Below are 57671 nucleotides of genomic sequence, written 5' to 3'. Positions count from 1 at the left end.
TACCGAACTCATTGCCAAAAGGATTAGTAATAAATTTCTGTTGGGTCAATTCAGGTCTGTTTAAATACCCCCGCGCCAAACCCGCACCACCGATGTACAATTCTCCTGGAGTGCCAATTGGAACTGGTTGCAATAACTTGTTTAATACATACAATTTAACATTGTCGAGTGCTCGTCCAATTTCATTTAGATTTCTTTTTTGAGCAAGTTTTCCTGATGCATAGATCGAAGCTTCAGTTGGTCCATAGTAATTATATAAAGCGTGTTCTTGAGTCCAATACTCACAACTATTTTGTTCACAGCGATCTCCCGCAAAAATAATAGCTTCTAAAGACGGGTATTTTTTTTTAGGAAGTATGCCCAAAATTGCCGGTGGTACAAAAAGAAAGTTAATCTGTTCATCGATGACATAATTGTGCAATTTATCAGTATCAGTACGAAGCTCTTCATTAAATAAATGAAGTTCTCCACCGAAACAAAGACTATTGAATATTTCGGAAATACTTACATCAAAAACATATTGACTAAAACAACCTGACTTTCGTGCGTTGGCTGTTATTGAATAAACCCCGTTCATTGCTGAAATAGTATTGAGAACTGATTTATGTTCAATCAACACTCCTTTGGGTTGCCCAGTTGTTCCTGATGTGTATATGACATAGGCTAAATCTGTTGCTCCACTTATTGGCTCAGGAGACGCTTTAGATTTCGTCTCATACCCCCCCTCTTCATCAACAATCAACATTTCAACGTTTTCACTAAGTGCACCCTGCCAAATCGTCATTTGCTGCGAATAGTGATGTTGACTTAACACTAAACGTGTTTGTGTATCTTCTAAAATAAAAACGCTTCGTTGCTCTGGGTAATCAGGTGATATCGGAACATAAGCACCGCCAGCTTTGAGCACCGCTAAAATGCTCACTATCATTTCCAAACTGCGGTCTAGGTAAAGTGCTATCAAGGTATCCGGCTTTATCATCTCTCCCGTTTGATGCAGATAACGCTCTCGTATATGATGCGCTAAACAGTTTGAACGCTCGTCCAACTCCCGATAACTTATCCTTTGCCCCTCATGTACTAACGCTATCTGCTCCGGTGTCCGCTCTACCTGCTCGGTAAACAATTCATGCAACGTCTTACCTTGAGGGTAGCTTTTGTCTGTCTCATTCCAAGTCTGCAATAAGGTCTGTCGCTCTTGCTTTGATAAAATCGGTAAATCCCCTACCTGTTGCTTTGGATTGGCAACAAAAGCCTTCAATACGCGAACATATATCTGTGCAAAGCGCTCTACACTTTTCTCCTCAAACAAGCTTGTCGCATAGTTAAAACCACCTCGGATGTTGGCACGACCATCTCGTAACGTTAAGCTTAAATCAAACTTGGCAGGGTTATTTGGATTGGCATCTTCGAGTAAACTATTCGCTCGCCACGGTAAATTGTTTTCTTCTTCAAATCCGTCACTGAAACTATCTAAGGTGAACATGACTTGATACAGCGGGTGGCGTGACGTATCTCGCACGACCGACAGGGTATCGACAAGCTTCTCAAAAGGTAGCTCTTGGTGAAGCTTGGCTTGCGTCACTTGTGCATGGATGTGCTCAATCAACGATTCCACGCTATCCGTTTGCTCCACTTGTGCCCTAAGCGGTAAGGTATTCACGAAGAAACCCACTAACGATTGAGTCTGACTGTGATGACGGTTATCCGAGGGCGTACCTAATAATATATCTTGTTGCCCTGTAAGACTTGCCAATGCCGCGTAAAAACCACTCAATAGCAGTGTGTAAAGTGTCGTTTCTTGGCTTTGCGCAAGGCTCCTCAATTCTGAGGACAGGTCTGAATCTAACTCAAATAAATAATCTCTACCTTGATAATCAAAATGACTAGGACGAGGATAATCGGTTGGGAGAGCTAAGTTCTCATACCCACATAATTGCTTTTGCCAATAACTGACTAGCCCATCAAGTACCTCGCCTTGCAGTAACTCTCTTTGCCAAACAGCATAATCGCTATAACCTATCTCTAACGACGGTAACGCAAGCGGTTGAGACTGGCAAAAAGATTGATACGCTTGAGAAAATTCATTCAGAAAAATATCGACAGACCAGCCGTCAAACGCAATGTGATGCCATAAAATCAACAAATATTGTTGCTCTTCAAAGACAAAATGACACAACCGAATACTTGGCTCTGCTGTCAAATCAAAGGGCAAAGCTACAGCTGCAGAAACCGCAGATAACAACGCCTCCTCACTACACAAATGCTGGGTTGTGACAATAACATCAGCGTCTAAGACCTGCTGATAACTATCACCATTTTGCCCCGTCTGATAAACCGTTTTGAGCACCGGATGGCGATCAATCACTGTATTAAATGCGCTTTGTAACGCACTCCAATTAACGCCTTTTTGTAGCTTTACAAAATAGGGAATATGATAAGTATTACTTCCTTGTTCAAACTGCTCAATGAACAATAAACGTTCCTGGGCGAAGGATAATGGCGGCTTTTCGTGTTCACTGACTGGGATGGTTAACAGCTGATTAGATTCGAGGTTTGCGACTATCCCAGCGATTGTTTTATGCTCAAACAACAGTTGCAGTGGGATATCGATATTTTCCTTTTTACGACATTCTGCGATGAGTTTAAGTGCGCTTATCGAGTTGCCGCCAATGCGGAAAAAGTTATCGCTAATCCCCACTCGCTCAAGACCGAGTTGGGCTTGCCATATCTCGCACAGCTGCGCTTCTAACTCTGTTCGAGGGGCGACATACCCCTCTTCACTAGTTAAAATGGGCTCAGGTAACGCGCGCTTATCTAGCTTGCCATTGATAGTTAAGGGCACCGATTCAATCACCGTGTACGTCATCGGTAGCATATAATCCGGTAAAGTCTGCGATAACTGCTGGCGCAATACCTCAGAGCTTATCGTCTCTTCACCCACATAATAGGCTGCTAGGTATTGATTCGATTGCGGCTCGCGCACCATCACTACCGCTTGCTGAATACCTTCGATTTTACACAAGGCATTTTCGATTTCGCCAAGCTCAACGCGATAGCCGCGTATTTTAATTTGGTCATCATTTCGCCCCAGATACTCTAAGTTACCATCGGCTAACCAGCGCACCATATCGCCAGTTCGATACAACCGCGTGTACCCTTTGGCTCGGTCCGATTCACTGGCAAATGGATTGTCGATAAACTTCTCGGCGGTTAATGCCGCTTGATTTAAATACCCTCGGGCTAATCCAGCGCCGCCGATATATAATTCTCCTGGCACACCCAAAGGCGCTAACTGGGTTCCATTTAAAACCACATAAGCTTGAGTGCTCGGCATAGGTCGACCAATCTTACTAGAGTCGTTGAAAGAACAAGCTTCAAAGCAAGTTGTTTCTCCCGTTTCCGTTGGGCCGTAATAATTAAAAACTCGACTTTCCTGAAAATCTATTCTTGCTAATTGCTCTTTTCCTAAATTTTCACCACTGAAATTTATTCTCTCAAACTTTGATAGTGAAGTTGGTAATGCTAAAAACTGAGAAGGAACAAAATGGGCAGCATTTATGGGTAAGTCGTTTATGAGCGTTGAAATTTCATTTTGATCGAAATGTGCTTTTGAAATTACCAATTGCGCACCAACGAAAAGGTGGCTGAACAAATCGGAAATGAACACATCAAAAATATAATTGGTTTTCAATAAATAAACATTTTTATAGGTGTCACTAAACTCAGCCATAAACAAGTTTCGGGCGGCGCTAGCGTGATGTGGGATTTCCACTCCCTTAGGCTGACCCGTCGTGCCTGATGTATAAATAACATAGGCTAAATCCTGAGCACTAGATATTCTTTGAAGGTTATTTTCACAGTGGCTTTGAATTTGCTTTAATTCTTCTACTGCTAACACTATTGGTTGCTGTTTTTGGCCTTTGGTTATTCTCTCTAATTTTTCAACGTAATAGTTTTGTGTTAACAGTACAGCGCTACTTGTATCTTGCAAAATAAAGCTGACCCTTTCTTCTGGATGAAGTGGAGAAATAGGAACAAACGCTGCTCCTGCTTTAAGAACTGCCAATATACTGACGATCATGTCCAATCCGCGGTCGAAGTAAAGCCCAATCAACGTATCTGCAGAAAGAGAGACCTGAGCATTGTTTAAATACTCAGCTCGAATATGATTTGCTAATTGATTTGCTCGCTGATTCAGCTGACGATAACTAACTTTATTATCTTCGAAATATAGGGCAATTTCATCTGGAGTTCGTGCAACTTGTTCTTCAAATAACTGATCCAAGGTTTTTTGTTCATCTGAGGTGGTCGTTGATCTGCTCCAATTGTTCAATAAGGTATTACTTTCTGTCTCGGATAAGATTGAAATATTCGCGAGTGTTTGAGATTGGTTTTTTGCGATTGCGGTTAACACACATTCAAAAGTTTTGGTCAGACGGTCAATACTCGTTGAGCTAAACAAACTAGTGGCATAGTTGAACCCTCCCGCTATGGCCTCTTTGTCGTCATTCAAATATAAATCCAAATCAAACTTAGCCGGCGTATAAGAATCATCCATATCTTTACATGGCAAAAATGGTAAAGAAGTATTAGAAAGGAAACCCTCACTAAAACTCTGCAATCTAAAAAACACTTGATAGATTGGATTTCTTGACGTGTCCCTTTCAATCTCCAAAGCATCGACTAGTTTTTCAAATGGTAGTTCCTGATGAAGTTTGGTTTGAATCACAATTTCGTGCACTTGCTTAATTAGGTCGTCGATACTACGTGTATTATCCAGTTGAGCTCGTAGCGGCAATGCGTTCACGAAAAAACCGACTAATGATTGAACCTGTGCATGGTGTCGATTATCGAAAGGGGATCCTATGACAATATCTTGCTGTCCAGAGTGGCAACTTAAGGTAATGTAAAAGCCGCATAACAATATAGTATAAAGAGTAGTCTCCTTCTCTCGTGCTAGACGTCTTAGCTCATCACTCAATATCGGTGTTAATTCAAATTGATGATCTTTACCCAGATAATCAAAATGTGAGGGACGATTGTAATCAGCTGGCAGCTCTAACATTTCAAAACCACAAAGGTGCGATTTCCAAAAATCCAGGAGCTGTTCTAACGTTTGGCCTTGTAAGTACTCTCTTTGCCAATTTGCATAGTCGCAATAATCGATTTCAAGTGGCAAAAGGTTTATTGGGCGGCTTAGCGTGAGCGCTTGATAAGCGTCGCTCAACTCTTCAAGAAAGATATTTACTGACCAGCCATCTAGGGCGATATGATGCCACAAGATTAATAGATAATTGCGATCTTGTGTAGCATAGGATACCAATCGAATACTAGGCTCAATCGATAAATCAAAAGGTTGATTAATTGCTTCTGCCAGCGAACTCCTTAAGGTCTCAGTATCATCGACTTCTTTCCTTGAGATAATCAAGGGCTTATCAATACGACATTGAAAACCATCACCGTTATCGTCGGTTAAAAATACCGACTTCAAAATTTGATGTCGATCAGCAACTACATTAAATGCAGCCTCTAGAACAGACCAATTTGTATTACTTGTCAGTTCTATAACCAATGGAATGTGATATGCATTACTCCCACCTTCAAGCTGCTCAATAAAAAGTAAACGTTCCTGAGCAAATGACAGAGGAGGTCTTTTTAAATTCGTTTTTGGTATAATTAGCTTTTTTGAAGACTTTAATTTTGACAGGATCCCTGCGATGGTTTTCTGCTCAAATAATAACCGCAGAGGAATATCAGTATTGAGAATTTTACGACATTCGGCTGTTAATTTAATCGCAGATATCGAATTACCACCTATACGAAAGAAATTATCATTAATTCCGACCCGTTCCAGTCCTAATTGCGCCTTCCAAATCTCACACACACTAGTTTCTATTTCATTTCTAGGAGCAACGTAGTTATCTTGTTGCACAAGAATAGGCTCTGGTAAGGCAGCTTTATTTAGTTTGCCATTAAGAGTCAAGGGGACACTTTCTATTTGGATCAAACTTTCGGGAAGCATATAACTGGGCAAGACTTTAACGACTTTCTCTCTGATCCTATCTGCAACCTCTGGTCCATTGCTATCACTTGGATCTACCACATAATACGCTGCTACATGGGTATTGCCTGAAACTTCCTTTGTAATTACGATAGCTTGGCTAACGCCTGGAGTTTCAGAAATTGCAGCTTCTATTTCTCCAAGTTCAATACGGTAACCTCGAATTTTAACCTGCTCATCGTTTCTTCCAATGTACTCTAAATTTCCATCTTTTAATCTACGAACAATATCTCCAGTTTTGTATAAACGGGAATAACCCTTGGCTAGATCTTGATCCGATGCGAATGGGTTGGCTATAAATTTTTCAGCGGTTAAATCTTGTTGATTTAGGTACCCTCTGGCCAAACCAGCACCACCAATATAGAGTTCCCCGGGCGCTCCAATAGGCACAACTTTTTTGTAGGGATCCAATACATACAAACGTGTGTTATCGATCGCTTTACCAATTCTTAGGTCTAGATGATCCTGCATTCTATTTTGAGAAACACAGACCGTCGCTTCTGTAGGTCCATATTGATTGAAGACGAAACTGGCGGGTTTTAGCGGTAACTCCGCCAATTTCTCTCCTCCAGTATGTATGACATTTACTGAAGATTTTTCTAATTCTTTTGCCAGCGTTGCCAATAGCGCAGTTGGTATAAATGCTTTTGTAATACTATATTTTGAAATCAATTCATTAAGTTCATCCGAATCAACTCCGTTAATGTTCGATGTTATATAGACTTCCGAGCCAAAGAGTAGGCTAGGAAACAGTTCAAATATTGACGCGTCGAAAACATAATTTGAGATAAATAGCGATCTGGTCTGGTGGTCGATAAAATGAGTACGAGCTATAAAATGGCAAAGGTTAATGACACTTCTATGTTCAATCAACACTCCTTTGGGCTGCCCGGTTGTTCCTGATGTGTAAATGACATAGGCTAAATCTGTTGCTCCACTTATTGGCTCAGGAGACGCTTTAGATTTCGTCTCATACCCCCCCTCTTCATCAACAATCAACATTTCAACGTTTTCACTAAGTGCACCCTGCCAAATCGTCATTTGCTGCGAATAGTGATGTTGACTTAACACTAAACGTGTTTGTGTATCTTCTAAAATAAAAACGCTTCGTTGCTCTGGGTAATCAGGTGATATCGGAACATAAGCACCGCCAGCTTTGAGCACCGCTAAAATGCTCACTATCATTTCCAAACTGCGGTCTAGGTAAAGTGCTATCAAGGTATCCGGCTTTATCATCTCTCCCGTTTGATGCAGATAACGCTCTCGTATATGATGCGCTAAACAGTTTGAACGCTCGTCCAACTCCCGATAACTTATCCTTTGCCCCTCATGTACTAACGCTATCTGCTCCGGTGTCCGCTCTACCTGCTCGGTAAACAATTCATGCAACGTCTTACCTTGAGGGTAGCTTTTGTCTGTCTCATTCCAAGTCTGCAATAAGGTCTGTCGCTCTTGCTTTGATAAAATCGGTAAATCCCCTACCTGTTGCTTTGGATTGGCAACAAAAGCCTTCAATACGCGAACATATATCTGTGCAAAGCGCTCTACACTTTTCTCCTCAAACAAGCTTGTCGCATAGTTAAAACCACCTCGGATGTTGGCACGACCATCTCGTAACGTTAAGCTTAAATCAAACTTGGCAGGGTTATTTGGATTGGCATCTTCGAGTAAACTATTCGCTCGCCACGGTAAATTGTTTTCTTCTTCAAATCCGTCACTGAAACTATCTAAGGTGAACATGACTTGATACAGCGGGTGGCGTGACGTATCTCGCACGACCGACAGGGTATCGACAAGCTTCTCAAAAGGTAGCTCTTGGTGAAGCTTGGCTTGCGTCACTTGTGCATGGATGTGCTCAATCAACGATTCCACGCTATCCGTTTGCTCCACTTGTGCCCTAAGCGGTAAGGTATTCACGAAGAAACCCACTAACGATTGAGTCTGACTGTGATGACGGTTATCCGAGGGCGTACCTAATAATATATCTTGTTGCCCTGTAAGACTTGCCAATGCCGCGTAAAAACCACTCAATAGCAGTGTGTAAAGTGTCGTTTCTTGGCTTTGCGCAAGGCTCCTCAATTCTGAGGACAGGTCTGAATCTAACTCAAATAAATAATCTCTACCTTGATAATCAAAATGACTAGGACGAGGATAATCGGTTGGGAGAGCTAAGTTCTCATACCCACATAATTGCTTTTGCCAATAACTGACTAGCCCATCAAGTACCTCGCCTTGCAGTAACTCTCTTTGCCAAACAGCATAATCGCTATAACCTATCTCTAACGACGGTAACGCAAGCGGTTGAGACTGGCAAAAAGATTGATACGCTTGAGAAAATTCATTCAGAAAAATATCGACAGACCAGCCGTCAAACGCAATGTGATGCCATAAAATCAACAAATATTGTTGCTCTTCAAAGACAAAATGACACAACCGAATACTTGGCTCTGCTGTCAAATCAAAGGGCAAAGCTACAGCTGCAGAAACCGCAGATAACAACGCCTCCTCACTACACAAATGCTGGGTTGTGACAATAACATCAGCGTCTAAGACCTGCTGATAACTATCACCATTTTGCCCCGTCTGATAAACCGTTTTGAGCACCGGATGGCGATCAATCACTGTATTAAATGCGCTTTGTAACGCACTCCAATTAACGCCTTTTTGTAGCTTTACAAAATAGGGAATATGATAAGTATTACTTCCTTGTTCAAACTGCTCAATGAACAATAAACGTTCCTGGGCGAAGGATAATGGCGGCTTTTCGTGTTCACTGACTGGGATGGTTAACAGCTGATTAGATTCGAGGTTTGCGACTATCCCAGCGATTGTTTTATGCTCAAACAACAGTTGCAGTGGGATATCGATATTTTCCTTTTTACGACATTCTGCGATGAGTTTAAGTGCGCTTATCGAGTTGCCGCCAATGCGGAAAAAGTTATCGCTAATCCCCACTCGCTCAAGACCGAGTTGGGCTTGCCATATCTCGCACAGCTGCGCTTCTAACTCTGTTCGAGGGGCGACATACCCCTCTTCACTAGTTAAAATGGGCTCAGGTAACGCGCGCTTATCTAGCTTGCCATTGATAGTTAAGGGCACCGATTCAATCACCGTGTACGTCATCGGTAGCATATAATCCGGTAAAGTCTGCGATAACTGCTGGCGCAATACCTCAGAGCTTATCGTCTCTTCACCCACATAATAGGCTGCTAGGTATTGATTCGATTGCGGCTCGCGCACCATCACTACCGCTTGCTGAATACCTTCGATTTTACACAAGGCATTTTCGATTTCGCCAAGCTCGATACGATAGCCGCGTATTTTAATTTGGTCATCATTTCGCCCCAGATACTCTAAATTACCATCGGCTAACCAGCGCACCATATCGCCAGTTCGATACAACCGCGTGTACCCTTTGGCTCGGTCCGATTCACTGGCAAATGGATTGTCGATAAACTTCTCGGCGGTTAATGCCGCTTGATTTAAATACCCTCGGGCTAATCCAGCGCCGCCAATATACAACTCCCCAGGCACACCGATACCCGACAATTGGCCTTGCTCGTCCAACACATACACTTTTCGGGTACTGATTGGCTTGCCTAGCGGCACAGAATGTGAAAATGCCTCACACTCATAAGTCGTCGTGAAGGTCGTGCTTTCCGTTGGACCATAACCATTTAAGATATGTGTGGGTCGTAATACCTGACTCATCAACTGTCGAATTAAATCAGGGTTTAACGCTTCTCCCCCCACCAACAAATAGTTTAGGCTGGCAAACATCGTTGGCTGTTGTAAATACAGATTGTCAAACAAGGTTTTAGTCAGCCATAAGACCGTGAGCCCATTGTCTGTGATGACCTGCTCTAGCGCTTGGGATGTCAGCTCTTGGGTATTCGGCGCTATCACTAATGTCGCGCCATGGGTCAAGGCGCCCCATATTTCAAAGGTTGCGGCATCAAAGCTTGGGTCCGAAAGATGTAACATCACATCGGCCTGAGATAAATTAATAAAGTCATTGTCTTGCACTAAGGAGACCACTCCTCGGTGCGGCGTTAACACGCCCTTGGGTTGACCCGTCGTGCCCGAGGTATAAATCACATACGCCAAGTCATCCGGACCATGTCGTGCCGGCACGCGCGTCTTCGCATACCCTGCCAGAATGTCGGGTCTATCAACTGCCAGCACGCTCGCGGGTTGGTCTTGCTGCGACGTCCACTGGGTCAGGCGTTCTATATATTGTGCTTGCGTGAGTACCAATGAGGTCTTCGTATCGTCTAACAAATACGCCACCCGTGATTGCGGATAGTCCGGCGAGATAGGCACATAGGCGCCCCCCGCTTTTAATATCGCTAAGATACTGAGCAACATCTCGGGGCTGCGGTCTTGATACAGCCCTATCAAGGTATCTGGCTTGAGTGACTCTCCTGCCTGTTGCTGATAAGCCGCTTTTAAGGCGCGGGCCAATTGATTCGATTGCTCATCTAGCTGTTGATACGTCAGCTCACGTCCTTCATATACCAGCGCAACCTTCTGCGGCGAGCGCTTCACTTGGGCGGCAAATAACTGGGTTAAGGTTTGATTATCAGGGTAATCGCTGTCTGTATCATTCCAATCACTTAACAGCATGACACGCTCTTCGTCTGACACAATAGGAAGTAAATAATGAGCTTGATGAAGAAACTTTGGTATTGCTAATAGTATTCTTCGTAACTCAGATAGAATGGAAACTGTAACCGAACTAGACATTAGATCTGCATGACAATTGAGTTTTAACTCAAGACGATCTATGTTTTCTCTAACGTTGAGTGACAATAAACTGTCTTCAACTAATTTCGTAACTTGAGTCTCGAACTGTTTAAATTTAATGTCATCCGAAGTTTCATCCTCGTCGATTAGCCCTAGATGGGGATATAAAAATAAACCGCTGAACATTTTATTAGCAGCTGGATTAGGGCTTATTTTGTCGTCGAAAGAGGTTATATCGTCAATTGCAGACTGCAATGTATAAAGGTATGAAAGACAATTTTCATGTTCACTCCAGTCAAGCATGTTGCTATGCGATATGTTGATACAATTTAAATCGAGCTCAGGTTTGGCATCGCTTTTTGATACTGAACAGGTGAAGCTTAAATAAGTTTTACTTTCTCTAGTATAGTGATTAACTAGTTTGTGCCATGCGAATAATACTGCGCTGTATAAACTAAAATTATATTGCTCACATACCCTGTTTAAGGTGTCTAATTGAGTATAATCCAGATCTAAAACTTGAGACTCACTATGTTCAAACACGCGTTCTCTGGACGGTAGTGAAGTATTGTTCAACAACGCACTAATATCCTTGAGACTTGATGAAAGTTCTTTAGACAAAGCTGCCTTATTATCTGTTTTGTTGTTCAATAACCGCGAATTTTTCATAGTGTAAAAACCTATTTAGGTGTGATTCAATAAAATTGTCTTTAGTTTAAAATCGAAGTATCTAAAGAGGCGTTTAATCGTTTCGCTTGAATAAAAATGTATCCACCGGTACGGCTATCGTTGCAGAGACTTAAGGATGCTATTTTATTAATTTCCATACCCAGACTGGCAAATATTTCTGTAATAGAATCTTCCGTTAGATAGAAACAGTCATGAAAAGCCCCTCCTGATACCCAACGATTACTCCTATTCAAAAAAGCCCCTTGAAATACTCCGTTTTCGCTAAGATGAGATAATGCGGAATTTAAAGCTTTGATGAAGACCTCACGGGATGCGCTCATACATTCAAGGACAAAACTGGCGTCTACAACTTCATAAGATTCATCTAATTTGGTAGCCAGCACATCGTACTGTTTCAATGATGCGATTTTATCTTTTATTAGTTGAGCTCTTTGTGATACTTCGCTGCCATCGAACGGAAGAGACTCCAACTCTAAGGCTTTTCTAATATAGGCATTCCAACAATGCCCCCGTCCTTCAATCCACTCATTAACCTCCTCCAAACAGTCAGGGTCATAATCTGTAAAATCTATTTTTGTAAGGTATTTAGCCGCCGTAATAATTGGACTAATAATCGGCCCGCCACCGATAACTAACATTGAGCCACTAGGTTTCTTTGAGTCATAACAGTGTTGCCACCAATTGAGATGAAAACCTTCTTCATAATCAAATGAAGGGTCGCTCGCATAGTAAGTCGACAAATACTCTCTAGGATTTAACATTAAGAACCTCTAAACAAAGTGACTAAAAAGATTGGAAGAAACAAAGACCCATTTTTAAACCAATCAAATCTGAGTCGGTATCCCAACAATTAAGTCGAGTTCCAACACAATGCGATATTACAAATCAGCTAAGTAATTAACATCCATTCATGTGGCGGGATTTATGTTTAGATGTGACCACTGGTTCAATACAACATGTATCACATTGATATAAAAGGCTTGTATAACAGGCGGTTGGATGTAGTTAAATGTCACATTAAACGACAACAAGGCGGTGACTTTCACTAATCCACCCATTCAGGGGGAAGCTGGTTCGTCAAATTTAGTGACTTAGTTAGCCTTCTAATTTGAAATGGTGTTATTGCCCCTATGTTGATAATAGGTAGCTGATTATTGCAATTACAGAACTAACAAAGTGCACTGTCTTGTGACTGAACAATCACGGCATCAGTGTCATATTTATGTCGATCATAGCTAACACGGTCTAACGTTTACGATATAAGTTTCTATGCAAAAGAGCTTAGATAGTAAACTGCTGTGTTACCTGCACTCTGTGAGACACGGTAGAATTAGTACTCAATAATTCAGCGTTCATAATCGGTGTCCAACTTCAGGATGTCCGTCAATATTTCCGATAATCTAGGATTACGTCATGTTGCGGTGAACCATTAAATCTTTGTTTGATCACGACCAAAATCAGATTTCCAATTAACTATGATTATGTGTGTGTATTCGCCTCCGATTTAAACACAGGGAAATACTACTGTTTCTTTAATGGACTACATTAACCAAAATAAAATTAATTGTTCTAAATTGGCGAATTCACTTAAAAAAAACCTCCACATATAGAATAGTCACTTAAGGAAACACTTAAGTCACATGTCTAGATGTGTGAGGCTAAAATAGGTCGTATTATTACAAACTATCGTTAGTATCTTATAACCTATAGTAAGCGCCTAGAATGCAAAATATTGACATACCAGAAAAATCAACAGAACAAGAGCGTGTGATTTCCCTTAAACTGGGAAAAGATACACTAGTACTTTGGCGTAAAAATATTTTAGTGAATGGTACCCCATCTTTACCCAATGAAGATTTGTACAGAATTGAATTTAATACCGACCATAAAGGAGTATTTAGCGATCTAACCTTACCTAGGGCTTTAATGATGATAATTAATATCCTAGGTGGAATTGCGGAGCGAGCAACAAGAGAATCTGGTGATTACGCTTTCAACAAAGAACAAATTATGGCAATGGCTAGTATGTATTCTCAAGTGGATAGCCAGTTTTTAGTTGAATCTTTGCAATATATTCATGATCTAGAATTTCAAGCAATGCGTTTGATGTCGAAAGATTGACTTGATAAAGGATACCTTACTTTCTAATAGTAAGTTCTTGTGGTGTGTGGTTACTACTTTTTTGTCGAATGAATTAATCGGAGTAACCCACTGTAAAATCAAAATAGACTTATGAGAGTCTTGCCACTCTTACAAATTTTTATCAGAGAAAACCAACTACCAAAGCAGCTTAATAATTGGTTTTAATTGCAGACTAAAATATTGGAACTATTCTAAAATTTAGTCGGCAGCAAAAAGGTAATAAAAACCTGATGTTAAGTAGAATCTGCTCTCACGGTCTGCTTTCCAGACATGCGTTCTCGGCATGTAATTCCAAACTGTTTTGAAAAAGCAGTGGAAAGATGATTCTGAGTAGAAAAACCGAGTTGTAACGCCACTTCTGACACTGATTCTGAAGAAACCAATAAATCATAGGCCTTGGCCAGACGGTAATGCAAAATATATTGCTGAGCATTCAACGAGGATATCGTTTTGACTTTACGAGTAAAAGCGCTTCGGTCCATATATAGAGCGTTCGCCATCCCCTCCACGGTTATCTTTTCGGATAAATTCTTTTCGATATATGCATCAATCTTCTCAGTGAATTTCGGATCACGCGAAACGTTTCGTCGTGTCTCCTTACAAGCTGTAGTGGAAGCTAATGCAAAACGACTAGAGAGCGCTTCATTTTTATCTATAATGTTTTTGATTTTAAGAGCTAATACTTGGGGCTTAAAAGGCTTGTGTATAAAGTCGACAGCCCCTAAGTTTAGGCCCTTAATTTGAGCTTCCTCTGAATCCAAGGCTGTTAAGAACAGTACGGGTATATGAGCGGTTTTATCATCAGCATAAACTTCTTTTGCAAATTCGTATCCGTCCATTATTGGCATCATGACATCCGATATAATCACATCAGGTAAATATTGACATGCCATTTCCAATCCTTGTTTGCCATCCTTCGCTCTTATCACATTGTAATGTTCATTCAAAACATCATTGATAAGGTATGTGATATCGTCGATATCCTCTACTAGTAAGATAGTTTTGCGTTTATTGTCTAGATTAATTTCACTGTTTTCTGACTTCTGACTCTTTTTAACAATGTCGTTCCCTAGTAAAATAGATATCTCTGTACGCTTATCGTTGTTCTCCCCTTTGTGTTTAGATATTGGGAAGCTCACGATAAACTCACTACCAACCTCTAATTGACTATTAACTGTAATATTTCCCAAATTGGCTTCTACAGCCTCTTTTACAATAGCTAATCCAAGACCTGTACTCTCAACTTGATGGTCTAAGCTTTTGCGATTCTCGACTTTACCAAACTGTTTGAATATTATTTTTTTATCATCATCTGAAATACCAATTCCGGTGTCTTGGATTTTTATGACAATTTGATCATCTGATTCCACTGCTGAGATAGTAACCGTACCTGAACTGCAGTTATATTTGATCGCATTGGAGATCAGATTACTGATGATTCTTTCAAAACTAGGTTGATCCGCATCGATAATCAAATTCGGTTGAATGGAAGTATGGATCTTGATATTAAGCTGTTTAGCAAAACCATCATACATCGGGATGATTTTATTAAGAATGTTACTTATATCTAATGGTCTTAGCTGTAAATCTATCGCTCCCTCTAACCTAGCTAAATCCATTAACTGGTTCGTTAAACTGCCGATATAACGAATTTGACGTACTACAATTTCACTATGTTTTTCACCGCCAAAGCCATTAATTGTTTGACTAAGAGAATGCTCGATTTCGTCGATATAGCCCAGCAATACTGTTAAAGGTGATTTGAATTCATGAGAAATATGCCGAAGCAAACCTTCTTTTATGTTTAATAACTTTTTAATCTTTTCTGTTAATTCTATTTGTTCTCGATTTTTGCTATCTAAAATTAATGCATCATTTGCTATTTGTTTAGTTTGACGACGAACAGTTATTTTAAGAAAAACTATCCAGCTAATTATGCAACCAATAATAAAAACGCAGTACAAGGTTATTGCCCACCAAGAAAGTAGTGGATTAGAACTAACAAAAACGTCAACAATCCTTCGTTCAGAGAATAACCCACTATTATTTGAAGCCTCAACTTCAAATCGGTAGGCACCAGAGTCAAGATTAGTATAGGTTGCGTTGCGATTAGCACTCCCTGTATATCGCCAATCAGAATCAACGCCAATTAATCTATACCTGAACTGGTTTGAACGAGGATGAGCAATGCTTGATGAGGTAAACTTGAAACTAAAAATATTTCTGTCGTATGGTACATAAACGGCTTCCATTATATTTTCAACCGTTTTAACCAATGGATTGTTGTAGAGTGTCTGAGGCTCATCTGAAATTAAAAATTGGGTAATAATTATTTTGGGTTTTTCAGTGTTCTCAGCTGGTTGCCTAAAAACCCTTAATCCATCCGAGCTTCCTAGGTAAAGTCGATTACCCGAGCTGAGATAACACAAATTGCCATTCAACATTCCTGGCATTACGCCATTCTGCTCGTCGAATGCCATTGCTTGCCCCTTGTCAATTTTTAGTAAAACTCCTGAACTTTGTTCTAAAAAATGTGACTGCTCTGAACCGGCTACACAAGTAAGCGGAGCGACTGGAGCTGAAAGTACCTTTATCTTCTTAGTTTCCCAGTCATACAACGCATACAGATTCTCTTTTAAAAGTAACCAAAGTTTCCCATTCGATTCATTTCCCTTAATTGTTAGCTCTACTTTAGGTAATGGATAGTCATGATCGCTCTCTTTTTTTAGCAGAACAACTTGATTTAATTTAAGGTCATAAACCAAATACCCATCTCGCCAAAAGCTAACAAATATTTGCTCTCTAGAGGGGGACAGATATACTTCCTTATTCGAATAGTGATCTAGATTAATATCGACGAACTCAGCTGTAGTTAATTTGACTAGTTTGTCTTCCTCAACATGATAACGATACAATCCTTGTTCAAGGTTTATTAGTAATTCATCTTCAGAAATCCAATCTATTTTTGTAATCGGCGTTAAATTTCTATCAATAATTGAGAAAACATCGTCTACGGAAAAGTCAGAATTTACTCGATAAATTGCAGAGGCATTAGCTACATAGAGCTTTCCTAGCTTCGTAAATGATAGTGAATGCACATTTTTCAGGGGTATACTTGCAAGTACATTTACCCTACTTTCTGACTGTGTTTCTTCAAAAATATTGATGAAGTCTCCCTCACTAGCCCAAATCCTAGCTTGGTTGTCCTGTTTGATTACTTTAGGTTTCGATTGCGTTGCTTTTTTGGGGTAGTTAGCATCGGTCACAAGCGGAACTGAATCTAAACTTTGATGGGCACTGAATAACCCTACGCCATTGACGGCAATTAATAAGCCATTATCTTGGGTTTTTAACACATTGGAAACTAAGACGCGGTCAGATAAATCTCTAATATTAAAATCACTATATCTGAAATAAGTGGACAGCGATTGACCATCAAAATAATGAAGTTCTCCGTCTGCGATATACACTCCAGCGTCATCTTGGCGTTGAAAAACTACAGGGTATCCTTGATTGACAATTCCTGCCTTTATCGATTCTGGGAAAAATGGCTTGAGCTCCCAATCCTTTATATTGAACTCAAAAACCCCCATTAAAGAAGAAAGTAGAAAAGAATTACTATTTAGCTCGAAACTAGAGCGAAACTTCGTTATTTCTTTTCCTGCACTATAGACTGGCGAGTGAAGCGCTTTCTTGGTTATATGATCGTAAACATATATCCCATTTGAATAAGTCACTAGCAAATACTTATTCGGACTAACTTCTTCCATGCCCATTATTAACAGGCGCTTTTGCTCGGCCATAGAACCAGCTTCACTGAGCTCTCGAGTAAAAGGAATTACGCGTCTAAACTCATCTTTATTTGGATCATATAGGGCTAAACCCTCTGAAGAAGAAATCCATAATTTACCCTCACCATCAACTAGGTGGGTAAATATTGTACCCTTTGGTATTGAATTCTCTCTGTTAGGATCGTGTGAATATTTCTTGAAAGTATTATCAGAGGTGATAAATCGATACAAACCGTGATTGCCTGCAACCCATAAATTATTTTGTTCATCTTCAAAGATAGTGACTATAGCTGATTCGGACAATGGCGCGGAATTACCTAGTTCATGAGATATTTTTTTTAGGTTATATCCATCAAATCTGTGCAGACCAGTTCGCGACGCGATCCAAACATAACCACTCTTATCTTGGTACAACTTATAGAAAGCTGTTCCAGATAATTCCGGTAAATGAAGTTTGTGGAAAGAATGCGAAGGAGATGTATATGCGATTTTAGGAAGGAAAAGTGTACAAACATAAATAGTTATTATTATTATTCTTTGCATAAAAAAATATATAAATGGCTTAATCATAAGCCATTTATTATTAACATCCTTAATTCAATTCTAATGAAATAAACATCGTGGCTGAACTGTAAACAACTAATTCGCCTTGATCATTTGACTTTCCATCTGACCATGATCAATATCCTCGGATAGCCCGCCAGAAATTTGCTTTCTTAGCTCTTCTCCAATGATTGATACACCTTCAGCTAATTCCTCTTTCGAGATATCGCTTTCTGCAATTGATTTTTCAGATTTGTCGGTTTTGTTTAATGACATATTAGAGATCTCCTATTTTTAGTCGTTGTTTTACGGAAGTTGTTAACTCTTGTTCTATCTAATCTAGATAAACTGGTGATTCATAGACTGTAAGTTGGTATCTAAAATAGATTGCAATTTACTTATCATATTGGCGTAGCTAATTTTATCCCTAGCCTGTTTAGGCTTAATTAATTTTAGTTTCTGCATATCAACTGCTAGCTCGCCTTGCTCATCATATCTATATTTCTCAAATTTACCTCCTTGTTGTACGTAATGCATTTGAACTTGAACCTGTCGACTCCCTGAATAGGGTTCTCTCCAATGAAATATTTCATGCCCCTTGAATACCACCAAATCACCTATATTGAGATAAATTGGCGTACCTTTAGCATTAGCTTCCTTAGCGAGGTAAAGCGGCCAAGGATGACTTTTTTCAACAAATAGCGGGAAACTGCAGGTCACTTCACAAGCGCTTCGATCAGTATGGGCAGGAAAGGAACTAGTTAGATGGCTTTCTCGTACATTGCTCAATGTAGGCAGATATTGGGAGTCTAATTGCTCGTTTAGATAGAGAGAGAAAACATCTAAGATTGACTCAAATATTACAAACCGTCGAGCTTGTAGTGTGCTTTCACCTGATATGGGACAGGTCTTAAATTTGTGTGACTCGGAGAATAATTGGTAATAATTCCGTAAAATATCTATGAGCTTATCACTAAATAAATTTCTACAAACAAAGTAACCATTTGTATCCCATTGCTGTCTATTTTTTTTATTTATTATGTCTTCCATTAGAATCTCTTCCACTAGAATTTTTTATTTAACTTAACAGCCCGTTTCTACGAAGTAAATCGTAAAAACAAAAAAACTACCCTAATTTGTCACTAATCTATTTTGTTTGTCGCAATCTTGAAGTGCGCGCGAAGAGGTTAACTTGCAACTTTTGAGTAACTTTTTGATAACTTACATTTAACCTTAAGAGTGTGGGTTCGATTCAATCCAAATTCAATTTACATCGTTACATCTTAAGGCTAGTTAAGGCTAGTTAAGGCTAGCAACGTATTCCAAAATATCTTAGCTTATAATTAACACCAATAATTGCATGATTATTTCTAAGTCGAATGGGCTGTGCAAACTCAATATGTAAGTCTAATTTGAATTAATTTGTTGGCATCTTTCATCGCAATCCAACTTAATTTTCACAATGAGACTTTATTTTTAATTTTACATGGGTCCTGAACAACAGATTAATTCGCTATACGCAGCAAGGCTGATTGATAAAAGTTGTTTTCACTTACCATGGTAATGGCAAAGATCAGATATATAATTTTAGATTTAAGTTTGCTTCAAAAAAGCCGAGAGCTGAAAGTACGTTTATTTTAGTTCGTATGTCCTGAATCTGAATTAATTTAGGTTAGTTGTCTTAACTTAGTAACATGTGCCCCATAGTTCCCAATAGAAACCCCAATACAGCCCCTAACGGTGGAGCCCAATGATTAACCAGTTTTGATTGTGGAGCTATATCGCCAAAGATAATGTATAGAATTCCGCCGGAAGCGAACACCATTATGCTAGCAACTACAACTGGCATGTCGGCTAACCAATAAAATCCGACGATACCAAAAATAGGACCAAGTAAGGTTAATACACATAACCATTTTAAGATAAATCCAGCAGAAACCTTCCCGGATTGTCTCATTTCAGTAAAGGAATTAAATCCTTCGGGTAGATTTTGTAAAGCCATGATCAATGCCAACACCAGAGCAGTATCACTGCCAATTGCTATGGCCGCACCTAACGCCAGCGCCTCCGGAATGAAGTCTGTTAACATCGCCACTAATTGACTGGCTGCTGTACCGATCTTTGCCAACAGGATGTCGATAAACATGAATACTAACGCACCTAATACGAACCAAACAGACACCTGTAATGTGCTTAAATGTTCGATCCCATCCGGTATTAACACCAGTGCCACGGCAGACAATAAGGCACCCCCACCGAAGGCTATAATAAAGTGCTGCAGTTCGTTTTCTAACCATGCGGTACGAATGTGTTCAACTTTGGCTAACGAAGCACCAACAGGCATTGAGGCTCCTGCTATAAAAGTAAGTAATACCACTTCTTGCCAATCTTCCATCGCTGCCTCCATATCGTTATTCATTCTATCTACATGTTGTCAGGCATGCTTAAAAAAGCAAGATACAAATAACCTCACAGCATTTCATTCTATTTACGTCGGCACCATGGACTACTGCGTCGGCACTAATTATTCCAGTCAATTAGTCGAACCGCGGGGGGCTCACCCTCCCTCCAAGTTTTTTTTGGACATACAAAAAGACCCGCTAGAAAGCAGGTCTTTTTTGTATATTGGCGGAGAGGGAGGGATTCGAACCCCCGGTAGGTTTGACCCTACGTCTGATTTCAAGTCAGGTGCATTAAACCGAGCTCTGCCACCTCTCCGCGATGTGGGGCGAATATTAAAGACCTTTGTTTACCTTGTAAAGCCTAAATTTAAATATTTTGTTCAACTGCTACTTCTTTGTGCAACTTGCTGGTTAAATCACCAAGTTACAAATAGTTACCCTTTGGATTTGCGATAATACTTGAAAAAGTGAACCAAACACCATACAAATGTACTAATTAGTATTAAGACTTTAGTACAATAATTAATTATTTACTTTATATGCCTGTTGGAGGTTTTTTATATGAATCAAGATCGTTTCGCTCACGTTGGTAGTGCACCATCTGTATTGGAGACTAATAAGGTACTTCGTAATACCTATATGCTACTAGCAATGACATTAGTATTTAGTGCTGCTTGTGCGTGGTTAACGGCTGCTATGGGGCTTGGCCGTGGCGCAGCTATGGGTATGTCACTAGCAGCATTGGTGATGGTTTTCTTTTTAAATAAGGCAGCTAACAGCTCTGCAGGTATCTGGTTTGTATTTGCTTTCACGGGTTTACTCGGTGGCTCTTTAGGACCAATGTTAAACATGTATGCGGGCCTGGAAGGCGGTAGTTCACTGATAATACAAGCCCTTGGTACTACTGCTTTAGTATTCTTTGGTTTATCAGCCTATGTTTTGACAACTAAGAAAGATTTCTCCTTTATGGGTGGATTCTTGTTGGTCGGGCTTATTGTTGCGATTGTAGCCAGTGTAGCTAATATCTTTTTTGCTATTCCTGCACTATCCCTAGCAGTAAGTGCTGCTATCGTTTTCATTATGTCAGGTTTCATCTTGTATGATACCAGTCGTATTATTAACGGTGGCGAAACTAACTATATCCGAGCTACGGTTTCTATGTATTTGAATATCTACAACTTGTTCACCTCCATCCTACATCTACTTGGTGCATTTGGTGGAGACGACTAACATAGTCTGAACGACTTTAGTTTGATAGAATAAACACCTCAGCATTGCTGGGGTGTTTTGTTTTAAGCGGAAGAAAAATGTGGCCAAATTCTCAATTGTTATAACCTCCCCTGCGGTAGATTCAGCAAGTGCTTATAGTGCATATCGGTTCGCGAATGCCGCATTAAAGCAGGGGCATAGTGTGCTTGGTGTATTTTTTTATCAGGGAGGTGTCACTGTTGCCAATCAATTCCAGACCGTTTTATCAGATGAATTAAACATATTGGATAAATGGCAGTCTTTAGCGCGACAATATGATATTCCCTTACAAGTATGTGTTACCGCTGCCAATCGTCGCGGTGTTATCAGCCAACTTGATGCTAAACAAGACAGGCAACAGCTAGATCACAACTTAACCCCGCCATTTGAATCAGTTGGTCTAGGTGAACTAGTTACATTACTTAATGACGCGGACAGGAGCGTTCAGTTTTGAGTAGCTTAGCTATCATTAATCGCTCCAGTCCCTATAAGGGACAAGCAGGACAAGAGTCAGTGGATTTAGCCTTAGCTGCGGCTACCTTTGGTCAAGTAGTAAGTGTTTTTTTTGTGGATGATGGCGTATTTCAATTACTAAAAGAGCAAACACCTCAGACCATTGAATCCAAACACTTTGCTAAATCTTTTGGCGCCTTTGAATTTTACGATATTGAAAATATTTACGTCTGCCAAAAGAGTCTAGCTGCCAGAAATATTAGCCGTGAACAACTGCTCATTGAGGCGACCCCAATAGATAGTGAACAATTCAATGCACTCATTTCTCAACATAGCGGAGTGTTAATCTTAAAATGATTTTACATAAGTTTGTAGATAGCCCCTATGACACTCTAACCTTGCAGCAGAGCATATCCAGAGTGAATGCTAGTGACGGCGTTTTATTGCTTGAGAATGCCGTATATGTATTGCAATCATCCAGCTTGATGGAGACTATACTGTGCACAGGGGCTAAGGTGTATGTAATAGAAGATGATATGTTAGCGCGAGGAATAAGCTCTCATCATAGTAAGATTAGCCTCATCAATTACGCTCAATTTGTGCAATTGACCTTGGAGTATCAACAAGTCATTTCTTGGTAGACGTTTTTATGGAATATTTTATACAGTTCGAAAATCGTAAGATAGCCACTGATAAAGCGGGTTATCTTTTATCTCTAGATGATTGGCAACCTGAGTTGGCAGTGGTCTTAGCTGCTAGTGAAAATATTGAATTAGATTCAAACCGCTGGGAAGTGGTCAATTTTGTACGAGCATTTTATTTAGAGTTCAACACTAGTCCGGCCATACGTGCACTGGTTAAAGCCATGGCGGCAAAATTCGGTCCCGACAAAGGCAACAGCCGTTATTTACAACGCCTGTTTCCTAAAGGTCCAGCCAAACAAGTTACCAAAATTGCCGGTTTACCCAAACCGGCAAAGTGCTTGTAATTAACTTTAGTGGGTGGCTTTTATTTCGCTAACACCGTTCATATAAGCGACTAATGCGTTTGGTATAGTAATCGAACCATCTGCTTGTTGATAGTTCTCTAAAATAGCCACCAAGGTACGCCCAACCGCTAAACCAGAACCATTGAGGGTATGTAACAACTCTGGTTTATTGGTTTCTGGATTACGATATCGAGCTTGCATTCTACGAGCTTGAAAATCTAGCATATTAGAACAAGACGAAATCTCACGATAGGTTTGTTGGGCCGGTAACCAAACTTCTAAATCGTAGGTTTTACAGGCACCAAACCCCATATCGCCGGTGCACAGTAATACCTTGCGATAAGGTAGTTCTAATAATTGCAGCACTTTTTCCGCATGGCCGGTTAGTTGCTCCAATGCTTCAAATGAGTCTTCTGGCTTAACCAATTGCACCAATTCAACCTTATCAAACTGATGATTACGAATCAGGCCTTTAGTATCTCGTCCGTATGAGCCAGCTTCACTGCGAAAGCATGGCGTGTGCGCGGTCATCTTTATCGGTAGCTCATTAGCTGCAAATATCTCGTCTCGAGCAATATTGGTCAAGGGTACTTCTGCGGTTGGTACCAAAGATAGCCCTTGTCCCTCTTCAGTGGCGGGCATAGTATGGAAAGAGTCTTGTTTAAATTTGGGAAATTGACCTGTACCGAACATACTAGCTTCATTGACCAAATACGGCACATACATTTCCTGATAGCCATGCTCTTGGGTATGAAGATCAAGCATGAATTGAGATAACGCTCGGTTTAAGCGCGCAACTTGGCCGCGCATGACGACGAATCGTGAACCTGACAGTTTCACGCCAGTTTCAAAATCTAAACCTTTGTTAAGTCTTTCAGCCACGTCAACGTGATCATTCACCTCGAAATCGAATTCACGGGGTGTACCCCAACGTAATACTTCAACATTGTCGTTTTCGTCTTTTCCTGCAGGTACAGAATCATCGGGCAGGTTGGGAATATTCTGTGAAAACTCGGCAATTTCTTCTAATAAATCGTTTAATTCGGACTTGGCCGCATCAAGGTCATCACCTAGTTGGCCTACCTCAGCTAATAATGGTGCAATGTCCTCACCAGATGCTTTGGCCTTGCCAATAGATTTAGATCGTACGTTACGTTCATTTTGTAACTCTTGAGTGCGCATTTGTAGAGACTTTCTGCGCTCTTCAAGTTGATTAAATGCGTTTATATCTAAATCAAAACCGCGTTGTTTTAATTTTTCAGCGGTTTGAGCTATGTCGTTGCGTAAATATTTAGGATCTAACATGTTTTGAGTATTAACCTTTTACCAATTGCATACCTAACCATGCTGCCATTAGACAACAGATCAAATTTAAAAAAATATTCAGTAGTCCTTTCAACCAGAGTCCTTGCTGTAGTAGCAACAGAGTGTCAACCGAAAAGGTGGAGAAGGTTGTTAGTGCACCGAGAAAACCAATGCCGACGGTTGTGCGCCAAAGCACTATTTCAATTTGTCCCTGTTCGATTAATGAATACACCAAACCTAGACAAAACGAACCGACTACATTTACCAGCAGTGTACCAAAAGGAAAGCCTTTACCAAACCATTGCAACATTAATTGTGACAGAAAAAATCGCAAACACGCCCCAGCAGCACCCCCCATGGCAATAAATCCATAAATAGCCACACTACTGTTCATTTTTTGCCCGCCTGTTGGTACTATTTTGGTCCAAGCCCTTTAAGTAGTCTAACTTCGCACGTATTTGTTTTTCAACCCCGCGCTCGACAGGCTCATAATACACTTTACCTTCCATTTCAGAAGGAAGATAACGTTCTCCTGCCGCATAAGCATTGGGTTCGTTGTGAGCGTAACGATACCCTTCCCCATAACCAAGCTTTGACATCAATTCAGTAGGTGCATTGCGTAAATGGTTGGGTACAGGATAGTCAGGTAGGTCTTTTGCATCTGCCTTAGCCGCATTAAATGCTTTGTAAACCGCGTTACTTTTTGCCGCACAGGCGCAGTAAATAGTAGCCTGTGCAATAGCGCGCTCCCCTTCTGATGCGCCAACTCGCTGGAAAATATCCCACGCATTCAGGCACACCTGCATGGCTCGTGGATCGGCATTGCCAATGTCTTCTGTCGCAATGGCCAATAGCCGCCGAGCGATAGTTAACGGGTCCGCCCCTGCAGTTAACATTCTGGCATACCAATACAATGCACCATCAGCAGATGAGCCGCGAACCGATTTATGAAAGGCAGATAACATGTCATAAAATTGGTCACCGCCTTTATCAAACTGGGTGACTTTATTGCCTATTGCAATAGCAACAGTTTCCAAACTAATAGTTGCCTCTGTGGCAAAATCTGCACTTAGCTCTAGATAATTTAGTAACCGTCTAGCATCACCTGATGCAAGTTCGAGTAATCTATGCCGCGCAGCAGGCTCTAATTTAATACCTGCTTCCCCTAAGCCATTTTGATGGTCGCCAAGTGCATTATCTAGCACCTGTTCCAATTCTTCGATGCTCAAAGGCTGTAACACATATACCCGTGCGCGAGATAGCAAAGCGTTATTCAACTCAAAAGATGGATTTTCAGTAGTGGCACCTATGAAAGTAATAGTGCCATCTTCAATAAAGGGTAAAAATGCGTCCTGTTGTGATTTATTAAAGCGATGTACTTCGTCCACAAATAATATGGTTCGCTTACCGCGCATGGCAGATTGCTGTTTGGCGACTTCGATGGCGCTACGAATGTCTTTCACACCAGAGGTAACGGCAGAAATACGCTCAATATGGGCATCACAATGTTTAGCTATCATTTCTGCCAATGTGGTTTTGCCCGTACCAGGTGGCCCCCACAAAATCATTGAGTGACATTGTCCATGCTCTAGCGCTTTACGCAATGGTTTACCGGGGCCAACGATATGTTGTTGGCCGAAGTACTGAGCCACATGTTGCGGCCGCATTCGCGCAGCTAACGGTTTGAACTGATCCTGATCATCAAAATCAAAGCCCATGATTAACGTTGATCATCCAATTCAAATCCATCAGGCACTACAAACTTAAATGGTTCGTTGCCCAGTGGGATATTTTGTTGAATATCCGAGAAAACCAACTTACTAATTTGTAATTGGCGGTCAATCAAACTCAACTCAACAAGTTTTCCTTGCTCAAAACGTAGTTGCAGTTCAGCGATTTGAGACTGAGGGGAAATGGCCTTAACCTTATACATGCCCTGCCCGAAATCTATGTTAAAATCCTGCCAAGATTTATTTTCAGGATCGCTTAGTAAGACTATCGGATTATTCGCTACAGACGCTGCTTGGTCTACTGCGATGACTTGTTCTACAAAGGGATCTGAGTACCATAATGTACTGCCGTCAGCGACCATCAGGTTTTCATCAGGCTCATTCACTTGCCAAATCATCAGGTTTGGTTGTTTTAGAATTAACTCCCCAACCGACTCCTGCACCTGCTCCCCTTGTGCATCGATGACAGTTTGTTTAAAAGATGCATGGAATGTCCGAATCGAACTCAAAATAGATTTAAGCTCTGCGACGTTCTGCTGCACTTTAGGTTCAACTACCGGAACCTCTTTAGCAAAAGTATCTGTTACAACAAGCCCTAGCATTAAAACTGTGATGTACTTCATTTTCATCATTTATTAGTCCTTTGGTGGCGGTGGGGCCAAAACTTCTCGTGTACCGTTATGCCCTGCTGCACTTACGACGCCACTTTGTTCCATTTGTTCAACTAATCTTGCGGCCCGATTGTAACCAATTCTGAATTTTCTTTGTACGCTGGATACCGATGCTCTGCGGGATTCGGTTACAAATGATACCGCTTCATCATAAAAAGCATCATATTCTTGATCACCGCCCTCAGGCTGTTCGCCAGGTAACAGCGTTTCAGCGCTGGCGTCACCATTGAGAATTTCATCAATATATTCAGGCTCACCGCGTTTTTTCCAATCAGCTACGACTGCGTGAACCTCATGATCATCAACAAAAGCGCCATGCACGCGAGTAGGAACCCCTGTGCCAGGAGGCAAGTATAACATGTCACCCATTCCCAATAATGTTTCAGCGCCTTGTTGATCTAGGATCGTACGGGAGTCGATCTTGGAAGAAACTTGGAAGGCAATACGAGTGGGGATATTGGCTTTAATCAAACCGGTAATGACATCAACAGAAGGACGCTGTGTGGCCAAGACTAAATGAATTCCAGCTGCCCTAGCCTTTTGAGCTATTCGCGCAATCAATTCTTCAACTTTTTTACCGACTATCATCATCATGTCAGCAAATTCGTCAACTACAACTACTATGGCTGGCAACTTATCAAGATCTGGCGCAACGGTTTCCATACTTTCTTCAAATCGCCACAACGGGTCTTTTATCGGAGTTCCCATCTCTTTAGCTTGTAGGATTTTGGTATTGTAGCCTTTGAGGTTCCTGACCCCAAGAGCAGACATCAAGCGGTACCGTCGTTCCATTTCGCCTACACACCAACGAAGGGCATTTGCTGCTTCTTTCATATCGGTAACCACTTCGGAAAGTAGATGAGGAATACCTTCATAAACCGATAATTCAAGCATTTTAGGGTCAATCATGATCATGCGCACATCTTCAGGGGAAGACTTGTACAACAAGCTCAAGATCATCACGTTTACCCCAACAGATTTCCCCGAACCCGTGGTACCCGCAACGAGCAAATGCGGCATTTTAGCCAAATCGACGATGACTGGTTTGCCGGAAATATCTGCGCCGAGCACCATAGTCAAAGGAGACTCACTGCCTTGGAATGCTTGGCAGGAAATAACTTCACTTAAGCGCACCATTTCACGATTTTTATTTGGGACTTCTAATCCGATAACAGATTTACCAGGAATAACTTCGACAACCCGGACAGACAGTGCCGACATCTCTCGAGCAAGGTCTCGAGATAAGCCAGTAATCTTACTCACCTTGACCCCTGGGGCTAAATCAAGTTCAAAACGAGTAATAACCGGTCCGGGATGAACCCCAACCACTCTAGCTTCAATATTGAAATCACGTAGCTTTTCCTCAACTAGGCGGGACACAGCTTCTAACTCTTCGGGCTTGATTGGATTTTTTACTTTATCCGCTCTATCGAGTAAGTCAAATGAGGGTAAAGGACCAATATTAGGATCTGATTCTATATCAATTGAAACCTTATTCTCAGTCGGATCGACCGTCTTTTTCTGTGGAGCGTGACCGTTTAGCTCAGGGTCCGCCTCAGATGGTTTACTCGCCTCTTTCTTACCAGTTATTTTCTTCTTAAGTTCCGACACCGATAAAATACTGGGTTTGGAGGTTGGCTCTTCTGCGCTTTGGAATACTTCCTCAGGAATTTCGTTAGGTTGATGCCACGATGGTTCCGTTTTGACCGCTTCAACCGCTTTAAAACTGGTGACTTCTACATCCGTTTCCTGAGAGTTGTTGTTGGGTTTAAAACCTATGCGAGCAATGGGACTTTGTTGGATACGCTTTGGTGCCCGATAAACAAAAATGCCCGTGGCGATACTCAATTCGCCGGTTTTATCGATTACAGTTAACAGCGAAATCCCTGTTACCAATGTTAATCCGGTTATCAGAAAACAGAGCAATAAAAGAGTCGTACCCACAATACTAAAATAGGGTATTAAAGAAGTGCTAATCACGTCTCCAATCATACCGCCTGCAGATACATGGTTAAAATCGTCAAAATTGATACTCAAAATGCCAGATAAACCGATCACCAATAACAGGGTTCCGATAATACGCAGGCCGATAGTGAGATAATCGATTTCGACTAAGCTTTTAGCTTGCTGAAATAGAAACCAACCGAGGAAGGCAATAATAAAGGGCAGGATATAAGCTATTCGGCCAAACGCAAAAAACAATACATCTGCGAACCAAGCACCTATAGGACCTACCCAATTGTGTATATTGCCCTGATATCCTGCTTGACTCCAACTGGGATCCGATGCATTAAAAGAAGCTAAAGCCAGCAAAATAAAAAATGCAAATGCGCAAGAAATAATCATGCCCACTTCCATTATTCGCTGTATTCCGGTCAGTCTCGCCATAACACTCTTGTTGTAATTTTGGGGATTAATTTAACTGCTGATACCTTACCAGCGCTTACTAAAAAATCCTAGCAAATGGCTGTGGATATGCAGCTTTATTGTTGAATTTACTTAAGATTGATTTTAATTTGACCAGTGTGTTTAACTTCTTCCATTACCACGTATGTTCTAGATTCGCTTACGCCAGGTAAGCGCAATAATGTATCCCCTAGTAATTTGCGGTAGCTTGACATGTCTGCCACCCTTGCCTTTAATAGAAAATCAAAGTTACCTGACACCAAGTGACATTCTTGAATATCGTCATGTTTTTTAACTGCCGCAGAAAATTCTTCAAATATATCAACGCTAGTTTTAGTTAGGGTGATTTCAACAAATACCAGCATGGCAGCCCCCAATTTAATAGGATCTACTCGCGCATGGTAACCTAGAATATAGCCTTGCTGCTCTAGGCGCTTTACCCTTTCTAAACAAGGACTTGGGCTTAGTCCGACACTCTTGGCCAGCTCAACATTAGTTAGCTTTCCGTTTTTCTGTAAGGCAATTAGTATATTACGGTCTATTCTATCAAGGTGTTTTGGGGTTTTTACTAACATTATTTTATTCCGTCAAACCTAACATCCTTAGCATTATATGCTGATTATGTCAAAAATACAGGATAACACTTTACGCATTTGTCCCTATACTGCGTTTTTATTTTTTCAGTCAATTAGTCACGGAGTTCCCATGCTAGTAGGTGTACCAAAAGAAATCAAAAACCATGAATATCGTGTAGGTTTAACGCCTGCTGCCGTAAAAGAATTTGTGACTCACGGCCACGACGTGATCGTAGAAACCAATGCAGGCACCTCAATTGGGTTTGATGACGAGCAATATATTGCTGCAGGAGCGTCAATCATTGATAGTGCCGAAGAAATATTTGCCCGCGCTGAGATGATTGTTAAAGTAAAAGAGCCACAGCCGAATGAATGCAAAATGCTACGTGAAGGCCAAACCCTTTATACTTATTTGCATTTGGCACCAGACCCGACTCAAACTAAATTATTAGTTGAATCAGGCGCCACTTGTATCGCGTATGAAACCGTTACTGATAATCGTAATGGCCTACCACTATTGGCTCCAATGAGTGAAGTAGCTGGACGTATGGCTGTTCAAGCCGGGGCACATTATTTGGAAAAATCCCATGGTGGTAGCGGCACATTATTAGGTGGTGTGCCCGGTGTTGCACCAGGCAAAGTATTGGTAATAGGTGGCGGTGTTGTTGGTACTAATGCGGCAAAAATGGCGATAGGTTTAGGAGCTGATGTGACGATTTTGGATCGTTCACTGACTCGTCTTCGTGAACTAGACGATATCTTTGCTAATCAGTTAAAAACTGTCTACTCAACTATTGATGCAATTGAGTATTACTCATCTAAAGCTGATCTGGTGATTGGCGCTGTTTTGGTTCCTGGTGCAGCTGCACCTAAGTTGTTGACTCGTGACCATATCAAAGCAATGAAAGAAGGCTCTGTGGTAGTTGATGTAGCAATTGATCAGGGTGGTTGTTTCGCTACCTCAAAAGCAACTACGCACCAAGATCCAGTTTACATCGTTGATGGCGTAGTGCATTACTGTGTGGCGAACATGCCAGGCGGTGTGGCACGTACCTCAACTATGGCATTGAACAATGCAACCCTACCCTTTGGACTGGCGCTTGCGAACAAGGGTCCTAAGCGAGCTATGCTTGAGGACGCACATTTACTGAATGGTTTGAATGTGCACAAGGGCAAGGTTACTTATAAAGCGGTAATCGATGCATTAGGTACTGAATTAAACCTAGAGTACGTTGAGCCTAAGCAAGCATTAGAATTATAAGCTGAGTAATTTAACTTAACAAAAGCTGCCTACGGGCAGCTTTTTTATTGCAGAGAATCATTAATTTGTTGCAAGCTTGCTAAGGGATCCGCTGCTTGAGTTATTGGACGACCAATCACCATATAGTCAACACCGGCAATGATAGCATCAGGGGGCGTCATAATTCGACTTTGGTCACCTTGCTCACTGCCAATAGGTCGAATACCTGGGGTCACCAACAAGAAGTCGGACGGAAGTTTATCTCGTAGTATAGGCGCTTCTTGAGCTGAGCATACTACCCCATCTAACCCGCAATCTGCGGTTAAATTCGCTAATCTGAGTACGTGCTGTTCTGGAGTTTGGCTGATCCCAATAGCCTTCAGTTGAGCTTGGTCCATGCTGGTTAACACAGTGACAGCGATAAGTTTAGGTTGATTCTTACCTAAAGTACTAAGTTGCTGCTTGGCATTTTCCATCATTTTCGGGCCGCCAGATGCGTGTACATTCAGCATCCAAACACCTAGATCAGCTGCAGCTAAACAGGCTTTACCAACAGTATTGGGTATATCATGAAATTTTAGATCTAAAAACACATCGAACTGTCTTCTGACCAATTCTTTAACAAACTCTGGACCGAAATAGGTAAACATCTCTTTACCTACTTTTAGCTTGCATTGACTGGCGTCTAGCTGACTAACTACGTTTAGCGCTTTATCTCTATTATCAAAATCTAGAGCAACAATAATTTTTGGATCACTCATCTGTTCTTTATTCTCCGTCTAAACCTTTAATGGGTTTAACCACACCCCATTTTTTACAAGATGGACACAACCAATGAATTTGCCGCCCCGAAAACCCACAACTTAAACAACGGTACTTGGGCCGCAGTTTTATTTGCTCTTCAACCAAGCCTTTGACCATGGTTAAACTCTCCTTGGTCTTTTGATCTACTTCATCTTCGATAAAAAATCCCATCAAAGTTTTGAAGCCCTTCATCGTAGGAGTCTTTTTCAACTGTTCAAATAACACCAATTCTGCTTGTTCAGTGCTGTCTTTTTTAGCCAATAACTTTACCTTGGCCAAGTAAGAGGTTGCGCATTGTTGCCAATAGAGCTCGAGAATTTGTTCCAATTGCTCATCACTGCCTAATTTGTTGCTACACTCTTCCAACATAGGCACAGCTTCACTAAACCAGGAAATATCACGCAAGGGCACTTGCTTCAAATAATCTATCGCCTGTTGAAAATTTTGCTGCTTCATCGCCATATCACCCAGCAAGAGCCAGGGCCTAACCGCATGTTCGTTGGCACTTATGGCTTTTTGCAAAGCTTGTTCGGCAAGACCGAATTCCTGTTTTTTAATATTTTGAATTGCACGCTCACAATAATAATGTGATAAACGGATACACAGATCTTCGCTATCGCCATGACAATTCATCATGTTTTCGCCTAAATCAATAGCCCTATCCCACTCCTTAGTGGTTTGATAAATTCGAAAAAGTTGTTGTTGGGCGTCAAGAAAATGTTTATCACTTTCGAGTAATTGCAAGAAGGCATTCTCAGCACGCTCTAAAAAGCCTGCCATCATATAATCTTTACCTAATTCTCTAAGAGCTTGTTGATTCTGGGATTGGGATAACTCTTGTTTACTAACCAGATTTTGATGAACTCTGATGGCCCTATCAAGCTCTCCGCGATGGCGAAAGAAGTTACCCATAGCTATATGAGTTTCAACGGTAGAGTTATCTAAATTAATCATTTTCATTAAGGTATCAACGGCTTTGTCGGGTTGATCAGATAATAAAAAGTTTAATCCTTTGTAGTAATGCCGCGATAAGATGCTTGATTGCTTGCGCTGAGCTTGACGAACACTGTTGCGGCCCATTACGTAACCATAGCCCGCTGCAACAGGTAAAAGAAGAAAAAGTAACTCCAGCATACTAGTTGCTTGATGCGTCAGAAACGCGACTGTTTTTTTTCAATTTTCCAATTCGCCACTTTAGTCTTAGCCAAATCAAAGCAAACACTAAACCGCTAAGTGCAGTACCAGCAGCAAAAAATAACATCAGTAACATAGATAGGCGCATTTCAATTGTTGCTAGTAAATAATCAAAATTGATTATTTGATCGTTTTTAGCACCTAATAGACCAGCGATTAGCATAATGAGAATGAAAATCACCACAATCAAGAATATTTTCAACGGTAAACCTCAGATATAGAAATTCAATGTGAAGAGCAGCGGGTCTATAGTACAAAAATTTAGGGGGTGTTGTCACCCAAACAAAAACGGCACTCTAAAAAGAGTGCCGTTTTTTAAATAATAGAATATCAGTGAGTTAAACCTTCGTTTACACGCTCGCGTAACTCTTTGCCTGGTTTGAAATGTGGAACGTATTTACCTTCAAGTTTAACCGTTTCTCCAGTTTTAGGATTGCGGCCTACTCTTGGTGCACGATAGTGAAGAGAAAAACTTCCAAAACCTCGAATTTCAATGCGATCTCCCTTTTGTAGGGTTTGCGCCATTTGTTCGAGCATTTCTTTAATCGCTGATTCCACGTCTTTAGCAGGAATTTGGCGAGCTTTATCGGCTAAGCGTTCAATGAGTTCAGATTTGGTCATATAAATCTTCCTTTATTCAATACATTTACCGAAGAGAAGACAGGCACAGAAACTGTGCCTGAAAATTAACTCTTATTCTTCGCCTTTAGCAGCTTTGAAAGCTTCAGCAAATGCGTTTGTGAAGCCAGCTTCTTCAGGTTGCTGGTTCACTTTATCGATTGCTTCTTTCTCATCTGCTTGGTCTTTAGCTTTAACTGATAAGTTAACGATGCGGTTTTTACGATCTACGCCCATGAATTTAGCTTCAAGGTCGTCGCCAACATTAACTACTTCAGTTGCATCTTCAAGACGTTCAACAGTCAAATCACCAACGCGAACGTAACCATCGACTTCTTCAGATAGGTTAACTGTTACGCCTTTCGCGTCTACAGCGGTAACCTTACCAGTAACGATAGCACCTTTTTTGTTATCTGTCAGATACTTATTGAATGGGTCTTCTTCAATTTGCTTCACGCCAAGTGAGATACGCTCGCGCTCTGGGTCAACTTGAAGTACCACAGCAGAGATTTCATCACCTTTCTTGTATTCACGAACAGCGTCTTCGCCAGTCTTGTTCCAAGAAATGTCAGACAAGTGAACCAAACCATCGATGCCACCGTCCAAGCCGATGAAGATACCGAAGTCAGTGATTGACTTGATCTTACCGGAAACTTTATCGTTCTTCTCATGAGACTTAGCAAACTCTTCCCAAGGATTAGCTTTACATTGCTTAAGACCAAGAGAGATACGACGACGTTCTTCGTCAATTTCAAGAACCATAACTTCAACTACGTCACCAAGGTTAACAACCTTAGATGGGTGGATGTTTTTGTTAGTCCAATCCATTTCAGAAACGTGTACCAAACCTTCAACGCCATCTTCGATTTCAACGAAGCAACCGTAATCTGTAAGGTTAGTAACCGCACCAGATAATTTAGAGCCTTCTGGGTAACGGTTAGCAATCTCTTGCCAAGGATCGCTGCCCATTTGCTTCATACCTAGTGAAACACGAGATTTTTCTTTATCGAATTTCAATACTTTAACGTTGATTTCGTCGCCAACGTTAACGATTTCACTTGGGTGCTTAACGCGTTTCCAAGCCATATCGGTAATGTGTAGTAGTCCGTCTACTCCACCAAGATCAACAAAAGCACCGTAATCGGTAAGATTCTTAACGATACCTTTAACTTCATGACCTTCTTCGAGGTTAGCAAGGATTTGATCGCGCTCAGCACTGCTTTCGGCTTCGATAACAGCACGACGAGAAACAACAACGTTGTTGCGCTTAGCATCAAGTTTGATAACTTTGAATTCTAATTCTTTACCTTCAAGATGAGTTGTGTCGCGAACTGGGCGAACATCAACTAATGAACCAGGCAGGAAGGCACGCACTGTGTTCACTTCAACTGTAAAGCCACCTTTAACTTTACCGTTGATTACACCAATAATGGTTTCTTTTTCTTCGTAAGCTTTTTCTAGTTCAACCCAAGCTTCATGACGCTTAGCTTTTTCTCTAGAAAGGATAGTCTCACCAAATCCGTCTTCAACAGCGTCGAGTGCTACATCAACTGTATCGCCAATAGCCACTTCAAGTACGCCTTCAGCGTTTTTGAACTGCTCTACAGGGATAGCGCTTTCAGATTTTAGACCGGCATCGACAAGAACAATATCTTTATCGATTGAAACGATAGTACCTTTTACGATGGCACCTGGACGTGTTTCGAGTTCTTTTAAACTCTCTTCAAATAGTTGAGCAAAATTTTCAGTCATAGCCTACTTTATTAAATACTTTTATTTGACATCCACGTATAAATCCAATTAACGTGGGGTTGTTATTCGTTACCTGAATCATCCTTAAACAGGCATTTGGCACGGTTGAGAATATTATAAATTCAATTTAGAGTTCACAAAATCTCTTGCCTTTTCAAGCACTTGCTCTACATTTAAATGCGTAGAATCAAGTACTAACGCGTCAGCCGCAGGTACCAAAGGTGCCACAGATCTGTTCACGTCTCTATCGTCTCTAGCCTCTATATCGGCTAAAAGGCGCGCAATGTTAACATCATGGCCTTTATCTTTCAACTGCTTATATCTACGCTGGGCGCGTTCTTCTGCACTTGCGGTTAAGAATATTTTTGCGTCTGCTGTTGGGAATACTATGGTACCCATATCCCGTCCATCAGCCACTAAACCAGGGGCTTCTTTGAATGCACGTTGGCGACGCAATAAAGCTTCTCTTATCCGCGGTAATGACGCGATTTTAGAAGCAATACTGCCGACTTCTTCGGTACGAATACTGAAAGTGACATCTTCACCTTCAAGAACAATTTTACAGCCAGTATCTGTTGTTTCAAAACTGACATCTAAACTACTTGCTAATGGCACTAAGCCTGATTCATCATCACATTCAATCTGATGATGAATAGAAGCAATGGCTAAAACTCGATAGATAGCTCCGCTATCAAGGAAGTTCCATCCCAATTCTTTGGCCAAAAGACTACTAACAGTCCCTTTTCCAGCACCGCTGGGGCCGTCGATAGTAATGACGGGTGATACTTGCATGCGCTCTCCTGAGCTCCTTATAAAAATCGGCGGGAATTATACGCTTTAAGCATATTTAAGCAACGAATGACATCTAATTAGACACTAGACCTTTGTTTAACAGTACAATTTAGTCATTCATTGTGATGCATGATGAGCCAGATATATGACTATTTAATGGCAAATAGTATCTATATTTGCCAACAATCGGCACTTAATGGCAAATGCTCTTAAAGCGTTCAAAATAGTCTGGGAAAGTTTTTGCCGTACAACCAGGATCATTGATGGTGACCGCAGTGTTACTCAGAGCTATCAATGAAAAGCACATTGCTATGCGATGATCATTGTAAGTATCAATATGTGCTTCGTTTATATCACCATTAGGGGTGACTTCGATAAAGTCTTCACCTTCTACTACTATTGCACCAAGTTTACGAAGTTCTGTTGCCATCGCGGCCAAACGATCGGTTTCTTTAACTCGCCAATTATAAATATTGGTCATTTTGGTGGTGCCCTTGGCGAACAATGCGGTGGTGGCTATAGTCATGGCCGCATCAGGAATGTGATTCATATCCATATCAATAGCGCTAAGCGGTGCACCCGTTACTTGAATGTAATCATCACCCCACTCTATTTTGGCTCCCATGTTAGCTAACACATCCGCAAAACGGATATCACCTTGAATACTCTTGGCACCAACGCCTGTAACTTTAACAGTACCGCCTTTGATGGCGCCAGCGGCCAAAAAGTATGACGCAGAAGACGCGTCGCCTTCAACTAAGAACTTTCCTGGTGATTGATAGACCTGATTACCTTTGATAATAAATTGCTGGTAATCATGGTTTTCTACCTCTAGACCAAACTGCGCCATGGTATGCAGCGTGATATCAATATAAGGTTTAGAAACCAATTCACCAACGATGCTTATTTCACTGTCTGCTGTAAAAAGCGGCGCGGCCATCAGTACCGCCGTCAAAAATTGACTGGATACGCTTCCATCTACCGTTATTTTGCCGCCAGCCAATGATTTACCTTTGATCCTCAAAGGAGGATAGTTATCGTTCTTAAGGTATTCGATATCAGCGCCAACTTGACGCAGCGCATCGGTCAATGCGCCTATGGGACGTTCTTCCATACGAGGCTCACCAGTAAGGACGAACTCGCCATCAGAAGCAGCTAAAGCAGCACACAGTGGACGCATAGCAGTACCCGCATTGCCTAAAAACAACTCGGTGGGTTGGGCAACTTTAAATACACCGCCTAAGCCTTTCACCGTGCATTGGGTCTTGTCATCACTAAGATGGTAAGACACACCTAACTTGGCCAGTGCCGAAAGCATATAACGGATATCATCACTGTCTAATAAATTCGTTAGCGTTGTTTCGCCCTCGGCTAACGCCGCCAATAGTAAAGCTCGATTGGACAAGCTTTTGGAACCAGGGACATTGACAGTACCACTTACCGAATGGATCGGATTTAACTTCAATTGCTGCATACTACTAACCATTCCTCTTGGCAAAATCGTGCATAAAATCGACTAATGCCTGAACGCCCTCTATTGGCATTGCATTGTAAATACTGGCACGCATACCACCGACAATTCGATGTCCCTTCAAGGCTTTTAAACCGGCACCTTCTGACTCTTTCAAAAACAATCCATCAAGATCTGTAGTTGCCAAATGAAAAGGTACGTTCATTCGTGAGCGATATTCGAAAGCCACATTATTACTATAAAAATCATTGCTATCGATAGCATCATACAGCAGCGCCGCTTTATCAGCATTTCTGTGCTCCATGGCATCAACACCGCCATTATTTAATAACCACTTAAAAACTAAGCCCGCTAAATACCAAGCAAAGGTTGGCGGCGTGTTGTACATGGAATCGTGCTTTGCCAAAAGCGAGTAGTTAATAATCGAAGGCGTTTCTGTGCGGGCTTTGTCTAATAATGAGTCGTGCACAATTACCACTGACAAACCAGAGGGACCGATATTTTTCTGTGCGCCTGCGTATATAACACCATATTGACTGACATCTATCTTCTTCGACAAAATGTTAGATGACATATCAGCCACAATAGGAACGCCATTAGTTTCTGGAACCCAAGGGATCTCTATGCCTTCTACGGTTTCATTTGGACAGTAGTGAAAGTAAGCGGCTTGCTGGTTAAGTTGCCATTGCTGTTGTGACTGAACGCCAATTTTACCATCGATGATTTGGGTTTGCCCCACCACATCGGCCGTTAGATAATGACTGGCCTCTTCAACGGCCCCTTTTGACCACGACCCAGTTACCAGATGATCAGCGCGATCATTTGGGCTCGTAAGGTTTAATGGCACAGCTGAGAATTGACCCCTACCACCACCGTGGGTAAAAAGAATGTGATAATCTTTGGGTACGGACAGCAATTTACGTAAGTTGTCAGTCGCCGTTTCAGCCACTTCGATAAAGGCTTTACTACGATGACTCATCTCCATCACAGAGCATCCCTGCCCTTGCCAATTGATAAACTCTTGCTGTGCTTGTTGCATCACATCAGCAGGCAACATAGCTGGCCCAGCACTAAAATTAAATACATTTGTCATAGTTATCTATTTCTCTTCTGGCAAAAAAAACGAGCGGACAAACCGCTCGTATTTACGCTAACTGTGAATACTTGCGATCAGAGTCTATTCTGTTGAATCAGTGCTTGAGTCAGCCGTATTCGACTGGTTTTGTTCACCTTCTACAGTCTCATCCAATTCTAAGTCTTCCGTTTCAATTTCATCAATACGTTGAAGCCCGACTACTTTTTCATTCTCAGCAGTACGGATTAAGCGTACGCCTTGAGTGTTTCTTCCTACCGTAGATACTTCATCTACACGGGTACGAACTAAAGTGCCTTGGTCACTAATGAGCATGATTTCCTGCCCTTCGATAACCTGTACAGCGCCTACAACTAGGCCATTTCTATCAGAAACCTTAATTGAGACAACACCTTGAGTGGCTCGACTCTTAGCTGGATAATCAGCTAAGGGTGTGCGTTTACCAAATCCGTTTTCAGTCGCGGTCAGTATTGCACCGTCACCTTTAGGTACAATTAACGACACGACACGCTGACCGTCTTGTAGACGAATTCCACGAACACCGGTTGCAGTTCTGCCCATAGGACGAAGGGCAAGTAGCTCTTCGCCTGTTTCAGGATCAGTTTTGACTAGCCCAGTTTCCGACTCGCGCTGTTTCTCATTGAAACGCACGACTTTACCGGCATCAGAGAACAACATAATGTCGCTTTCACCATCGGTGATATCGACACCGATAAGCTCATCACCATCATTCAGATTAACCGCAATGATGCCGTTAGAGCGAGGTCTTGAGTATTGAACTAATGCTGTTTTCTTGACTGTACCGTTTGCAGTTGCCATTAAAACGTACTTACCTTCTTCAAATTCTTGAATAGGTAATATGGCAGTAATACGTTCGTTTTCTTCCAAAGGTAATATATTTACTATTGGGCGACCGCGTGCATTTCGGCTGGCGAAAGGTAATTGATACACTTTCAACCAATATAGTCTGCCTCGTGTAGAGAAACACAAGATATGGTCATGGGTATTGGCAACTAATAGTTTTTCAATGAAATCTTCATTTTTCATTTTAGTTGCCGACTTGCCCTTACCGCCACGGCGCTGCGCTTCATAATCAGATAGTTTCTGATATTTCACATAGCCTTCACGTGAAAGGGTTACCACTACATCTTCCCGTTCGATCAAATCTTCCATGTCAATGTCATGGCTGGCAGCAGTGATTTCAGTGCGTCTTTCGTCGCCATATTCGTCACGTATTTTTTCTAATTCTTCGCGGATCACTTCCATCAGACGCTCAGCGCTGCCTAAGATGTGTAATAACTCTGCAATGAAATCAAGTAACTCTTTATATTCTGCTAAGATCTTGTCGTGCTCTAGACCGGTTAATTTATGCAGTCTTAAATCGAGAATAGCTTGTGCTTGTTGCTCAGTTAAGAAATATTCGCCTTCATGAATACCAAATTGAGGCTCTAACCAATCAGGACGAGCCGCATCATCACCCGCACGGGCAAGCATTTCAGCAACATCCCCTAACGCCCAACCACGGGCAACCAATGAAGCTTTTGCATCACTAGGACTTTGCGAGGCTTTGATCAATTCGATGATTTCATCAATATTGACTAAGGCAATAGCGAGGCCTTCTAGGATGTGTGCACGATCGCGAGCTTTCTTAAGCTCGAAAACGGTACGACGTGTTACTACTTCGCGGCGATGTAGAACGAATGCTTGCAGGGCTTCTTTTAGGTTGAATATTTTAGGTTGGTTATTATCCAACGCGACCATATTGATACCAAACACGGTTTGAAGCTGTGTTTGTGCATATAGATGATTCAGAAGAACTTCTGCAGACTCATTTCGTCTTACTTCAATAACGATGCGCATACCGTCTTTATCTGACTCGTCACGCAGCGCCGAAATACCTTCAATTTTCTTTTCTTTTACCAGATCAGCAATTTTTTCAATCAACCTTGCTTTGTTAACCTGATAAGGGATCTCGTGAACAATAATGGTTTCTTTACCATTGTCTTCAGTTTCGATTTCGGCACGGGCGCGCATATAAATTTTGCCACGACCGGTACGATAAGCTTCATCTATACCTTTGCGTCCACTTATTAAAGCAGCAGTCGGGAAATCAGGGCCGGGTATATGCTCCATGATCTCTTCGATAGTCATATCTGGATTATCGATTAATGCGATACAGCCATTAACAACTTCAGTTAAATTATGTGGCGGGATATTGGTAGCCATACCAACGGCGATTCCAGAGGAACCGTTGACTAGTAAATTAGGTACTTTAGTAGGCAATACATCAGGGATATGTTCAGTGCCATCATAGTTAGGCACAAAATCTACGGTTTCTTTTTCTAAATCAGCGAGAAGTTCATGGGCAATTTTTGCCATTCTAACTTCGGTATAACGCATAGCGGCCGCAGAGTCACCGTCGACAGAACCAAAATTACCTTGGCCGTCTACCAGCATATAGCGTAATGAAAAAGGTTGCGCCATTCTTACAATAGTGTCGTACACCGCGGAATCACCATGAGGGTGATATTTACCGATGACATCACCCACAACACGGGCTGATTTTTTGTAAGGTTTGTTGAAATCATTTTTCAACTCGTTCATCGCGAACAGTACCCGTCGATGAACTGGTTTTAAACCGTCACGAACATCTGGTAAAGCTCGTCCAACAATAACGCTCATAGCGTAATCAAGGTAAGAGTTTTTTAACTCTTCCTCTATATTAATGGGGAGGATTTCTTTGGCATCGTCAGTCATATACAGCCTTGTCCCTAAATTATTATCTGAATCGTGTTGACTCTGCTGAGGTTTTAAACAGCATAACCTAACGCGATTTTACTTATAGTGGGTTCTTCTAATCAACTCACGATTCTACCATTGAGAAAACAAAATAAATAGCCGTGATTAGCTCATATAGTATTCAATTAAGCAGTTTTTTAGCATATCTAACCAAAAATCACTCATAGGTTAATTTGGATTTCTGATCATCCAACAAAACATTGTTTGATTATTCGACAATCTCATTTTTAACATAAAAAAACGTAAAGCTCTGGTGATATAATTTTGACCCAGCTTATAATGTGTTGAGTTTTAATTAGGGATGTAACATGACTGAGCAAAATGTAGATGCCGGCGAAATACAAAAATTCGCAGCCTTAGCCTCTCGTTGGTGGGACCTGAATGGAGAGTTCAAACCTCTGCATGAAATTAATCCGCTACGCTGTGATTTTATTATGCAGCATAGTGATGGGGTATTTGGCAAGAAAATTATCGACGTGGGCTGTGGCGGAGGTATTCTTGCCGAATATCTAGCTAAGCAAGGTGCTCACGTGGTGGGCGTAGATATGGCCAAGGAATCGTTGGAGGTAGCTAGGTTGCATGGGCTAGAGTCCGGTGTAAAAGTAGATTACCAACTAAATACTGCTGAGCAGATGGCGAGTCAGCACAGTGGCCAATTTGATGTGGTTACCTGTTTGGAAATGCTGGAGCACGTGCCTAACCCAGAATCTATCGTTGCAGCCTGTGCCAGCTTAGTAAAACCTGGTGGTCATGTTTTTTTCTCAACGCTAAACCGCAATATCAAGTCCTATTTGATGGCCATAGTGGGGGCGGAACATGTGTTAAAATTGGTTCCTAAAGGTACCCACCAACACGAAAAATTTATCAAACCTGCTGAACTAATCAGCTGGATAGACAAATCAGAGTTAATCGCAAAAAATATGACCGGTCTTCATATTAATCCACTCACTCAACAATATTATTTGTCAGATCAAAATGTTGATGTAAACTATTTGCTGCATTGCCAAAGGATAGACGATGAATAATAAGGCTGTACTATGAGTCATTTTAATGGTGTTTTGTTTGACCTCGATGGCACTTTATTAGATACCGCAAAAGATTTGGGCAATGCATTAAATCATGTGTTGTCTCAGCACGATCAACCAAGCATAGCTTTTGCAGCCTATCGTAATGTTGCCTCCGATGGGGCTAAAGGCCTGTTAGAGCTAGGTTTTGGTGACAACTTTAACCAATTAGATTTTCCAATAGCACGGCAGCAACTGTTAGATCACTATGCTACTAATATCTGTGTTGATACACGTATGTTCGCCGGTGTTGAGGAATGCCTTTTGCAGCTAAATGAAAGGGCTATTCCTTGGGGGATTGTTACAAACAAGCCTGGTTGGTTAACTGATTCGTTATTATCATATTTTCCACTCTTAGCAGCATGTAATTGTGTATTTAGCGGTGATACATTATCGAAACGAAAACCCGATCCCCTGCCCCTTTTAGAAGCCGCAAAATTACTTAATTTGAATCCCGGCAGTACATTATATGTTGGCGATGCGATTCGAGACATACAAGCCGCTAATTCAGCAGATATGATCAGTGTTGCTGCTTGTTATGGTTACATCGACGACCTCAACCAGGTCAGAGATTGGCAAGCGGACTTTACAGTTGATCACATACAACAAATTTGGCAATTAAAATGTCGGTGAAGGTAAATGGTGCTTTGTCTAAAAGCATCAGATTGATGGATTTTTAATCATAGACATAAAGCATAATTGATACCAGATGTTGTGTTTTTGTGACATTATTTCGCTATATATCGGTATTGTCTAAAAACGATTTATTCCTATCAAAAAGATTTATTAAAAAAAATATTATCAGAATAAACTTGCATTCACGTTAACTCGCTTTCAAGTATAGTTGCTAAGTTAGTCAATACTAACCTAGTAAATAGTTAGGCTCCAACTGCCCACAAAACCACCATATGTTGGGTTGCAAACAGAGTAAAACACCTCTATCTTGTGGCTATCCCAATATTAATAACTATTTTAACAATTACGCGATAATCTCAATTGAGTGACTCGCATGGTATTGGGTTACGACGAAATATACTTTCTGTGTTCGATGCTAGATGCATCGAGCACTTGGCGCTAATAATCTATACGGCTATCAAAATCATGAATAATAATCTCTTTGTCACAAAACGCGATGGCGAACGTGAAGTTATAGACTTGGATAAAATCCATAAAGTTATCACTTGGGCGGCTAAAGGCCTGAATAATGTCTCTGTTTCTCAAGTTGAAATCAAAGCGCATATTCAATTTTACGATGGTATTAAAACCGAAGATATTCACGAGACATTGATACGATCCGCAGCGGATCTAATTTCAACTGATAGTCCCGATTACCAATATTTAGCTGCACGACTCGCAGTTTTCCATCTGCGTAAAAAAGCCTATGGGCAATTTGAACCGCCTGCACTGGTTGATCATGTTAAACGTATGGTCAAAATGGGCAAATATGATGCTCACATCCTGGAAGATTATTCTGAGCAAGAATTAACAGAGTTAGATGCTTACCTTGACCATTGGCGCGACATGAATTTCAGTTATGCAGCGGTTAAGCAGTTAGAGGGCAAGTATCTTGTACAAAACCGTGTTACCGGCGACATATATGAAAGTGCGCAGTTTCTTTACATATTAGTTGCAGCCTGCCTGTTCGCAAATTACAGCAAAGAAACCCGCCTGGATTATATTAAACGTTTCTATGATGCGACTTCATTATTCAAAATTTCTTTGCCTACTCCAATTATGTCTGGCGTTAGGACACCCACTCGTCAATTTAGCTCATGTGTGTTAATTGAAACCGGCGATAGCTTGGATTCAATCAATGCTACAGCTAGTGCCATAGTCAAATACGTTAGTCAACGGGCTGGAATCGGTGTTAATGCTGGACGAATTCGCGCATTGGGTAGCAATATCCGTGGTGGCGAGGCTTATCACACGGGTTGTATTCCTTTTTACAAGTATTTCCAGACTGCGGTTAAGAGTTGCTCCCAAGGTGGTGTTCGTGGCGGAGCAGCAACGTTATTTTATCCGGTCTGGCATTTAGAGGTTGAATCTCTATTAGTACTGAAAAATAATCGGGGTGTGGAAGAAAACCGTGTACGTCATTTAGATTATGGTGTGCAATTTAATAAGCTGATGTATCAACGTATGATCAAAGATCAAAACATCACCTTGTTTAGCCCTTCCGATGTTCCTGGGCTTTATGATGCTTTCTTTGCAGACCAAGTAGAGTTTGAAAAGCTCTATGTTCAATATGAGCAAGACGCCTCAATTCGTAAGAAATCAATCAGAGCGGTAGAGCTATTCAGCCTATTTATGCAAGAACGTGCCAGTACTGGCCGGATCTACCTACAAAACGTTGACCATTGTAATACTCATAGTCCATTTGATCCTAAAGTAGCACCCGTTAGACAAAGTAACCTGTGTCTTGAAATTGCGTTACCTACCAAACCGTTAGAGCATGTAAATGATGAAAATGGTGAAATAGCCCTTTGTACTCTATCTGCTTTTAACCTTGGGGAAATTAAAAGTCTTGATGATTTTGAAGAGCTATCCGACTTAGCTGTGCGCGCACTAGATAGTTTGTTGGACTATCAGGATTACCCGGTTCCAGCTGCTTACAATGCGTCTATTGGCCGTCGTACATTGGGTATAGGTGTGATCAACTTTGCTTACTACCTAGCAAAAAATGGCAAAAAATATTCCGATGGCAGTGGTAATGCACTAATTCACAAAACCTTCGAAGCTATGCAATATTACTTGCTTAAAGCATCCAATAAATTAGCAAAAGAAAAAGGCGCTTGTCCGAAATTTAACGAGACAACCTACTCGCAAGGTATTCTACCTATTGATACCTATAAAAAGGACTTGGATAAGGTTTGTAACGAGCCGTTACATTACGACTGGGAAAGCTTACGAAAAGAGATCACTCAACATGGTTTACGCAACAGTACTTTGTCAGCTTTGATGCCATCTGAAACATCGTCTCAAATATCTAACGCAACTAATGGTATTGAGCCACCTCGAGGCCATATAAGTATCAAATCCAGTAAAGATGGAGTGCTTAAACAAGTTGTTCCGGATTATGAAAACCTTAAAGAACAATACGAACTGTTGTGGGACATCAATTCAAATGACGGTTACCTAGAATTGGTGGCCATTATGCAGAAATTTATCGACCAAACGATATCAGCTAACACCAGTTACGACCCAGGCAAGTACGAAGGTGGTAAAGTTCCTATGAAGTTGCTCCTCAAAGACTTATTAACCACTTATAAGTTGGGTATCAAGACTTTGTATTATCACAACACCCGTGATGGAGCTTCAGATTCCTCACAAGCAGATTTGGTTAAGGTTGTTAGCAAGCCTCTAGCTCAAGAGGTTATTGTTGAAGAAGACGATGATTGCGCCGGTGGTGCATGTAAGATTTAGAGTTTATGAATAGAAGGCGAAATAACCATTTCGCCTAGCTTTTACATTCAAGAGTATTCAGCACAGATGAAATATACAACGTTTAATCAAAAACCTACCAATCCGTTAAAGGAGCCAATGTTTTTTGGTAACCCTGTTAATGTGGCGCGCTACGATCAACAAAAGCATTCTATTTTTGAAAAGTTAATTGAAAAACAAATTTCGTTTTTTTGGCGTCCTGAAGAAGTGGATGTCAGTAAAGATAGAGTCGACTTTCAATCGCTTAGTGACGCTGAAAAACATATCTTTATCTCAAATTTAAAATATCAAACCTTGTTAGATTCTGTGCAAGGAAGAAGTCCTAACATTGCTTTTTTACCGATAATTTCCTTACCGGAACTTGAGACTTGGACAGAAACATGGTCATTTTTTGAAACCATTCATTCTCGCTCTTACACTCATATCTTGCGTAATCTATTTACTGATCCCAGCAGTATTTTCGACGACATCGTGGTTAATGAACAGATTAAAACTCGTGCAGGTGATATCTCTAAATACTATGATGATTTGATCTTTTACACTCAGCTTTGGCAAACCCAAGGAGAAGGAGTTCATACTGTTGACGGTGAGGTTCACACCATCAATATGCGTGAGCTCAAGAAGAAACTTTTCCTGTGTATGAACTCAGTTAACGCACTCGAAGCCATTCGTTTTTACGTATCTTTTGCTTGTACCTTTGCGTTTGCAGAGCGAGAGTTAATGGAAGGTAACTCAAAAATAATCCGCCTTATTGCTCGCGATGAAAACCTACATCTAACCTCAACTCAACATATTTTGAATTTGTGGCAAAAAGGTAAGGATGATCCTGAAATGGCCGAAATCGCTGAAGAGTTACAAGAAGAAGCACGTGCTATTTTCATGCAGGCTGTTGAGCAAGAAAAACAATGGGCTGGTTATCTATTCGCGCAAGGTTCAATGATTGGCTTAAATGAAGAGATTTTGTGCCAATACGTTGAATATATTGCTAATCATCGAATGTCCGCCATAGGTTTAGGACAGCCATTTGATATAACCAGTAATCCCCTGCCTTGGATGAATAACTATCTAAATTCAGATAATGTACAAGTTGCTCCTCAGGAGTCTGAGATAAGCTCATACTTAGTTGGGCAAATTGATTCCGAAGTAAATGCAGAAGACTTCGGTGACTTTGATCTTTAATGTCATCGAAAGATAATCTTTTTGTGATCACCGTTGGTGATCACCCTGCCTTCCCCTATCAGTCAGATGACACCGTTTTGGAATGCCTTGAAAAGCACAATATCGAAGTGCATTTTCACTGTCGAGAAGGATTTTGCGGTGCGTGCAGAACCACTATGCTCAGCGGTGACGTAGAATACACTACCGATCCCCTCGCCTACATTGATGATGATGAAATTTTACCGTGTTGTTGCACAGCAAAATCAGATTTGCACCTCAAACTCGGTAATTAATCATTTCTAACAATCGCTCTACTTACTTAATAGACACCCAACTACTTACTTAACTACTTAATAGACACCCAACAACTACTTAATAGACACCCAACTACTTAATAGACACCCAACTACTTAATAGACACCCAACCAAAGAATACAAAGTTTAAGACAGTCATATTAAAAAGTTTAAGACAGTCATATTAATACAAATCAAGACAACCTCTAGAATTGATAGGTTAGGCGCTCAACAAAGCTTATGAACCATTTTTTGATTATTTAGCTACTATCAAGAGACAAGGGTATGATTTTATGACAGGAATACCATGTCGTATCCGAGTGATACCACAGTATGAAACTGCACAACATTGAAATAAACCGGTGTTCAAACACTTATTTGTATTGGGATTTCGCGTTTTCGCTTAGTGTGGGCTCGATATCTATTTATGGAATCTACAGTCCCCGCTGCAACACTAAATGTGGACTCAAAACATTGGGTTAATATCTGCCACTGCTCCTTCTCAATTCCTAGCTTAGTTAAAATAGGAGTGGTATCAGCTGCAATACTACCTCGCTCATTTGGGGCAAGGCTTTGCCCGGTTAACTCTACCAACTGTATATACTCAAGTAAGTTTAATGCTAATCCTGGGGACTGATGCTGCTGTGAGCCTCCCACAAAGGGCATAAGAACTTTAGGCTGACGACCACGTTCAGCATGGCTTATCCGACGCTTGATACTGGTATGCTCAGACGTTTCCAATGAGTCCGCTATCTTAGCGCGAATTGGGTTCAAGTCCACATACACCATACACGCAGTTAAAGCCTGTTCATCTAGTAGAGCTTGAGATTTGAAGCGACCTTCCCAGAAATGCCCCGTGCAGCAATCTTCGGTATTTGCTTTTCTGGCTATAACTTCGTTGAGCTCTCGCATAAACCAACTGATATCGTATAGCCTTTGACGATATATGGCGATGGTCGCATTAAGGGTTATTTGCTCGGCTTGAGTCAGAGGCGTTGACTGTTTAGCTGTAAAGCGTTGTGCTAACAAGGTTGATTTATGTATTTTTTGCCAGCGCTTAACTATTTCTATATCTGTCAGCCCAAACGCTTTTTCTCTGTTTACATGCAGTACAACATGGGTGTGGTTACTCATCACTGCATATGCGCACACATTAATTGTGAAAACTGTACTCAAAAACAACAACCGGTCTTCCACCCAGCTACGACGGTGCTCATAGCTTTGGCCTGTTAATTTATCCTCTCCACATAGAAAAGCACGGCGAACGCAGCGAGAGACACAGTGATAATAGGCTGTATCAGATAAACTAATCTGGTGTTTCCTTGCCATTGGCATAAATAAACCCTTTACAAGTCATATGCCTTAAGCCTAGTAGATTTGAAACTGAAACAAAGTACAGTTCTAAGTCTAGTTTGGGTGGCTGTCTTAGGATTTTAGTCTTAGGATTTAGTCAGTTTGGGTGGCTGTCTTAGGATTTAGTCTTAGGATTTAGTCAGTTTGGGTGGCTGTCTTAGGATTTAGTCTTAGGATTTATTAGGATTTGGTTGTTAGGGTGGCGATAGGGCTCGCATAGCAAACCCTATTTTATCAGAGAACTAATCTATTAGGGCGTATTTGCTATTTAACACATCTATTATTTCTTGCCGTGGATCAGCATTTAACGCTAAGGGTTTGCCAATAATTTTTTCCGCAATATCCATATAGGTTTTAGACACTTGTAGCAGAACCTCTTGTGGGAGGAGATTATCTTTTGCCAAAGCAAAACGTTCAGGCATTCTATTCTTATTTAACAGGATATCCGGGTCGGGGAATTGCTTAAGTAATAACTGTCTGAATCCTTCCTTAGAATTTTCAATTACTTGACCATTGCGATAGGCTTCTCCATCCCAAATGCGGGATGAATCAGGGGTGCCCACTTCATCCATGTAAATCAGCTTATCTCTGCCTGTACGGTCTTTTACATAACCAAATTCAAATTTTGTATCGACAAAGATCTGATCTAATTTTGCTAAAGCTCCAGAAATCACATCAAACCCTTGTTTTAATAGTGATTCATATAAGGCAACATCATCAACACTTTTAAAATTGAACCTACCAAAATGGTCTACAATAGATTTCCTACTAATATTGGCATCATCTGCTTCTTGAACATCCGGTATACCTTTTAGTACACCTTTTGTGGAGGGTGTAATAAGTAAATTCTGGAGTTTACTGTCTTTTTGTAACCCTTCTGGAAGGGTAATTCCGCAAAATTCCCTGTCACCATTATGATATGCCCGCCACATGGATCCCGTAATGTATTGACGGCCAATAGCCTCGATCATGATCGGCTGAGCTTTTTGAACAATCCAAACGAAGGGATGGGGAATATCTAAAATATGGCTGTCAGCTAGTCCATTTTGTTTAAACAAATCAAACCAATGATTGGAAATTGCGTTTAGTGCAGTACCTTTACCTGGAACTCCATCAAGCCCACCCTGAGCTTTCCAAACACAATCAAATGCAGATATGCGATCGCTTATCACCATCACCGCTAGCGGCGTATCAATAGGAACGTCGTAGCCCTGACTTGCAATTAGTCGTTGACTATCTGACTCAGTTAACCAATATACCGAACGAACTTTACCACTATGAACAGCAGCAGAGGTGCGTATGGGAAGATCATCGTTTACCGCCAAAACAGCATTTGCCAAATTCATGAGCAAAATTCCTTAGGAAACAGATTAGTTCTGATTATATGTCTAAGTTTTCAGAAGACATGTTTTGTGAAAACACTGGGAATATGTCCTTGATAGTTTTTGCATCAAAAGGCGTATTCTCTTCGTCCATCAAGGTGATTAATGTTTTCGGCCCTTGCTTCTTAACCTTGATTCGATAGTCAGTTTTCTCTAGCTTCAATACGTCTTCACTTTTTGAAAACATAGAATCCCACCAAGACGTTTCTTCGCCGCCGTAATTAACGAATAAAAGGCCGTTAGACTTATCTAAATCTTTAACGTTAAAACCAAGCTTGCGTAATACCAGTAATAATCTCGGCCAAACAAGATCATAGTCACCAGACACTACAAAAGCGGCGATACCGTCACTATTGAAGCCCATCTCCATAGGGAAACCACTGCGAATCTGCCTGATCCGTTTGACATCTTCATAGCGAACTTGCTTCTCATAATGACTAATAACTTGGTTTAGAATATCAACTTCATTACGTCTGACTTGTTCTGAATTTATGTCAGCAATAACATCATCTCCGACGGTTTCTAAGTAATCCCGCAATTCGGTTCTAAGCTCTGCAGTGCGTCCGTGAGGTTTCATATTTAGAGTAAATTCAAAGCGGCGTCCAACACTGCGCTCAGTGGATGTCCACGTAAACCAACCGTTGTCTTTATCTTCCTCAATTATCATCCAGTCGGTAATAAGGGTTTGTTTTTCTTTATCAAAACTAACAATACCGATATCCCTATCTTCTAGAAAACTGATTAACGAATTCCAGATTGTGGTATCCAAGGGTTCGGAATCATTGACTTGGTCAAACCATACAGTAGCTTCTTTTAAGCCCTCTTCCACATGGGAACCTGTTACGAGTGGAAGCACTAGTGCGGGAGATATAACCGTTATCTTTTTACCAACTAAATCTTTAGGGGCTTCTTTGCCTATCTCAGGAATGGCATAGTCATATTTGACAACAGGGGTGTCGACGTCACTAGGTACTTTAAAAGTTTCATTTAATTTAGAGTCAACGTAATCAAAATCACCATTCGCACGTTGACGTTGTTCAAACGTGGTGCACGCAGATAAACTCATCGTTAGACAAACTGCAATCATTGTCATTCGAGCCATGCTTGTATCCTTTATTATTCTAGTTGTAATCACAAAACACCTGTTTCGCGCATGACTTGTTCGATATATTTTTTGCTCTCAAGTTCCGGAAGGACCAACGGTAATCGTAAATTTGCTGATTCTATTAGCCCCATTTTGTATAAAGCCCATTTTGGGAGCACGGGATTTGGCTCTATGAATAAAGCTTCATGAAGTGCTGATATCTGTTCGTTTACTTCACGGGCCTGAGTATATTGTCCTGCTGCTGCCAAATTGCATAATTCAGCCATTTGGGCTGGTACAATATTAGCGGTAACTGAAATGACACCATGCCCGCCTTCACTTAGGAACTCATAAGCACTTGCATCATCACCACTGAGTATAATGAAATCTTCACTCACTAAAGCTTGGGTGTCTTTTAAGCGTTGGATGCTGCCGGTCGCATCCTTAATACCAATTATATTCTTATGGGTGGCTAACTCAGCGACAGTTTCCGGTAACATATCTGCTACGGTACGAGACGGCACATTATACAAAATCACAGGCAAATCTGCCGCATCTGCAATGGCATTAAAATGCGCAATCATACCTTTTTGTTGTGGTTTATTGTAATAAGGAACCACACTTAAGAAGCCGGCTATGCCTGTCTGACCCAATTGCTCCGTCAGGAAAATTGCTTCGGCGGTTGAATTTGCCCCGCTTCCAGCTATAACGGGTATCTTGTTTTGTGCAAACTCAACCGTCCTTTTTACCACATCAATGTGTTCGTCAAAGGGCAATGTAGCTGACTCCCCTGTTGTTCCCACTGACACTAATCCATGGGAACCATTCTGGATATGGAATTCAACTAACTTTTGCAATCCTTTATAGTCAATGTCCCCTTTCTCGTCCATGGGGGTAACCAGAGCAACAAAACTACCTTTAAACATGCTTTCTCCACAAAAATGAAGCGCTAATGGTAATGATCAAGCGCTTTAAAAACAAGCTTTGAATCCACCTAAGCAAAGGTTAAATTGAGAAATAGTAAGCAATACTCACAAACTATCCCTTAGAAATTAAAAATCTGCGGTTAATAGATTTCCAAGGGGCTATTATTTAGTCATCATTCCAAAAATTAATAACTATGTGATAAGCTAACTCTCTTATCTATTTTTCAAATGCAGTGTATGAAACAACAACTCATAGTCACCTTTTTAGGTGCTAATAATGTCGGGATTTTAAGCGAAATTGCAAATGCAGTGAGTGATTCGGGTTGTAATATTCTCGATAGCAGACAAGCCATTTACGGAGAAGATTTTTCTTTAACGATGATTTTGGAAGGTAATCAAACTGCCGTGACTAAGGCAGAAATAAAGCTCCCGCAAACCTGCCAACGCTTAGATCTTTTATCGATGATGAAACGTACCAAGCGTCATTGTAAGCAGAACTTAGAACACTTAATTGACGTGGAAGTGAGCGGTGATGATACACCTGGAGTAGTGCATAAAATTTCATCTTTACTGGCACAATACAGCGCCGCTATCAGTGCATTGCGTCAAAACACCTTTACAGACCAAGACAGCCAGAAAGAAAAAATGAAAATTAAATTTGTCGCTAGTGTCCCCCAAGGTGCAAATGTTAGCAGTTTACAAACTGATTTTAATGCTCTACTTGATAACATGGGTCTAACTGGCAAAATTAGCGAAAACCATTAGGAATCTATATGCAACGTCTACAAGCTGGCGATACAGCACCGCAATTTACTCTCCCCGATCAAAACGGTAAACCAATAAATTTGGCCGATTTCACTGGTAAAAAAGTCATTATATACTTTTATCCCAAGGCGATGACCCCAGGTTGTACAGTACAAGCCCAAGGGTTAAGGGATAGTAAAGACGAACTCGATAAAGCTAACGTAGTGGTATTAGGAGTGAGTCCGGACGCCATTAAGCGTCTGCCTAAATTTATCGAAAGGGATGAGCTTAATTTTACCCTGTTATCTGATGAAGATCATGCAGTTGCCGACCAATTTGGTGTCTGGGGCCTGAAAAAATTCATGGGCAAAGAATACGATGGCATACATCGAATTACCTTTTTGATTGATGAAAAAGGTATTGTGGAACATGTTTTTGATAAATTTAAAACCAAAGATCATCATCAAGTGATATTGGACTATTTAGCGCAAAGTTAACTCAATTAGTCGTTGTTTTTGAACAAAGGGGGCTGCAGCTCCCTTTGTTATTTAAACCGTTGGCAACTGATTTTCAGTCGGTGACCAGGCAGTAATTACGGCTTTGACAAGGGTTGCAAGAGGGATAGCGAAAAACACGCCCCAGAAACCCCACAGCCCACCAAAAAATAACACCGCAATAATAATATAAATCGGGTGCAGACTAACCGCTTCTGAAAAAAGTATTGGGACTAGCACGTTACCGTCCAAAGCTTGAATTATTCCGTAGAAAAACATTAGATACCAAAAATCCGGGCTGATCCCCCATTGGAATAACGCAACGATAGCCACAGGTATAGTCACTACAGCTGCACCTATATAGGGTATCAATACCGAAAAACCTACCAGCACCCCTAATAACACCGCATAACGGAGGTCCATAAAGGCAAAGGTAATAGAGGATACGCTACCGACGATGACAATCTCGATCACCTTTCCACGGATGTAATTGGCAATTTGAGAGTTCATCTCAGAGCCGACCTGCTTGATTAATCTGCGTTCATTGGGAAGCAATTTGGAAATATTGTCTAACAATAGCGGTTTATCCTTAAGCATGAAAAACACCATCAAAGGCACCAGAATAAGATAAATTAACAAGGCACCGATATCAGCCAATGAACTGAATGATGCTGATATTATTTGCTCTCCAACCTGCACGACTTTTTCATTTAAACCGTGCAACATATTTTGAATATGGCCAACTTGCACATAATTTGGATATAAATCAGGTAAGGTAAGTAGCCATTGTTGACCTTCTTGCCAAATCTGCGGCGTCTCTTTGATCAAATTGACACTCTGTTGAGTAATAATCGGTACCAACACCACAAAGGTTAAAACCGATATTGCCATAAATAAAGACAGAACCAAGGCGGTGGCATAAATCCTTGAGATTCCCGTTCTAATTAGTTGAACAACGGGCCAGTCGAGTAAATAAGCAATAACAGCTGCGACTATGGCGGGCATTAAAATCCCACCCCAGAAAGCAAATACTAAAGACACACAAACTAATAGCATTAATAACATTAACGAATCTGGATCCGAAAATTTACGTTTATACCATCGGTCAAAAAGCTCTAACATTTGTTCTCCTGAGTATATATTAAGTGGTAGAAATAGAAGGTGATTTTGATTAGGTCTTAACTGAAACTAATAGCAACATAAGGCTAATTTACACCAATCTAAGCTTTAACGACTAACTATTTAACTCACAATCACTAGGAGCGCAATAGTTCCCTGAAATAACTGATTTAAATAATAACTTGGTTAAAAAAATGAACTTAATAGCCACTTACTGTTTCAAATGAAGCAGATTGCCCTTACATTAATGAAGATTGAAAATTTTTGAGTAGTATAAGTTTGAAAAATACACTAACACGGACCGCGTTAATGGTTTTTTTGTCGGCTTGCTGGGCACTAGCAAGCGGCATGACGTCGGCACAAGTTAATGATAGCAATAAGCGTAACGCCCTCCCTGAAATAGGTGTGGTGGCTTCAGAAGCGATTAGTTTAGATAAAGAAGTGCTAATCGGCGATATCTTGATGCGTCAGTTACGTGGCCAAGCCCCCCTAGTCAATGACCCTCTGTTGGATGAATATTTGCAGGATTTGGGTAATCGATTAGTGGTCCAGTCAGATAATGTGAAATTTCCATTTGAATTCTTTTTATTAAACAACCCGGATATTAACGCATTTGCATTCTTTGGCGGGCACGTCGGCGTACACACAGGCTTAATCTTTTATGCCGATAATGAAAGTGAACTAGCATCGGTGTTAGCTCACGAAATCGCCCACGTGACCCAACGTCATATCGCACGCAAGATTCAAGCTCAACAAAAATCATCCCCTTTGCAAATCGCCTCTGTATTTGGTGGATTATTACTTGCTCTTGCCAATCCAGAAGCAGGTATAGCCGCCGTTAGTGCGACAAATGCAGCGGCCCAACAATCGTCAATTAATTATACTCGCAGTAATGAACAAGAGGCAGATCGAATAGGTATACAGGTTTTAGCCGAAAGTGGCTATGATCCCAATGCAACCGCCTCTTTTTTTGGTAAATTAGCTGAAAAATACCGTCTTCGCTCTACCCCTTTTGCTTATTTAATGACCCACCCCCTCCCTCAATCACGGATTGCGGATGCTAGAAGTCGTGCCGCATCCTTTGAAGTTCGACAGGTCCCAGAAAGGCTCAGCTTTCACTTAGCAAAAGCGCGTATCCTAGCGAGATATTATGGGAATCCTAAAGATAATATTCATTATTTTTCCAGTGCGTTGGACAAACATCAGTACGTGTACAAACAAAGTGCTCAATACGGACTTGCCCTTTCCTATTTAGCCAATGAACAATATGACGAAGCCAAAGTACTGATTGATCAACTGCGTGCGCAAGAACCAGACAATTTATTTTACGTCGATACTGCGACCGATATTGCTATTGAGCTAAAAGATTTTGACCCTGCTATTGCCATGCTGGAACAGCAAGCCAGAAGCACTCCTCGCAACAGAGTAGTTACTTTGAACCTTGCCAACCTATTGATCAAGAAAGGCGAAATAGCGCGAGCTACCAGCTTGCTAAAAGATTACCTATTAATTAACCCTAATAACATGCTTGCTTTGCAACTGCTAACCGATGCCTACGGCTCCAGTCGCCAAATGCTTGAAATGCATCAAAGCAAAGCAGAAATTTTTGCCTTAGTTGCAGCCTATCCAAGAGCAATTGATGAATTGCACAGTGCCTATAATTTTGCAGCTGACCGAAAGCTTGAAAAACAACGGATAAAAGCCAGAATTGACCAGTTGAGAGACGCTCAAGATAGAATGAGAAACCTATAGAGTTCTAAGTTTCTCAATAATATTTTGTAATTCCTCATTCGTCATTTCGCCGTTTAACTCTTTTATCAACTCACCTTGAGGAGAAATGATAAAGGTAGCAGGCAAGGCCCTGGGTCTGTTGAAAGGAGGGTTATTGGGAAGGCCTGAAATTATATCAAATTTCATACTGTATTTTTGCTTCAGTTGCTTAAGCTTGCTCTCATCTAAATTGTCAAAATTGACCGCAAATAAAACTACATCAGCTTGTTGCTGAGCATATTGACTGAATATATTAAGTTGGGGAATTTCTTTCAGGCAAGGGGCGCACCATTCAGCGAAGTAATTAACTATTATGTATTGTTGCTTAAGTTCGTGCCATCTAAACTGCTTGCCGTTTAAGGTCTTGAAGTCATATTGCAATGATGGTGATAAATACAATCCCAAACCGCCAGCCATTACACATACTAAAATAAATCCGAATTTTTTCAAAAGTTAAACCTATACATCGATTTGCTTTCTAAGTTAAAAGAATAAACATTTGGTACCCAAGATATTAATCATTAGAATACCGTCTAAACCGAACAAATAAAAGTTGAGCTATTATGACCCAATTAGAAATATTGCATAATCCACGGTGTAGCAAAAGTCGGCAAACACTTGAATTACTCAAACAAAATGGCCATGACCCGGTTGTAATTGAATACCTAAAACATCCTTTAAGTAAGCAACAAATTACCCAAATAATTGAGAAGTTATCGATCCAACATCCTCGTTTGATGATGCGTACTAAAGAAGCAGAGTTTTCGGAATTAGGGCTTAATCACGAGGACACCAGTATAGATGCTTTTATTGAAGCCATGGTTTCCCATCCAAAATTAATCGAAAGGCCAATCGTTATTACCGAAAACAAGGCTCGGATTGGACGTCCGCCGGAATCAGTTTTGGAAATCCTATAGTGAAACCTATATTAGTATTGTATTACAGCTTACACGGGTCCACCCGCCACCTAGCCCACAAAATAGCCCAGGGTATTGAAATGCAAGGTGGGGAGGCGATGATCCGTACCGTGGCCAAAATTAGTGATGGTTTTACTCAGCAACAACCCGCTGTTCCGCAAAGTGGTGACCCATATGTGACCCACGAAGAACTTGCCAACTGCAGTGGCTTGGCACTTGGCAGCCCAACACGCTTTGGCAACATGGCTGGGGCCATGAAATACTTTTGGGATTCAACAGTCAATCATTGGGTCGCTGGTAGTCTCAATGGCAAACCTGCCTGTGTGTTTACCTCAACAAGTAGTATGCACGGTGGGCAAGAATCGACGCTACTTTCCATGATGTTACCCTTGTTGCACCATGGCATGGTGA

Annotated in this window: 44 protein-coding genes and 1 tRNA gene (2 of these 45 running past the window's edge); 17 read left to right on the top strand and 28 right to left on the bottom strand. The window is 41.0% G+C overall.

All coding sequences use genetic code 11. The features are described from left to right. Nucleotides 1-11476 carry the start of a non-ribosomal peptide synthase/polyketide synthase gene (locus QR722_RS09195; RefSeq protein WP_286287400.1) on the bottom strand. It extends 14732 nt beyond the left edge of the window, so 11476 of the gene's 26208 nt are visible here — the first part of the coding sequence; it begins with the start codon at nucleotides 11474-11476; its stop codon lies off the left edge, out of view. 41 nt (nucleotides 11477-11517) lie between these two features. Next, nucleotides 11518-12258 (bottom strand): class I SAM-dependent methyltransferase, encoded by a 741-nt coding sequence (locus QR722_RS09190; RefSeq protein WP_286287398.1) that lies wholly within the window; start codon nucleotides 12256-12258, stop codon nucleotides 11518-11520. Between the two features lie 961 nt (nucleotides 12259-13219). Here QR722_RS09190 and QR722_RS09185 point away from each other — a divergent pair. Continuing rightward, nucleotides 13220-13618 (top strand): hypothetical protein, encoded by a 399-nt coding sequence (locus QR722_RS09185; protein ID WP_286287396.1) that lies wholly within the window; start codon nucleotides 13220-13222, stop codon nucleotides 13616-13618. Nucleotides 13619-13872: 254 nt separating this feature from the next. Here the strand turns inward: QR722_RS09185 and QR722_RS09180 are convergent, their stop codons facing one another. From QR722_RS09180 to QR722_RS09160, 5 genes are all read right to left on the bottom strand, one after another. Next, nucleotides 13873-18000, bottom strand: a complete 4128-nt coding sequence (locus QR722_RS09180; protein WP_286287394.1) for a hybrid sensor histidine kinase/response regulator transcription factor — start codon at nucleotides 17998-18000, stop codon at nucleotides 13873-13875. A 69-nt stretch (nucleotides 18001-18069) separates the two neighbouring features. Beyond that, nucleotides 18070-18249, bottom strand: coding sequence for a hypothetical protein (locus tag QR722_RS09175; protein WP_286287393.1), 180 nt, complete (start codon nucleotides 18247-18249; stop codon nucleotides 18070-18072). Between the two features lie 63 nt (nucleotides 18250-18312). Then, the gene (locus tag QR722_RS09170) at nucleotides 18313-19023 is read right to left on the bottom strand and encodes a hypothetical protein (RefSeq protein WP_286287391.1); all 711 of its coding nucleotides are present in this window, start codon (nucleotides 19021-19023) and stop codon (nucleotides 18313-18315) included. Nucleotides 19024-19654: 631 nt separating this feature from the next. Continuing rightward, complete coding sequence (locus QR722_RS09165; RefSeq protein WP_286287388.1) at nucleotides 19655-20392, bottom strand: ZIP family metal transporter; 738 nt, start codon at nucleotides 20390-20392, stop codon at nucleotides 19655-19657. Between the two features lie 207 nt (nucleotides 20393-20599). Then, nucleotides 20600-20691, bottom strand: a tRNA-Ser gene (locus QR722_RS09160). Nucleotides 20692-20936: 245 nt separating this feature from the next. On the opposite strand from QR722_RS09160, the gene QR722_RS09155 reads away from it, so the two are divergent. The 5 genes from QR722_RS09155 (at nucleotide 20937) to QR722_RS09135 (ending at nucleotide 23064) form a co-directional block, all read left to right on the top strand. Continuing rightward, the gene (locus QR722_RS09155) at nucleotides 20937-21605 is read left to right on the top strand and encodes a Bax inhibitor-1/YccA family protein (protein WP_286287386.1); all 669 of its coding nucleotides are present in this window, start codon (nucleotides 20937-20939) and stop codon (nucleotides 21603-21605) included. A gap of 79 nt (nucleotides 21606-21684) precedes the next feature. Continuing rightward, nucleotides 21685-22077 (top strand): sulfurtransferase complex subunit TusD, encoded by a 393-nt coding sequence (gene tusD, locus QR722_RS09150; protein WP_286287384.1) that lies wholly within the window; start codon nucleotides 21685-21687, stop codon nucleotides 22075-22077. Further along, the gene (gene tusC / locus QR722_RS09145; protein WP_286287382.1) at nucleotides 22074-22433 is read left to right on the top strand and encodes a sulfurtransferase complex subunit TusC; all 360 of its coding nucleotides are present in this window, start codon (nucleotides 22074-22076) and stop codon (nucleotides 22431-22433) included. The genes tusD and tusC overlap by 4 nt, the downstream gene beginning before the upstream one ends. Further along, a complete protein-coding gene (gene tusB, locus QR722_RS09140) occupies nucleotides 22430-22717 on the top strand; it encodes a sulfurtransferase complex subunit TusB (protein WP_286287379.1) in 288 nt (95 codons plus the stop codon). Before tusC ends, tusB begins: the two co-directional genes overlap by 4 nt. A gap of 8 nt (nucleotides 22718-22725) precedes the next feature. Continuing rightward, nucleotides 22726-23064, top strand: a complete 339-nt coding sequence (locus tag QR722_RS09135; protein WP_286287377.1) for a TusE/DsrC/DsvC family sulfur relay protein — start codon at nucleotides 22726-22728, stop codon at nucleotides 23062-23064. A gap of 6 nt (nucleotides 23065-23070) precedes the next feature. On the opposite strand, the gene serS is transcribed toward QR722_RS09135, so the two are convergent. The 6 genes from serS to lrp all read right to left on the bottom strand — a co-directional run bounded on the left by serS (nucleotide 23071) and on the right by lrp (nucleotide 29751). Then, nucleotides 23071-24369, bottom strand: coding sequence for a serine--tRNA ligase (gene serS / locus QR722_RS09130; protein ID WP_286287376.1), 1299 nt, complete (start codon nucleotides 24367-24369; stop codon nucleotides 23071-23073). A 10-nt stretch (nucleotides 24370-24379) separates the two neighbouring features. After that, nucleotides 24380-24763, bottom strand: coding sequence for a fluoride efflux transporter CrcB (gene crcB, locus QR722_RS09125; protein WP_286287374.1), 384 nt, complete (start codon nucleotides 24761-24763; stop codon nucleotides 24380-24382). Further along, nucleotides 24753-26087 carry a replication-associated recombination protein A gene (locus tag QR722_RS09120; protein WP_286287372.1) on the bottom strand — a complete coding sequence of 445 codons (1335 nt, stop codon included), beginning with the start codon at nucleotides 26085-26087 and terminating at the stop codon, nucleotides 24753-24755. Before QR722_RS09120 ends, crcB begins: the two co-directional genes overlap by 11 nt. Nucleotides 26088-26089: 2 nt before the next feature. Continuing rightward, a complete protein-coding gene (gene lolA / locus QR722_RS09115) occupies nucleotides 26090-26731 on the bottom strand; it encodes an outer membrane lipoprotein periplasmic chaperone LolA (protein WP_286287370.1) in 642 nt (213 codons plus the stop codon). A gap of 3 nt (nucleotides 26732-26734) precedes the next feature. Beyond that, on the bottom strand, nucleotides 26735-29158 hold the full coding sequence (locus tag QR722_RS09110) for a DNA translocase FtsK (protein ID WP_286287368.1): 2424 nt from the start codon (nucleotides 29156-29158) through the stop codon (nucleotides 26735-26737). A gap of 107 nt (nucleotides 29159-29265) precedes the next feature. After that, nucleotides 29266-29751, bottom strand: coding sequence for a leucine-responsive transcriptional regulator Lrp (gene lrp, locus QR722_RS09105; protein WP_286287366.1), 486 nt, complete (start codon nucleotides 29749-29751; stop codon nucleotides 29266-29268). Between the two features lie 130 nt (nucleotides 29752-29881). Between lrp and ald the strand changes: the two genes are divergently transcribed. After that, the gene (gene ald, locus QR722_RS09100; RefSeq protein WP_286287365.1) at nucleotides 29882-31012 is read left to right on the top strand and encodes an alanine dehydrogenase; all 1131 of its coding nucleotides are present in this window, start codon (nucleotides 29882-29884) and stop codon (nucleotides 31010-31012) included. A gap of 44 nt (nucleotides 31013-31056) precedes the next feature. Here ald and pyrF read toward each other — a convergent pair whose 3' ends face one another. The 9 genes from pyrF to gyrA all read right to left on the bottom strand — a co-directional run bounded on the left by pyrF (nucleotide 31057) and on the right by gyrA (nucleotide 41472). Next, nucleotides 31057-31752, bottom strand: coding sequence for an orotidine-5'-phosphate decarboxylase (gene pyrF / locus QR722_RS09095; RefSeq protein WP_286287363.1), 696 nt, complete (start codon nucleotides 31750-31752; stop codon nucleotides 31057-31059). 7 nt (nucleotides 31753-31759) lie between these two features. Continuing rightward, on the bottom strand, nucleotides 31760-32929 hold the full coding sequence (gene lapB, locus QR722_RS09090) for a lipopolysaccharide assembly protein LapB (protein WP_286287361.1): 1170 nt from the start codon (nucleotides 32927-32929) through the stop codon (nucleotides 31760-31762). 1 nt (nucleotide 32930) lies between these two features. Continuing rightward, nucleotides 32931-33191 (bottom strand): LapA family protein, encoded by a 261-nt coding sequence (locus QR722_RS09085; RefSeq protein ID WP_286287359.1) that lies wholly within the window; start codon nucleotides 33189-33191, stop codon nucleotides 32931-32933. A 128-nt stretch (nucleotides 33192-33319) separates the two neighbouring features. Beyond that, entirely contained in the window at nucleotides 33320-33610 is a 291-nt protein-coding gene (gene ihfB, locus QR722_RS09080) for an integration host factor subunit beta (RefSeq protein ID WP_286287357.1), read from the bottom strand. A gap of 72 nt (nucleotides 33611-33682) precedes the next feature. Continuing rightward, nucleotides 33683-35359, bottom strand: a complete 1677-nt coding sequence (rpsA, locus tag QR722_RS09075) for a 30S ribosomal protein S1 (RefSeq protein ID WP_286287355.1) — start codon at nucleotides 35357-35359, stop codon at nucleotides 33683-33685. A 114-nt stretch (nucleotides 35360-35473) separates the two neighbouring features. Then, nucleotides 35474-36151, bottom strand: coding sequence for a (d)CMP kinase (gene cmk, locus QR722_RS09070; RefSeq protein ID WP_286287353.1), 678 nt, complete (start codon nucleotides 36149-36151; stop codon nucleotides 35474-35476). A gap of 193 nt (nucleotides 36152-36344) precedes the next feature. Then, nucleotides 36345-37625, bottom strand: a complete 1281-nt coding sequence (gene aroA, locus QR722_RS09065) for a 3-phosphoshikimate 1-carboxyvinyltransferase (protein WP_286287351.1) — start codon at nucleotides 37623-37625, stop codon at nucleotides 36345-36347. 4 nt (nucleotides 37626-37629) lie between these two features. After that, entirely contained in the window at nucleotides 37630-38715 is a 1086-nt protein-coding gene (gene serC, locus QR722_RS09060) for a 3-phosphoserine/phosphohydroxythreonine transaminase (protein ID WP_286287348.1), read from the bottom strand. 84 nt (nucleotides 38716-38799) lie between these two features. Next, complete coding sequence (gene gyrA / locus QR722_RS09055; protein WP_286287347.1) at nucleotides 38800-41472, bottom strand: DNA topoisomerase (ATP-hydrolyzing) subunit A; 2673 nt, start codon at nucleotides 41470-41472, stop codon at nucleotides 38800-38802. 350 nt (nucleotides 41473-41822) lie between these two features. Between gyrA and ubiG the strand changes: the two genes are divergently transcribed. The 5 genes from ubiG (at nucleotide 41823) to yfaE (ending at nucleotide 47470) form a co-directional block, all read left to right on the top strand. Then, entirely contained in the window at nucleotides 41823-42539 is a 717-nt protein-coding gene (gene ubiG / locus QR722_RS09050; RefSeq protein ID WP_286287345.1) for a bifunctional 2-polyprenyl-6-hydroxyphenol methylase/3-demethylubiquinol 3-O-methyltransferase UbiG, read from the top strand. Nucleotides 42540-42551: 12 nt separating this feature from the next. Further along, a complete protein-coding gene (locus tag QR722_RS09045) occupies nucleotides 42552-43211 on the top strand; it encodes an HAD family hydrolase (protein ID WP_286287343.1) in 660 nt (219 codons plus the stop codon). A 468-nt stretch (nucleotides 43212-43679) separates the two neighbouring features. Next, the gene (gene nrdA, locus QR722_RS09040) at nucleotides 43680-46001 is read left to right on the top strand and encodes a class 1a ribonucleoside-diphosphate reductase subunit alpha (protein ID WP_286287340.1); all 2322 of its coding nucleotides are present in this window, start codon (nucleotides 43680-43682) and stop codon (nucleotides 45999-46001) included. A 66-nt stretch (nucleotides 46002-46067) separates the two neighbouring features. Next, entirely contained in the window at nucleotides 46068-47198 is a 1131-nt protein-coding gene (nrdB, locus tag QR722_RS09035) for a class Ia ribonucleoside-diphosphate reductase subunit beta (RefSeq protein WP_286287338.1), read from the top strand. Further along, nucleotides 47198-47470 carry a class I ribonucleotide reductase maintenance protein YfaE gene (gene yfaE / locus QR722_RS09030; RefSeq protein ID WP_286287335.1) on the top strand — a complete coding sequence of 91 codons (273 nt, stop codon included), beginning with the start codon at nucleotides 47198-47200 and terminating at the stop codon, nucleotides 47468-47470. The genes nrdB and yfaE overlap by 1 nt, the downstream gene beginning before the upstream one ends. A 367-nt stretch (nucleotides 47471-47837) precedes the next feature. On the opposite strand, the gene QR722_RS09025 is transcribed toward yfaE, so the two are convergent. The 4 genes from QR722_RS09025 to dapA all read right to left on the bottom strand — a co-directional run bounded on the left by QR722_RS09025 (nucleotide 47838) and on the right by dapA (nucleotide 52216). After that, entirely contained in the window at nucleotides 47838-48806 is a 969-nt protein-coding gene (locus QR722_RS09025) for a transposase (RefSeq protein WP_286287332.1), read from the bottom strand. 260 nt (nucleotides 48807-49066) lie between these two features. Continuing rightward, nucleotides 49067-50170, bottom strand: a complete 1104-nt coding sequence (locus QR722_RS09020; protein ID WP_286287330.1) for a phosphoribosylaminoimidazolesuccinocarboxamide synthase — start codon at nucleotides 50168-50170, stop codon at nucleotides 49067-49069. 34 nt (nucleotides 50171-50204) lie between these two features. Beyond that, nucleotides 50205-51308 carry an NlpB/DapX family lipoprotein gene (gene bamC / locus QR722_RS09015; protein WP_286287328.1) on the bottom strand — a complete coding sequence of 368 codons (1104 nt, stop codon included), beginning with the start codon at nucleotides 51306-51308 and terminating at the stop codon, nucleotides 50205-50207. A gap of 29 nt (nucleotides 51309-51337) precedes the next feature. Next, a complete protein-coding gene (dapA, locus tag QR722_RS09010; protein ID WP_286287326.1) occupies nucleotides 51338-52216 on the bottom strand; it encodes a 4-hydroxy-tetrahydrodipicolinate synthase in 879 nt (292 codons plus the stop codon). A gap of 237 nt (nucleotides 52217-52453) precedes the next feature. On the opposite strand from dapA, the gene QR722_RS09005 reads away from it, so the two are divergent. Both QR722_RS09005 and bcp read left to right on the top strand, forming a co-directional pair. After that, the gene (locus tag QR722_RS09005; RefSeq protein ID WP_286287324.1) at nucleotides 52454-52981 is read left to right on the top strand and encodes a glycine cleavage system transcriptional repressor; all 528 of its coding nucleotides are present in this window, start codon (nucleotides 52454-52456) and stop codon (nucleotides 52979-52981) included. A gap of 8 nt (nucleotides 52982-52989) precedes the next feature. After that, nucleotides 52990-53457: a thioredoxin-dependent thiol peroxidase gene (gene bcp / locus QR722_RS09000; protein ID WP_286287322.1), complete on the top strand. Its 468-nt coding sequence runs from the start codon at nucleotides 52990-52992 to the stop codon at nucleotides 53455-53457. Nucleotides 53458-53508: 51 nt separating this feature from the next. On the opposite strand, the gene QR722_RS08995 is transcribed toward bcp, so the two are convergent. Further along, complete coding sequence (locus QR722_RS08995; protein ID WP_286287319.1) at nucleotides 53509-54576, bottom strand: AI-2E family transporter; 1068 nt, start codon at nucleotides 54574-54576, stop codon at nucleotides 53509-53511. A gap of 345 nt (nucleotides 54577-54921) precedes the next feature. Here QR722_RS08995 and bepA point away from each other — a divergent pair, with 345 nt between their 5' ends. Next, complete coding sequence (gene bepA, locus QR722_RS08990; protein ID WP_286287316.1) at nucleotides 54922-56325, top strand: beta-barrel assembly-enhancing protease; 1404 nt, start codon at nucleotides 54922-54924, stop codon at nucleotides 56323-56325. Here the strand turns inward: bepA and QR722_RS08985 are convergent. Then, nucleotides 56320-56793, bottom strand: a complete 474-nt coding sequence (locus QR722_RS08985; RefSeq protein WP_286287314.1) for a TlpA family protein disulfide reductase — start codon at nucleotides 56791-56793, stop codon at nucleotides 56320-56322. The two genes, bepA and QR722_RS08985, sit on opposite strands and share 6 nt — an antisense overlap. A 113-nt stretch (nucleotides 56794-56906) precedes the next feature. On the opposite strand from QR722_RS08985, the gene arsC reads away from it, so the two are divergent. Then, nucleotides 56907-57260, top strand: a complete 354-nt coding sequence (arsC, locus tag QR722_RS08980; RefSeq protein WP_286287312.1) for an arsenate reductase (glutaredoxin) — start codon at nucleotides 56907-56909, stop codon at nucleotides 57258-57260. Further along, a protein-coding gene (wrbA, locus tag QR722_RS08975) for an NAD(P)H:quinone oxidoreductase (RefSeq protein WP_286287631.1) crosses the window boundary here: on the top strand, nucleotides 57257-57671 show its 5' portion. The gene runs 176 nt beyond the window's last position; only the first 415 of its 591 coding nucleotides appear in the window; the start codon lies at nucleotides 57257-57259; the stop codon falls past the right edge of the window. Before arsC ends, wrbA begins: the two co-directional genes overlap by 4 nt.

Source organism: Aliiglaciecola sp. LCG003, assembly GCF_030316135.1.
Classification (GTDB): domain Bacteria; phylum Pseudomonadota; class Gammaproteobacteria; order Enterobacterales; family Alteromonadaceae; genus Aliiglaciecola.
This window is presented reverse-complemented; position numbering and strand designations above follow the sequence as displayed.

Excerpts from the sequence above, each read along its gene's own strand:
- QR722_RS09190 (WP_286287398.1), bottom strand. The coding sequence starts at position 12,258 with ATGTTAAATCCTAGAGAGTATTTGTCGACTTACTATGCGAGCGACCCT.
- QR722_RS09185 (WP_286287396.1), top strand. The coding sequence starts at position 13,220 with ATGCAAAATATTGACATACCAGAAAAATCAACAGAACAAGAGCGTGTG.
- QR722_RS09180 (WP_286287394.1), bottom strand. The coding sequence starts at position 18,000 with ATGATTAAGCCATTTATATATTTTTTTATGCAAAGAATAATAATAATA.
- QR722_RS09175 (WP_286287393.1), bottom strand. The coding sequence starts at position 18,249 with ATGTCATTAAACAAAACCGACAAATCTGAAAAATCAATTGCAGAAAGC.
- QR722_RS09170 (WP_286287391.1), bottom strand. The coding sequence starts at position 19,023 with ATGGAAGACATAATAAATAAAAAAAATAGACAGCAATGGGATACAAAT.
- QR722_RS09165 (WP_286287388.1), bottom strand. The coding sequence starts at position 20,392 with ATGAATAACGATATGGAGGCAGCGATGGAAGATTGGCAAGAAGTGGTA.
- QR722_RS09155 (WP_286287386.1), top strand. The coding sequence starts at position 20,937 with ATGAATCAAGATCGTTTCGCTCACGTTGGTAGTGCACCATCTGTATTG.
- tusB (WP_286287379.1), top strand. The coding sequence starts at position 22,430 with ATGATTTTACATAAGTTTGTAGATAGCCCCTATGACACTCTAACCTTG.
- QR722_RS09135 (WP_286287377.1), top strand. The coding sequence starts at position 22,726 with ATGGAATATTTTATACAGTTCGAAAATCGTAAGATAGCCACTGATAAA.
- serS (WP_286287376.1), bottom strand. The coding sequence starts at position 24,369 with ATGTTAGATCCTAAATATTTACGCAACGACATAGCTCAAACCGCTGAA.
- crcB (WP_286287374.1), bottom strand. The coding sequence starts at position 24,763 with ATGAACAGTAGTGTGGCTATTTATGGATTTATTGCCATGGGGGGTGCT.
- QR722_RS09120 (WP_286287372.1), bottom strand. The coding sequence starts at position 26,087 with ATGGGCTTTGATTTTGATGATCAGGATCAGTTCAAACCGTTAGCTGCG.
- lolA (WP_286287370.1), bottom strand. The coding sequence starts at position 26,731 with ATGATGAAAATGAAGTACATCACAGTTTTAATGCTAGGGCTTGTTGTA.
- QR722_RS09110 (WP_286287368.1), bottom strand. The coding sequence starts at position 29,158 with ATGGCGAGACTGACCGGAATACAGCGAATAATGGAAGTGGGCATGATT.
- lrp (WP_286287366.1), bottom strand. The coding sequence starts at position 29,751 with ATGTTAGTAAAAACCCCAAAACACCTTGATAGAATAGACCGTAATATA.
- ald (WP_286287365.1), top strand. The coding sequence starts at position 29,882 with ATGCTAGTAGGTGTACCAAAAGAAATCAAAAACCATGAATATCGTGTA.
- pyrF (WP_286287363.1), bottom strand. The coding sequence starts at position 31,752 with ATGAGTGATCCAAAAATTATTGTTGCTCTAGATTTTGATAATAGAGAT.
- lapB (WP_286287361.1), bottom strand. The coding sequence starts at position 32,929 with ATGCTGGAGTTACTTTTTCTTCTTTTACCTGTTGCAGCGGGCTATGGT.
- ihfB (WP_286287357.1), bottom strand. The coding sequence starts at position 33,610 with ATGACCAAATCTGAACTCATTGAACGCTTAGCCGATAAAGCTCGCCAA.
- rpsA (WP_286287355.1), bottom strand. The coding sequence starts at position 35,359 with ATGACTGAAAATTTTGCTCAACTATTTGAAGAGAGTTTAAAAGAACTC.
- cmk (WP_286287353.1), bottom strand. The coding sequence starts at position 36,151 with ATGCAAGTATCACCCGTCATTACTATCGACGGCCCCAGCGGTGCTGGA.
- aroA (WP_286287351.1), bottom strand. The coding sequence starts at position 37,625 with ATGCAGCAATTGAAGTTAAATCCGATCCATTCGGTAAGTGGTACTGTC.
- serC (WP_286287348.1), bottom strand. The coding sequence starts at position 38,715 with ATGACAAATGTATTTAATTTTAGTGCTGGGCCAGCTATGTTGCCTGCT.
- gyrA (WP_286287347.1), bottom strand. The coding sequence starts at position 41,472 with ATGACTGACGATGCCAAAGAAATCCTCCCCATTAATATAGAGGAAGAG.
- ubiG (WP_286287345.1), top strand. The coding sequence starts at position 41,823 with ATGACTGAGCAAAATGTAGATGCCGGCGAAATACAAAAATTCGCAGCC.
- QR722_RS09045 (WP_286287343.1), top strand. The coding sequence starts at position 42,552 with ATGAGTCATTTTAATGGTGTTTTGTTTGACCTCGATGGCACTTTATTA.
- nrdA (WP_286287340.1), top strand. The coding sequence starts at position 43,680 with ATGAATAATAATCTCTTTGTCACAAAACGCGATGGCGAACGTGAAGTT.
- nrdB (WP_286287338.1), top strand. The coding sequence starts at position 46,068 with ATGAAATATACAACGTTTAATCAAAAACCTACCAATCCGTTAAAGGAG.
- yfaE (WP_286287335.1), top strand. The coding sequence starts at position 47,198 with ATGTCATCGAAAGATAATCTTTTTGTGATCACCGTTGGTGATCACCCT.
- QR722_RS09025 (WP_286287332.1), bottom strand. The coding sequence starts at position 48,806 with ATGCCAATGGCAAGGAAACACCAGATTAGTTTATCTGATACAGCCTAT.
- QR722_RS09020 (WP_286287330.1), bottom strand. The coding sequence starts at position 50,170 with ATGAATTTGGCAAATGCTGTTTTGGCGGTAAACGATGATCTTCCCATA.
- bamC (WP_286287328.1), bottom strand. The coding sequence starts at position 51,308 with ATGGCTCGAATGACAATGATTGCAGTTTGTCTAACGATGAGTTTATCT.
- dapA (WP_286287326.1), bottom strand. The coding sequence starts at position 52,216 with ATGTTTAAAGGTAGTTTTGTTGCTCTGGTTACCCCCATGGACGAGAAA.
- QR722_RS09005 (WP_286287324.1), top strand. The coding sequence starts at position 52,454 with ATGAAACAACAACTCATAGTCACCTTTTTAGGTGCTAATAATGTCGGG.
- bcp (WP_286287322.1), top strand. The coding sequence starts at position 52,990 with ATGCAACGTCTACAAGCTGGCGATACAGCACCGCAATTTACTCTCCCC.
- QR722_RS08995 (WP_286287319.1), bottom strand. The coding sequence starts at position 54,576 with ATGTTAGAGCTTTTTGACCGATGGTATAAACGTAAATTTTCGGATCCA.
- bepA (WP_286287316.1), top strand. The coding sequence starts at position 54,922 with ATGACGTCGGCACAAGTTAATGATAGCAATAAGCGTAACGCCCTCCCT.
- arsC (WP_286287312.1), top strand. The coding sequence starts at position 56,907 with ATGACCCAATTAGAAATATTGCATAATCCACGGTGTAGCAAAAGTCGG.